Origin of the sequence: Bradyrhizobium zhengyangense (genome assembly GCF_022012435.1) — a bacterium.
In the GTDB taxonomy this organism is placed as follows: domain Bacteria; phylum Pseudomonadota; class Alphaproteobacteria; order Rhizobiales; family Xanthobacteraceae; genus Bradyrhizobium; species Bradyrhizobium zhengyangense.
The window spans coordinates 227773-284521 of record NZ_JAKLUA010000005.1; the positions used below are offsets into that span (position 1 = coordinate 227773).

Annotated in this window: 52 protein-coding genes and 1 tRNA gene (2 of these 53 running past the window's edge); 25 read left to right on the plus strand and 28 right to left on the minus strand. The window is 64.4% G+C overall.

Annotated features, from left to right (window positions below):
* Window positions 1-870, plus strand: the 3' end of a protein-coding gene (metH, locus tag L6637_RS18160; protein ID WP_237863134.1) for a methionine synthase. The gene continues 2982 nt to the left of window position 1, outside the view; only the last 870 of its 3852 coding nucleotides appear in the window; its start codon lies beyond the left edge, outside the window; its stop codon occupies window positions 868-870.
* Between the two features lie 262 nt (window positions 871-1132).
* Here metH and L6637_RS18165 read toward each other — a convergent pair whose 3' ends face one another.
* Window positions 1133-1762: a glutathione S-transferase family protein gene (locus L6637_RS18165; RefSeq protein WP_237863135.1), complete on the minus strand. Its 630-nt coding sequence runs from the start codon at window positions 1760-1762 to the stop codon at window positions 1133-1135.
* Window positions 1763-1913: 151 nt separating this feature from the next.
* Here L6637_RS18165 and L6637_RS18170 point away from each other — a divergent pair, with 151 nt between their 5' ends.
* On the plus strand, window positions 1914-2339 hold the full coding sequence (locus tag L6637_RS18170; RefSeq protein ID WP_237863136.1) for a DUF6636 domain-containing protein: 426 nt from the start codon (window positions 1914-1916) through the stop codon (window positions 2337-2339).
* A gap of 92 nt (window positions 2340-2431) precedes the next feature.
* Here the strand turns inward: L6637_RS18170 and L6637_RS18175 are convergent, their stop codons facing one another.
* Window positions 2432-2734, minus strand: coding sequence for an ArsR/SmtB family transcription factor (locus L6637_RS18175; protein WP_237863137.1), 303 nt, complete (start codon window positions 2732-2734; stop codon window positions 2432-2434).
* A gap of 61 nt (window positions 2735-2795) precedes the next feature.
* Here L6637_RS18175 and L6637_RS18180 point away from each other — a divergent pair, with 61 nt between their 5' ends.
* The 5 genes from L6637_RS18180 (at window position 2796) to L6637_RS18200 (ending at window position 9132) form a co-directional block, all read left to right on the plus strand.
* Complete coding sequence (locus L6637_RS18180; protein WP_237863138.1) at window positions 2796-3743, plus strand: threonine/serine dehydratase; 948 nt, start codon at window positions 2796-2798, stop codon at window positions 3741-3743.
* A 120-nt stretch (window positions 3744-3863) separates the two neighbouring features.
* On the plus strand, window positions 3864-5012 hold the full coding sequence (locus tag L6637_RS18185) for a BBP7 family outer membrane beta-barrel protein (protein WP_237863139.1): 1149 nt from the start codon (window positions 3864-3866) through the stop codon (window positions 5010-5012).
* Between the two features lie 408 nt (window positions 5013-5420).
* Window positions 5421-5873, plus strand: a complete 453-nt coding sequence (locus L6637_RS18190) for a hypothetical protein (RefSeq protein WP_237871646.1) — start codon at window positions 5421-5423, stop codon at window positions 5871-5873.
* Between the two features lie 6 nt (window positions 5874-5879).
* The gene (locus L6637_RS18195) at window positions 5880-7268 is read left to right on the plus strand and encodes a Dyp-type peroxidase (protein WP_237871647.1); all 1389 of its coding nucleotides are present in this window, start codon (window positions 5880-5882) and stop codon (window positions 7266-7268) included.
* Between the two features lie 16 nt (window positions 7269-7284).
* Window positions 7285-9132: a di-heme-cytochrome C peroxidase gene (locus L6637_RS18200; RefSeq protein ID WP_237871649.1), complete on the plus strand. Its 1848-nt coding sequence runs from the start codon at window positions 7285-7287 to the stop codon at window positions 9130-9132.
* A 16-nt stretch (window positions 9133-9148) separates the two neighbouring features.
* Here L6637_RS18200 and L6637_RS18205 read toward each other — a convergent pair whose 3' ends face one another.
* The 8 genes from L6637_RS18205 to L6637_RS18240 form a co-directional block, all read right to left on the minus strand.
* Window positions 9149-9742: a GNAT family N-acetyltransferase gene (locus L6637_RS18205; RefSeq protein WP_237871652.1), complete on the minus strand. Its 594-nt coding sequence runs from the start codon at window positions 9740-9742 to the stop codon at window positions 9149-9151.
* Window positions 9739-11244: a glycerol kinase GlpK gene (gene glpK / locus L6637_RS18210; protein WP_237863144.1), complete on the minus strand. Its 1506-nt coding sequence runs from the start codon at window positions 11242-11244 to the stop codon at window positions 9739-9741. Before glpK ends, L6637_RS18205 begins: the two co-directional genes overlap by 4 nt.
* A 106-nt stretch (window positions 11245-11350) precedes the next feature.
* Window positions 11351-12124, minus strand: coding sequence for an SDR family NAD(P)-dependent oxidoreductase (locus L6637_RS18215; protein ID WP_237871654.1), 774 nt, complete (start codon window positions 12122-12124; stop codon window positions 11351-11353).
* Window positions 12125-12249: 125 nt separating this feature from the next.
* Complete coding sequence (gene pimD / locus L6637_RS18220) at window positions 12250-13392, minus strand: pimeloyl-CoA dehydrogenase small subunit (protein WP_237863146.1); 1143 nt, start codon at window positions 13390-13392, stop codon at window positions 12250-12252.
* A gap of 163 nt (window positions 13393-13555) precedes the next feature.
* Entirely contained in the window at window positions 13556-14746 is a 1191-nt protein-coding gene (gene pimC, locus L6637_RS18225; protein ID WP_237863147.1) for a pimeloyl-CoA dehydrogenase large subunit, read from the minus strand.
* A 16-nt stretch (window positions 14747-14762) separates the two neighbouring features.
* Window positions 14763-15950 (minus strand): acetyl-CoA C-acyltransferase, encoded by a 1188-nt coding sequence (locus tag L6637_RS18230; protein WP_237863148.1) that lies wholly within the window; start codon window positions 15948-15950, stop codon window positions 14763-14765.
* Complete coding sequence (pimA, locus tag L6637_RS18235) at window positions 15947-17623, minus strand: dicarboxylate--CoA ligase PimA (RefSeq protein ID WP_237863149.1); 1677 nt, start codon at window positions 17621-17623, stop codon at window positions 15947-15949. The genes L6637_RS18230 and pimA overlap by 4 nt, the downstream gene beginning before the upstream one ends.
* A gap of 148 nt (window positions 17624-17771) precedes the next feature.
* Entirely contained in the window at window positions 17772-19868 is a 2097-nt protein-coding gene (locus L6637_RS18240) for a 3-hydroxyacyl-CoA dehydrogenase NAD-binding domain-containing protein (protein ID WP_237863150.1), read from the minus strand.
* Window positions 19869-19997: 129 nt separating this feature from the next.
* On the opposite strand from L6637_RS18240, the gene L6637_RS18245 reads away from it, so the two are divergent.
* The 9 genes from L6637_RS18245 (at window position 19998) to L6637_RS18285 (ending at window position 29909) form a co-directional block, all read left to right on the plus strand.
* On the plus strand, window positions 19998-20864 hold the full coding sequence (locus L6637_RS18245; protein WP_237863151.1) for an IclR family transcriptional regulator: 867 nt from the start codon (window positions 19998-20000) through the stop codon (window positions 20862-20864).
* A 66-nt stretch (window positions 20865-20930) separates the two neighbouring features.
* Window positions 20931-21728, plus strand: a complete 798-nt coding sequence (locus tag L6637_RS18250; RefSeq protein WP_237863152.1) for an ABC transporter ATP-binding protein — start codon at window positions 20931-20933, stop codon at window positions 21726-21728.
* Window positions 21725-22438 carry an ABC transporter ATP-binding protein gene (locus L6637_RS18255; RefSeq protein ID WP_237863153.1) on the plus strand — a complete coding sequence of 238 codons (714 nt, stop codon included), beginning with the start codon at window positions 21725-21727 and terminating at the stop codon, window positions 22436-22438. The genes L6637_RS18250 and L6637_RS18255 overlap by 4 nt, the downstream gene beginning before the upstream one ends.
* 12 nt (window positions 22439-22450) lie before the next feature.
* Window positions 22451-23329: a branched-chain amino acid ABC transporter permease gene (locus L6637_RS18260; RefSeq protein WP_237863154.1), complete on the plus strand. Its 879-nt coding sequence runs from the start codon at window positions 22451-22453 to the stop codon at window positions 23327-23329.
* Between the two features lie 2 nt (window positions 23330-23331).
* Window positions 23332-24348 carry a branched-chain amino acid ABC transporter permease gene (locus L6637_RS18265; RefSeq protein ID WP_237863155.1) on the plus strand — a complete coding sequence of 339 codons (1017 nt, stop codon included), beginning with the start codon at window positions 23332-23334 and terminating at the stop codon, window positions 24346-24348.
* 40 nt (window positions 24349-24388) lie between these two features.
* A complete protein-coding gene (locus L6637_RS18270; protein ID WP_237863156.1) occupies window positions 24389-25618 on the plus strand; it encodes an ABC transporter substrate-binding protein in 1230 nt (409 codons plus the stop codon).
* Between the two features lie 120 nt (window positions 25619-25738).
* The gene (locus tag L6637_RS18275; protein WP_237863157.1) at window positions 25739-26965 is read left to right on the plus strand and encodes an ABC transporter substrate-binding protein; all 1227 of its coding nucleotides are present in this window, start codon (window positions 25739-25741) and stop codon (window positions 26963-26965) included.
* Between the two features lie 227 nt (window positions 26966-27192).
* Window positions 27193-28422 (plus strand): ABC transporter substrate-binding protein, encoded by a 1230-nt coding sequence (locus L6637_RS18280; RefSeq protein ID WP_237863158.1) that lies wholly within the window; start codon window positions 27193-27195, stop codon window positions 28420-28422.
* A 203-nt stretch (window positions 28423-28625) separates the two neighbouring features.
* Window positions 28626-29909, plus strand: a complete 1284-nt coding sequence (locus L6637_RS18285; RefSeq protein WP_237863159.1) for a glycerate kinase type-2 family protein — start codon at window positions 28626-28628, stop codon at window positions 29907-29909.
* A 45-nt stretch (window positions 29910-29954) separates the two neighbouring features.
* On the opposite strand, the gene L6637_RS18290 is transcribed toward L6637_RS18285, so the two are convergent.
* Window positions 29955-30488: a MarR family winged helix-turn-helix transcriptional regulator gene (locus L6637_RS18290; RefSeq protein ID WP_237863160.1), complete on the minus strand. Its 534-nt coding sequence runs from the start codon at window positions 30486-30488 to the stop codon at window positions 29955-29957.
* A 179-nt stretch (window positions 30489-30667) separates the two neighbouring features.
* On the opposite strand from L6637_RS18290, the gene L6637_RS18295 reads away from it, so the two are divergent.
* The 3 genes from L6637_RS18295 to L6637_RS18305 are packed head-to-tail and all read left to right on the plus strand — an operon-like array spanning window position 30668 to window position 34213.
* Window positions 30668-31708: a branched-chain amino acid ABC transporter permease gene (locus tag L6637_RS18295; RefSeq protein ID WP_237863161.1), complete on the plus strand. Its 1041-nt coding sequence runs from the start codon at window positions 30668-30670 to the stop codon at window positions 31706-31708.
* 7 nt (window positions 31709-31715) lie between these two features.
* A complete protein-coding gene (locus L6637_RS18300) occupies window positions 31716-33485 on the plus strand; it encodes a branched-chain amino acid ABC transporter ATP-binding protein/permease (protein WP_237863162.1) in 1770 nt (589 codons plus the stop codon).
* A complete protein-coding gene (locus L6637_RS18305; protein WP_237863163.1) occupies window positions 33482-34213 on the plus strand; it encodes an ABC transporter ATP-binding protein in 732 nt (243 codons plus the stop codon). Before L6637_RS18300 ends, L6637_RS18305 begins: the two co-directional genes overlap by 4 nt.
* A 52-nt stretch (window positions 34214-34265) precedes the next feature.
* Here L6637_RS18305 and L6637_RS18310 read toward each other — a convergent pair whose 3' ends face one another.
* Entirely contained in the window at window positions 34266-34808 is a 543-nt protein-coding gene (locus L6637_RS18310; RefSeq protein WP_237863164.1) for a disulfide bond formation protein B, read from the minus strand.
* A 161-nt stretch (window positions 34809-34969) separates the two neighbouring features.
* Between L6637_RS18310 and L6637_RS18315 the strand changes: the two genes are divergently transcribed.
* A tRNA-Leu gene (locus tag L6637_RS18315) sits at window positions 34970-35054 on the plus strand.
* Between the two features lie 164 nt (window positions 35055-35218).
* Here the strand turns inward: L6637_RS18315 and L6637_RS18320 are convergent.
* From L6637_RS18320 to L6637_RS18370, 11 genes are all read right to left on the minus strand, one after another.
* Window positions 35219-35935, minus strand: coding sequence for a hypothetical protein (locus L6637_RS18320; protein WP_237863171.1), 717 nt, complete (start codon window positions 35933-35935; stop codon window positions 35219-35221).
* A 30-nt stretch (window positions 35936-35965) separates the two neighbouring features.
* Window positions 35966-37825: a TIGR02594 family protein gene (locus tag L6637_RS18325; RefSeq protein WP_237863172.1), complete on the minus strand. Its 1860-nt coding sequence runs from the start codon at window positions 37823-37825 to the stop codon at window positions 35966-35968.
* 12 nt (window positions 37826-37837) lie between these two features.
* On the minus strand, window positions 37838-39208 hold the full coding sequence (locus L6637_RS18330) for a hypothetical protein (protein WP_237871656.1): 1371 nt from the start codon (window positions 39206-39208) through the stop codon (window positions 37838-37840).
* Window positions 39209-39257: 49 nt separating this feature from the next.
* Window positions 39258-39518, minus strand: a complete 261-nt coding sequence (locus L6637_RS18335) for a hypothetical protein (RefSeq protein ID WP_237871674.1) — start codon at window positions 39516-39518, stop codon at window positions 39258-39260.
* 209 nt (window positions 39519-39727) lie between these two features.
* Entirely contained in the window at window positions 39728-40465 is a 738-nt protein-coding gene (locus tag L6637_RS18340; protein WP_237863175.1) for an AfsR/SARP family transcriptional regulator, read from the minus strand.
* A 673-nt stretch (window positions 40466-41138) separates the two neighbouring features.
* On the minus strand, window positions 41139-43436 hold the full coding sequence (locus L6637_RS18345) for a heavy metal translocating P-type ATPase (RefSeq protein WP_237863176.1): 2298 nt from the start codon (window positions 43434-43436) through the stop codon (window positions 41139-41141).
* Window positions 43437-43581: 145 nt separating this feature from the next.
* The gene (locus tag L6637_RS18350; protein WP_333909390.1) at window positions 43582-44625 is read right to left on the minus strand and encodes a sigma-70 family RNA polymerase sigma factor; all 1044 of its coding nucleotides are present in this window, start codon (window positions 44623-44625) and stop codon (window positions 43582-43584) included.
* 26 nt (window positions 44626-44651) lie between these two features.
* Window positions 44652-45410, minus strand: a complete 759-nt coding sequence (locus L6637_RS18355; protein ID WP_237863178.1) for an SDR family NAD(P)-dependent oxidoreductase — start codon at window positions 45408-45410, stop codon at window positions 44652-44654.
* A gap of 29 nt (window positions 45411-45439) precedes the next feature.
* Window positions 45440-45880, minus strand: coding sequence for a DUF3237 family protein (locus L6637_RS18360; protein ID WP_237863179.1), 441 nt, complete (start codon window positions 45878-45880; stop codon window positions 45440-45442).
* Window positions 45881-45943: 63 nt separating this feature from the next.
* Window positions 45944-46738: an SDR family NAD(P)-dependent oxidoreductase gene (locus L6637_RS18365; protein WP_237863180.1), complete on the minus strand. Its 795-nt coding sequence runs from the start codon at window positions 46736-46738 to the stop codon at window positions 45944-45946.
* A gap of 136 nt (window positions 46739-46874) precedes the next feature.
* Window positions 46875-47336 carry a DUF6314 family protein gene (locus L6637_RS18370; protein ID WP_237863181.1) on the minus strand — a complete coding sequence of 154 codons (462 nt, stop codon included), beginning with the start codon at window positions 47334-47336 and terminating at the stop codon, window positions 46875-46877.
* Window positions 47337-47430: 94 nt separating this feature from the next.
* On the opposite strand from L6637_RS18370, the gene L6637_RS18375 reads away from it, so the two are divergent.
* The 4 genes from L6637_RS18375 (at window position 47431) to L6637_RS18390 (ending at window position 53385) form a co-directional block, all read left to right on the plus strand.
* Window positions 47431-47664 (plus strand): hypothetical protein, encoded by a 234-nt coding sequence (locus L6637_RS18375; protein ID WP_237863182.1) that lies wholly within the window; start codon window positions 47431-47433, stop codon window positions 47662-47664.
* Window positions 47665-47945: 281 nt separating this feature from the next.
* On the plus strand, window positions 47946-50657 hold the full coding sequence (locus L6637_RS18380) for a DUF2235 domain-containing protein (protein ID WP_237863183.1): 2712 nt from the start codon (window positions 47946-47948) through the stop codon (window positions 50655-50657).
* 140 nt (window positions 50658-50797) lie between these two features.
* Window positions 50798-51469: a response regulator transcription factor gene (locus L6637_RS18385; RefSeq protein ID WP_237863354.1), complete on the plus strand. Its 672-nt coding sequence runs from the start codon at window positions 50798-50800 to the stop codon at window positions 51467-51469.
* Window positions 51466-53385 carry a sensor histidine kinase gene (locus L6637_RS18390; protein ID WP_237863184.1) on the plus strand — a complete coding sequence of 640 codons (1920 nt, stop codon included), beginning with the start codon at window positions 51466-51468 and terminating at the stop codon, window positions 53383-53385. Before L6637_RS18385 ends, L6637_RS18390 begins: the two co-directional genes overlap by 4 nt.
* Before the next feature lie 150 nt (window positions 53386-53535).
* Here the strand turns inward: L6637_RS18390 and L6637_RS18395 are convergent, their stop codons facing one another.
* Window positions 53536-53826, minus strand: a complete 291-nt coding sequence (locus L6637_RS18395) for a hypothetical protein (protein WP_237863185.1) — start codon at window positions 53824-53826, stop codon at window positions 53536-53538.
* Window positions 53827-54059: 233 nt separating this feature from the next.
* Between L6637_RS18395 and L6637_RS18400 the strand changes: the two genes are divergently transcribed.
* Window positions 54060-54284 carry a hypothetical protein gene (locus L6637_RS18400; protein WP_237863186.1) on the plus strand — a complete coding sequence of 75 codons (225 nt, stop codon included), beginning with the start codon at window positions 54060-54062 and terminating at the stop codon, window positions 54282-54284.
* 102 nt (window positions 54285-54386) lie between these two features.
* On the opposite strand, the gene L6637_RS18405 is transcribed toward L6637_RS18400, so the two are convergent.
* From L6637_RS18405 to L6637_RS18420, 4 genes are all read right to left on the minus strand, one after another.
* Window positions 54387-55064, minus strand: coding sequence for a hypothetical protein (locus L6637_RS18405; RefSeq protein WP_237863187.1), 678 nt, complete (start codon window positions 55062-55064; stop codon window positions 54387-54389).
* A gap of 84 nt (window positions 55065-55148) precedes the next feature.
* Window positions 55149-55859 (minus strand): hypothetical protein, encoded by a 711-nt coding sequence (locus L6637_RS18410; RefSeq protein WP_237863188.1) that lies wholly within the window; start codon window positions 55857-55859, stop codon window positions 55149-55151.
* Between the two features lie 133 nt (window positions 55860-55992).
* Entirely contained in the window at window positions 55993-56241 is a 249-nt protein-coding gene (locus L6637_RS18415) for a hypothetical protein (protein ID WP_237863189.1), read from the minus strand.
* A 122-nt stretch (window positions 56242-56363) separates the two neighbouring features.
* Window positions 56364-56749 carry the 3' portion of an NAD(P)H-dependent flavin oxidoreductase gene (locus L6637_RS18420; RefSeq protein ID WP_237863190.1) on the minus strand. The gene runs 580 nt beyond the window's last position, so only the last 386 of its 966 coding nucleotides appear in the window; its start codon lies off the right edge, out of view; its stop codon occupies window positions 56364-56366.

The window sequence follows — 56749 nt, forward strand, 5'->3', positions numbered from 1 at the left end:
AAGATGCTCGACACCATCGTGAAGGAAAAATGGTTCCGCGCCCGCGCCACCGTCGGCTTCTGGCCGGCGAACGCGCAGGGCGATGACATCGTGCTCTATGCCGACGATACCAGGACCAAGAGCATCGCGACGCTGCACACGCTGCGCCAGCAGCTCGAGAAGCGCGAGGGCCGTTTCAACGCCGCGCTCTCAGACTTCGTCGCACCCGCAGGCGTGCCCGACTATGTCGGCGGCTTCGTCGTCACCGCCGGCATCGGCGAGGATGCCGTCGCCGACCGCTTCAAGATGGCCAACGACGACTACTCCTCGATCCTGTGCAAGGCGCTGGCCGATCGCCTGGCCGAAGCCTTCGCGGAAGCCATGCATGCCCGCGTGCGCCGCGAGTTCTGGGCCTATGCGCCCGACGAGGCGCTCTCCAGCGAGGATCTGATCCTCGAAAAGTATCAGGGCATCCGCCCCGCGCCCGGCTATCCCGCGCAGCCCGATCACACCGAGAAGGCCACGCTGTTCGAGCTGCTCGATGCGGAAGCGACCGCCGGCGTGAAGCTGACCGAAAGCTTTGCGATGTGGCCGGGCTCATCGGTGTCAGGGCTCTACTTCGCCAGCCCCGAGAGCTATTATTTCGGCGTCGGCAAGATCGAGCGCGACCAGGTCGAGGACTACGCCGCGCGCAAGGGCATGAGCGTGGCGGAGACCGAGCGCTGGCTCGCGCCGGTGCTGAACTACATCCCGTCGCAGCAGGGAGCCGACAAGGCGTTCAAGGCGACCCCCGCGAACGACGAGACGTCGAACGACCTCGCCTCGCATCCGCCCGGCTGCGCCTGTGCGGTGCATCTGGTCTGGCAGAAGAAGCGCGCGGGGGCGGGATAAGCGCTCCCGAACGCAAGAGGCGAAAACAACCCCATGCACAGTAGGGATGGGGTTGCAGCGCCCGGTGTTTTTTCGATATTACCGAAAAATGCTTGCTCCGTCGGGCAAAACACCTGTATAAGTGCAAAATCGGGTGTCTCGCCTGATATCGTCATTCCGGGGCGCGCGAAGCGCGAGCCCGGAATCCATTTATCCACGTCACCGGTCGCGCGATGGATTCCGGGCTCGCGCCAAGTGGCGCGCCCCGGAATGACAGCCCGGCCTACCCCTTCGGCGGCGCCAGCGGCTGCACGATCTCCTTGAACGGCGCCAGCGCCTCGCAGCGATCGGCATGGGCCGCGAGCGCCGGATAGCGCGCCGCATCGAACAGGTCGGGGTGCGCCTCGCGGGTAAAGCGGACGACGCAGGCCACCGCAATATCGGCATGACCGATGCGCGTCCCCAGCCAGTACGGCGTCGTCACCTTGGCGCGCTCGGCTTCCAGCACTTTGAGCACGTCGCCGATCTGCGCCCGGCAGCGTTCGACCCATAGCGCGAGCTGCTCCTTCCGCAGCACGCGCTCATAGAGCAGGCTGACCGCCTTGTCGCCGAGGCCGGTCGCGAGCGCGCAGATGCGCAGGTGCTTGCGCCGATCGACGCCGTTTCGCGGCAGCATCGCCTTGTCAGGCCCGACGCGCTCGTCGAGATAATCCAGGATGATCGTGCTCTCGATCAGAGCCTCGTCATCGTCGAGGACCAGCGTCGGCACGCGGCGCAGCGGATTGTACGGCGCGATCTTGTCGGCATCGCCGAAGGTCGACCACGGCTTGTGCTCGAATGCGAGCCCGTAAAGCCGCAGCGCAATCGCGACGCGGCGGACGAAGGGGGAATCATATTGGCCAATCAGGAACATGGTTCTCGCTCTTCTCTGGCATGGGATAAGGCAGGGCCGATCAGTTCATCGTCATTGCGCGGGATGCGCAACAAATATCTTGGAAGGAGAGCATTGCACACAGCGCAACAACGCGGAATCAATGCAACGCCGACCCAACGGGAATCCTGTCATGCTATTGCGATCATTCACCGTGCTCGCCCTGCTCGCCGCGGCAACCCTCGCGCGCGCGCAGGACCGTCCGATTGGCTTCCAGATGCCGTCGAAGAACATCGCCTGCCAGGTCTTCGCCGACAACGGCCAGGACACACTTCGCTGCGACATACTGACAATCGACACGCCGCCGCGACGGCCGCCGGACTGCGAGCTCGACTATGGCCACGCCTTCGCGATGACCGCCAGGGGTGACGCCAGGGGCGGCTCCGCGCGCATTTGCGCCGGCGACACCGTCGTGGACCCATCACTGCCGGTGCTCGCCTATGGCGAGATATGGCAGCGCGCAGGATTCACCTGCCGCTCGGAACAGACCGGGCTGACGTGCTTCAATGCCATGCAGCACGGGTTTTCGCTTTCGCGCGGGAAGCAAGAGGTGTTTTGAGAAAATTATGTAGCCCGCATGAAGCGGAGCGGAATCCGGGTCCGCTGTCCCGGATTGCGCTCCGCTCCATCCGGGCTACGAGACCACTCGCCTCACAGCCCGTCCCGGATAGCGCGCTTCAAGGCCGCGATCGCCGTCTCGTCGCGCTTGTACATGGTCCATTGCTTGATGCGCTTGGCACGCACCAGTTTTGCCGATGTCAGCACACGCATGTGCTCGCTCACGGTCGGTGCGCTGACGCCGAGCTTCTCGGCGATCAGCAGGCCGCAGACACCGTCCTCGACCAAGTCGCCGTCGACCTGCGCCCGAAAATGCCGCCGCGGATCCCGCAGCCATTCCAGGATCTGCAGGCGCCGCTCGTTGGCCAAGGCGCGCATCGCGGTTGCAAACTTCATTTAGCCATTTTGCTAAATACCTAATTGATGTCAACACCCTGATACGCTAGCATTCACCGCCATGACAGCACCATCAGACATCACCCGCGAGCGGATCGCGGCGACCGAGGCCGTCATCCGTCCGCACATCCGCCGCACACCGCTGCTGCAGGCCAATCTCGCCGATTTCGGCCTGCCTGCAGCTCCCGTCACGTTCAAGCTCGAAATGCTGCAGCATTCCGGATCGTTCAAGGCGCGCGGCGCGTTTGCCAACCTGCTGCTGCGGCAGGTGCCGCCAGCCGGAATCGTCGCCGCATCCGGCGGCAATCACGGCGCGGCCGTCGCCTATGCGGCGCGGCAGCTCGGGATTCCCGCGACGATTTTCGTCCCTGACATCACCTCGCCGGCCAAGGCCGAACGGATCAGGTTCTATGGCGCCGAGCTCGTGATCGCAGGCAACCGCTATGCCGATGCGCTCGCGGCCAGCGAGGCGCATGTGGCGCGGACCGGCGCGCTTGCCGTTCACGCCTACGACCAGGCCGAAACCCTGCTCGGCCAGGGCAGCGTTGGCCTCGAGCTGGAGCAGGACGCGCCTGATATCGACACGCTGCTGGTGGCCGTCGGTGGCGGCGGCCTGATCGGCGGCATTGCGGCGTGGAGCGCCGGCAGGACGCGCATCATTGCCGTCGAGCCGGAGCTCTCGCCGACCCTGCACGATGCGTTCGCAGCAGGCGCCCCGGTCGATGCGCCGGCGGGCGGCCTCGCCGCCGACAGCCTCGCGCCGCGACGCGTCGGCGAGTTGATGTTCCCGATCGCACGGGCGTATGTCGAGCGCGTCGTCCTCGTCAGCGACGATGCGATCCGGCAGGCGCAGAACGCGCTGTGGTCGACCTTGCGCCTCGTCACTGAGCCCGGCGGCGCGGCCGCGTTTGCAGCGCTGCTCTCCGGCAGCTATCGACCATCGCCGGGCGAGCGCATCGCGGTGCTGGTCTGCGGGGCGAATACGACGGCGGTGAATTTCGATAGCTAGCGGCGCTTCGACAACGAGGCTTTGCGGCAACAGCCGCAGGTTTCCTTCGTGGCCCTGTCCACTCCGCCTTGCCGAACAGAATCGCGCATGGTTCAGTCCGCAGAACCTTGGGGACGGCAGATGAATCGACGGGCGGTAGCGGTCGGCGTGGCATTTGCGGCCATCGTGCTGGGGAGCGGCGCATTCGCCGCCGACCTGCCGCTCAAGGCGCCGCCGAAAGCGGTCGATTTCAATCCGTTCTGGGCCGAGGCCGACTATCTCGCCTGGAGCGTGACCGGGGACAAGCTGCCGGCGCTGGTGACGACGGCGCCTGTCGGCACGCCGCTGGGCACAGCCGGCGTGCTCGGGCAGCCGACCACGACCGTGCTGTTCGGCAATTCCAGCGTCAACAATGACTGGCGTTCGGGCGGACGCATTACCGCCGGATACTGGTTCGACCCACAGCGCAGAAGCGGCGTCGAGGCATCGTTCTTCGGGCTGGAGAACGCTTCGACCGGCTTTGCCGCCAATTCCGGTGCCACTCCGATCCTGACGCAGCCTTTCACCAACGCGCTGACGGGACTTCCCGACGCGTTGATCGCAAGTTTTCCAGGCGTCTTCACCGGCAGCGTCAACGCCAACGAGACATCGCACCTGCTCGGCGCCGGCGCGCTCTATCGCCAGGAGTTCGGCGCCTGGAACGGGCAGCGCATCAGTGCGCTGATCGGCTATCGCTACTTACGCGCCTCCGACACGCTGTGGATCACCGGCACCTCGACCAGCCTCGCCTTCGGCGACTTCACGTCGACAGACAATTTCAAGGCGGCGAGCAACTTCCACGGCCTCGACCTCGGCCTCGCCGGCGACTGGCGCAATGGCCCGTGGTCGCTGGAGTGGCGCGGCAAGGTCGCACTCGGCGCAAACCTCAACACCGCCGACGTTGCGGGCTCGACGATTTCGACGATCGCCGCCGTCACCACGACGGTGCCGGGCGGCTTCCTCGCGCTCGCCAGCAACAGCGGCCATTTCTCGCAGACCAAATTCGCCGCGGTGCCGGAGCTGTCGCTGAAGGCGGGCTATGAGATTGCGCCCGCCTGGCGTCTGACCGTCGGCTACGACGTGCTGTACTGGACCGGCGTGCAGCGCGCCGGCGGGCTGATCGATACCACCATCAATCCGAACCTGATTCCGCCAGGACCGCCGGCGGGCCCGACCCGGCCGCTGCCGGTGATGAACACGACGAACCTGCTCGCGCAGGGATTTAGCGTCGGCGTGCGGTATAATTATTGAGGCCGACGTAGGTGCCCCTGCGCTCCGTCATTGCGAGCGCAGCGACTTGTCCGCCGAAACCTTGGCGAAGGAGGAAGCAATCCAGCATCTTTCCGCGGAAGCAATCTGGATTGCTTCGTCGCAAGAGCTCCTCGCAATGACGGCGTGGAGACAGCCGGCGCGCACTACACCCAGTCATCGCGAGCCAACGGTGGGGAAGCAGTGCTGCACTATTTGATGATGGCACATGCCTCACCGTTTCGCGCATCGCGCCGCGGTTCGAATGTCGCAGGCGATGCGTGAAGCACGTCACACATTGTAGTTGCAAACATGATAGTATGCCTACGCGAAGCAATCAGGGGGACGTATGCAGCCACGCCGCAATTGAGCCGTTCGCAACGGCTCAGGCGGTCAACAGGAGGAATTGCCATGTCCGTTGTACTGACCATGGGTAAGATCAGCGCCATCACCGCAATCACCAAGATCCTTCCCGATCATGCCGACGCGTTACGCAGGACCCTCCAGGGGCTGACCGCCGCAAACGGCGGCAAGATCTCGTCTCTCGGCACCATCCACATCGTGCGCTGGGTCATTTTCGACAATGACACGCGCTTGTTGTTCGCGACGAATTTCGACGGCAACGTCGAAGACTATATGCGCGATTTCGCCGAGCGCGCCCCCGACGGGATCGACGCGATCTGGGGCCATTGCGAAGGCTATCCGGGCGCGCGCGATTATCCAAAGCTGCGCGATTACATTCTCGGCAGCGCCATCGAAACCACCGGCTATTATTGCGCCTATCCGAACTCGACCGTCGCCGACATCAACAAGGCGCTGGATTGGAAGGGCAAGTTCGACACATTCCTCGACCAGATCGGTTGACGGACAATGCCTGCCCCATCCGATGCCAGCGAGCTGGATCGGAACGATATCCAGGGCATGGCGATGCGGCCCTATCGCTTCCCGTTCGCGCGATATCATCTGCTTGATGTGAGCGACCCGGCGCGAGCCCGGCGATGGTTCAGTGATGTCGCCGGGCGATGCACGACCGTGGCGGGTCTGGACGCATCGCCCTCGCCGGGCTTCAACGTCGCCCTCTCGTGGCAGGGGCTGTCGGCGATCGGTACGCCGCAGCCGAGCCTTGCGAGCTTCCCACAGGAATTCCAGCAGGGAATGGCGGCGCGCGCTGATCGGCTCGGCGATGTCGGCGACAGCGCTCCGGCGCGGTGGGACCCACCGTTCGACAAGCGCGTGCATGCGCTCGTCGTGATCAGTGCGATGACATCTGCCGACCGCGATGCCGCTTCGGCAGCATTGCTGTCTGATATCAGCGGCAACGGCCTGAGCACGCTGGCGGCCATCGATGCGCAATTGCTGCCCGGGCCGGACGGCCAGCCCGTCGCGATCGAGCACTTCGGCTACCGTGACGGGATTACCCAACCTGCGATCGAGGGCAGTGGAGACCCTCTCTTGCCCGGCGCGGGCGTCCCTGATGCAGACGGCTGGCGCGCCCTGAAGGCGGGTGAGTTCGTGCTCGGACAGCCCGATGAGACCGGCGCCGTCCCTGACTTGCCGAGCCCGGCAAGCCTGAGCCGCAACGGCAGCTTCGTGGTGTTGCGCAAGCTGCACCAGCATGTCTTTGCCTTCAGGGATTTTTTGCGGCGCTCCGCCAGCGATGAGACTGATGCCGCGCTGCTGGCGGCGAAGATGATGGGACGCTGGCAAAGCGGCGCGCCGCTGGCTTTGGCCGCAGCGCGCGACGACCCGGCGCTTGCTGCCGACTCCGGTCGGAATAATGACTTCACGTATCTCGACGATCTCAGGGGGACGAATTGCCCGATCGGGGCCCATGTGCGCCGGCTCAATCCGCGCTCGGGATTATCGGGTCCGAATGGCGCATCCGTCCATCGGCATCGGCTGTTGCGCCAGGGGTTGCCCTATGGCTCGCGGCTGCCTGCGGATGCTGCGGCCGATGATGGCGCCGCGCGCGGCGCCATCATGTTGCTGGTGAATGCCGACATCGCCCGTCAATTCGAGTTCGTTCAGAAGGTCTGGGTCAACGATGGCGACTTCGCGGGCCTTGGCAACGACAAGGATCCCATGATCGGCGGCAATGACGGCAGCGGAAGCTTCACGATCCCGCGTGCCGGCGCGCCGCGGCGTCGATTGCAGGGTCTGCCGGCGTTCGTGAGCACGCGCGGCGGCGAATATTTCTTCCTGCCTGGCATCGCGGCGCTGCGATCATTTGCCGAGTCCCTTGCGAACACAGCCTCATGATTGATTGGAGAATACAATGGCGTGGAAACCGAATTCCATCGTCGGCTCGCTGTCCCTGCTCTTCTCGGTTGTCGTTGCCGCTGTTATCGTGATCGCGGGCCTGGTGGCCTATCCCTATGTCGCCAAGGTCTATGACGGCATCAGGGTGAAGTTGCCGGAATATCCAGCCGTGCAGAAGACCCGCTGGCTCGACCAGAACTGGACCGATCAGCGCGACTGGGTTCACCATGCCGATCAGGGTACGGCGACCTTCCACATTCCCTACGAATGGTTCATGGCCCTCGAGCAGCCGGAGATGTCGCTGACGTCGGTGGGACTGCTGAGCGACCCTGTCTATCTCGACCGTTTCGGCTTCATCCCTGATGCGGCCGATGCCAAGCTCGGATTGCCCGTGGGCATGGCGCGCGGCAAAGCGATGGTCGATGCCACCGCGCAGCCTTGGAGGAATCCGCGGGCACCGTACAACGACATGACACGGATCGGGCTGACCTGCGCGGCATGCCACACCGGGCGTTTCACCTATCAGGGCACGGAATTCCTGGTCGACGGCGGCCCTGCAATCACCGATCTCGGCAAGTTCCGCACCGCGCTTGGTCTGTCGCTGGCGTTCACGCGCTTCGTGCCCTACCGCTTCGACCGCTTCGCCGAAAGGGTGATCGGAGAAAACCCGAGCGAAGTGGAGAAGAGCCAGCTGCTCGCGCAACTCGACAAGGTGCTGGCGCAGGGCAAGGGGCTCTCCGATCTCGATACCATGGTTGGCCCGCAAAGCGTGGTCGAAGGATACGGCAGGCTCGACGCGCTGAACCGCATCGGCAACGAGGTCTTCGCCGTCGATCTCAAGACTCCCGCCAATTATGCCGCCACATCGGCGCCCGTGCATTTCCCGCGCATCTGGGATGCCCCGTGGTTCGATTGGGTCCAGTACAATTCATCGATCGAACAGCCCATGGTGCGGAACGCCGGCGAGGCGATGGGCGTCTCGGCGATGCTCAATCTGACAAGCGCGACCGGAGGCTTTTACGTCTCGGGCATCGAGTTCTTGAACCTGGACAGGATCGAGAAATCGCTGGCCGGCAAGCAACCGAATGCAAGCACAGGCTTCACCGGATTGAAGTCGCCGCAATGGCCTGCCGAGCTTCCGCCCATCGACAAGACACGCGCCGGGCAAGGAGCGGCCCTCTACAAGGAGCTTTGCCAGGGATGCCATTTGGCGCCGGTGAGCAGTGCCGAATTCTGGACGTCCGACCGCTGGTCGCTGCCGGCAGGTCAAAAGGCGGAGCACTATCCGGGCGAGCGTTATCTCCGCCTCAACGTCGTCCCCATCACGCTTGTTGGCACCGACCCGGCGCAGGCAAAGGACATGCTCGATCGCAGGGTCAGCATTCCGAGGGAGCTCGAGATTGCCACCGACAATTTCGGCCCGGCGCTCGGTGCGGTCACCGAGAAGACCATCAAGCATTGGTATGACAGCCAGACACCTCCCGTCCCGCCAGAGAAGCGCGAGGAGCTGAACGGCTACCGCGAGAACGGCATCCAGGCGCCTCTGGCCTACAAGGCGCGTCCGCTCAACGGCATCTGGGCAACGCCGCCTTATCTGCACAACGGCTCGGTGCCGAACCTCTATGCCCTGCTGTCGCCGGTCAGCGAGCGGCCGACCAAATTCTACCTCGGCAACCGCGAATATGATCCGGTCAATGTCGGATATCGTACTGACAAATTGGAGGGCGGATTCGAGCTCGATACAAGGATCCGGGGCAACTTCAACACCGGGCACGAGTTTGGCAATGGCAAGGACGGCGTGATCGGACGCCTTCTGACGCCGGACGAACGGCGGGCGCTGGTGGAATATCTGAAGACGATGTGAGAAGCGCGGCCGCGTCTTACTTTATGATCGGCACGTGCTTCGCCGCGTCACGCGACACCGTGCCATCGAGCCGGGGATCATCCGCAATCTCGATCTGGCGGCGGAACGGGATGAAGCCGGAGCGCTGGTAGAACGCCACGGCCGAGGGGTGATCGAAGGTGCAGGTGTGCACCCAGACGCGCTGCACATCGCCGGACCAGGCACGCTCCATGGCGCGGTTCATCAGGAAGCGGGCGGCACCGGTGCCGACCAAGCTCGAAGTGACACCGAAATAGACCAGTTCGCATTGACCGGGCTGACGAAAGTCCAGCTCCAGCATGCCTTCGTCGCGGCCGTCGACGACCAGCGCGTAGACCTCGATGCCTGCGGCATGGATGATCGCGGCGAGCTCGGCGTCATTCATCTGCGCTCGCGAGGACCACAGCCAGTCCTCGCCGACGCGGCGGTAGAGATCGCGGTACCAGGCCAGCGCGGGCGCATCGACCTTGCGCAGCGACCAACCGCCGGGCGGATCGTCGCGGCGCGCGGGGCGCGCCGTCATCTCCAGATGGGTGACGACGGCGGCAATCTTGCCGGCCGGGATGTCGGAATAGCCGTCGGGGAGGATCACCCCTCCCCCTCGTCGCTCGCCAGCACGCCCTTCACCGCGCGCGCCCAGCCGGCAAGCTTTCGCTCGCGGGTGGCATCGCTCATGTTCGGCTTGAATCGGTGCTCGAGCCGCCAATTGTCGGCGAACTTGGTCGGCTCGGGATAGACGCCGGCATTGAGGCCGGCGAGATAGGCCGCACCCAGCGCAGTGGTCTCCTGGATCACGGGGCGATCGACCGGCGCATCGAGCAGATCTGCGAGGCGCTGCATGGTCCAGTCGGAGGCGGTCATGCCGCCATCGACACGGAGCACGACGCTGGCCACCTCCGAGCTCGGCCAGTCCGCGCGCATCGCGGCCCAGAGATCGAAGGTCTGGTAGCAGACGCTCTCCAGCGCGGCATGCGCGAGCTCGGCAGGTCCGGTGTTGCGGGTGAGGCCGAACAGCGCGCCGCGGACGCGCGGATTCCAGTAGGGCGCGCCCATGCCGACGAAAGCCGGGACGAGATACACGCTCTGCATGGTATCAGACTGATCGGCGAGCGGTCCGGTCTCGGCGGCGTGCTTGATGATGCCGAGGCCGTCGCGCAGCCATTGCACCGCGCTGCCCGCGACGAAGATCGAGCCCTCGAGCGCGTAGGTGCGCTTGCCGTCGAGCTGGTAGGCGATGGTGGTGAGCAGCTTGTTCCTGGAGGCGACGGGCGTCGTGCCGGTGTTGAGCAGCGCGAAGCAGCCGGTGCCGTAGGTCGACTTCATCATGCCCGGGCGGAAGCAGGCCTGGCCGATGGTCGCGGCCTGCTGGTCGCCGGCGATGCCGCAGATCGCAATCGGCCCGCCGAACAGGTCCGGCGTGCTCTCGCCGAAGCGCGCGGAGGAATCCTTCACCTCCGGGAGCATCGAGCGCGGCACGCCGATGATCTCCAGCAGCTCGTCGTCCCACTGGCCGGTGTGGATGTTGAACAGCAGCGTGCGCGAGGCGTTGGTGGCGTCGGTGGCGTGCACCTTGCCGCCGGTGAGGCGCCAGAGCAGATAGCAATCGACGGTGCCGAACATCAGCTCGCCGCGGGCGGCGCGGGCACGCGCGCCGGGGACGTGGTCGAGGATCCAGGCGACCTTGGTGCCGGAGAAATAGGGATCGATGATCAGGCCGGTCTTCTGCGAGATCAACGGCTCGCGGCCGTCGGCCTTGAGCTTGGCGCAGATGTCGGCCGTGCGGCGGTCCTGCCAGACGATGGCGCGGTGCACCGCCTGGCCGGTGGCACGGTCCCACACCACGGTGGTCTCGCGCTGGTTGGTGATGCCGATCGCGGCAATATCCTTGGGCCCGATGCCGGCCTGCTCGATCGCCTCGCGGCAGACCATCACGGTCGAGGTCCAGATGTCCTCCGGCTCGTGCTCGACCCAGCCCGAGGCCGGAAAATGCTGCGGAAACTCCTGCTGCGCTTTCGCTGCGATGGAAATATCGCCGCGAAACACGATCGCGCGCGAGGAGGTCGTGCCCTGGTCGATGGCGAGGACGAAAGACATGGAGGCTTACCTTGGCGTTTTCCCTAAGGACGGGTCATTGTGTCCGCGCCAAAAGGAGCGGATTAGGGCGGCAAGGTCAATATCTCTCCGTCGTCCCGGCGAAACCCTACACCGCCGCCGTGGTGACGCCGCCGTCGATCACGATGGTCTGGCCGGTCATGAAGCTCGAGGCGTCGGAGGCAAGGTAGGCGACGGCGCCGGCGATTTCGTCGGGCTCGCCGATGCGGCGGAGCGACGTGGTGGCGGTGCGGCGCTTGAGGTTGGCTTCGTCTTCCCAGAGCGCGCGGGCGAAATCGGTCTTGACGAGGCCAGGCGCGATGCAGTTGACGCGGACGCCCTTCGGGCCCCATTCGCCGGCGAGCGAGCGGCACAGCGCGAAGTCCGCGGCTTTCGAAATACCGTAGGCGCCGATCACGGTGGAGCCGCGCAGGCCCCCGATCGAGGAGATGATGATGACCGAGCCCTTGCCGCGTTCGGCCATCTCAGGGATCGCGAGCGCGGAGAGCCAGATGTTGCTCTTGACGTTCGAGCCCATGATCTTGTCGAAGGCTTCATCCGTGATGTCGAGCAGCGGGCCGTAATACGGGTTCACGGCCGCGTTGCAGACGAGGATGTCGATCTTGCCGTAGTGCTTCGTCGCGCCCGAGATCAGCGCCTCGACCTCGTTCTTGCGCGCGATGTTGCAGGGAATGACGATGGCATCGCCGCCTGAGGCGTTGATGCCATCGGCGACTTCCTTGCAGGCGTCGGCCTTGCGCGACGACACCACGACTTTTGCGCCGAGCTTGGCAAGCAGCTCGGCCGAGGAGCGGCCGATGCCGCGGCTGGAGCCGGTGACGACGGCGACTTTTCCGGTGAGATCGAACGGGGTGTTTTTCATTTTTCTACTCCGATGCTTCAACGGCCTCCGTCATTGCGAGCGCAGCGAAGCAATCCAGGATCTCTCCGCGGAGAAAGTCTGGATTGCTTCGTCGCAAGAGCTCCTCGCAATGACGGCAGTGGCGACTAGATCAACCCGCCCGCATCGGCGACGCGGCGCTGGTGGTAGTCGGTGTCGCCGAAAGTGTTCTCGATCATGGTCAGGCGCTTGAAGTAGTGGCCGATCTTCGCCTCCATGGTCATGCCGATGCCGCCATGGAGCTGGATCGACTGCTGGCCGACGAATTTCAGCGACTTGCCGATCTGCGCCTTGGCCGCGGCGATGGCGTTGCTGCGTTCCTTGGCGTTCTCGAAATCACCAGCCATGGTCGCGAACATCGACATCGAGCGGGCCTGCTCGGCCGCGACGAACATGTCGGAGGCGCGGTGCTGGAGCGACTGGAACGAGCCGATCGCGACGCCAAACTGCTTGCGCGTCTTGATGTACTCGACCGTGGTCTTGAGCGACTCATCCATCAGGCCGACCGCCTCGGCGCAGAGCGCGACGCGGGCTTCGTCCACCACGCGTTCGATCAGCGCAAGCGAGTCCTCGGGGTTGCCGATCGCCGCATCCGCGCCGACCTCGACGCCCGTAAAGGTGATGTCGGCGGCGTGCAGGCCGTCCTGGGTCGGGTAGGACTTCCTGGTGACGCCCTTGGCGTCCGCCGGGACCAGGAACACGCCGATGCCGGTCGTGTCGCGGCGGTTGCCCTTGGTGCGGGCGGTGACGACCAGCGTGTCGGCGTTTTCGCCGTTGAGCACGACGAACTTCTCGCCGTCGATGACCCAGCCGTCGCCCTTCTTCTTCGCCGTCGTTGCGACGTCGAACAGATCGTAGCGCGAGTTCTTCTCGAGCTGGGCAAACGCCAGCGTCTTGCTGCCGTCGACGATCCCAGGCACATGCGCGGCCTTCTGCGCATCGGTGCCGGCGTGGCGCAGGAAGCCGCCGCCGATCACGACCGTTGCCAGATAGGGCTCGAGCACCAGCGCCTTGCCGAGCGCTTCCATCACGATCATGGTCTCGACGCCGCCGCCGCCGAAGCCGCCATCGGCTTCCGCGAAAGGCAGGCCGAGCAGGCCCTGCTCGGCGAGCTTGCCCCAGACGGCTTTGCTCCAGCCGCCCTTTTCCTTCATGTACTTCTTGCGCTGCTCGAAATCGTAGGAGTCGGTCAGCAGGCCGTCGATGCTGTCCTTCAGGAGCCGCTGCTCCTCGGTCAGGTCAAAATCCATGTTTCTCTCCAAATCGGCGGGAATTGCCCTGCCGTCGCTTCACCCTCAGACGTCATCCCCGCGAATGCGGGGATCCAGTAAACGCAACCGCCTGCCGTACCCACGACCGCCGCGGCGTACTGGGTCCCCCGCCTTCGCGGGGGACGACAGCGTCATTGTCGCCTCAAAGCCCCAGCACCGCCTTGGCGATGATGTTGCGCTGGATCTCGTTGGAGCCGCCGTAGATCGAGACCTTGCGGTTGTTGAAGTAGCTCGGCGCGATCTGAGCGGTCCAGTCCATGGCTTCGTTGGAGCCGTCGTCGCCGTGCAAATCGTAGGGCGCGGCAAACGGACCGATCACTTCCATGAGCAGCTCGGTGGTGGTCTGCTGGATCTCGGAGCCCTTGATCTTCAGCACCGAGGACGCCGGATTGGGCTTGCCCTTGCCGTGCTTGCCCTCGTCGGCGACGACGCGCAGCTGCGTCAGCTCGAGCGCCTTCAGCTCGATTTCGCAGGCCGCCAGCTTCTCGCGGAAGGCGGAGTCCTGGATGATCGGCTTGCCGCCGGATTCGACCTTGCCGGCGAGGTCGCGGATGCGGCGCAGCCGCTCCTTGGAGACGCCGACGCGCGCGATGCCGGTGCGCTCGTTGCCGAGCAGGAATTTTGCGTAATCCCAGCCCTTGTTCTCTTCGCCGATCAGGTTCTCGACGGGCACCTCGACGTCGTCGAAGAACACCTCGTTGACCTCATGGCCGCCGTCGATGGTCTGGATCGGGCGCACGGTGACGCCCTTCGACTTCATCGGGAACACGATGAAGGAGATGCCCATCTGCTTCTTCGCATTGTTGTCGGTGCGGCAGAGGCAGAAGATCATGTCGGCGTGCTGGGCCAGCGTGGTCCAGGTCTTCTGGCCGTTGATGATCCACTTGTCGCCCTTGCGCTCGGCTTTGGTCTTGAGCGAAGCGAGATCGGACCCGGAGCCCGGCTCCGAAAAGCCCTGGCACCACCAATCATCGACATTGGCGATGCGCGGCAAATACTTCTTCTTCTGCTCTTCGTTGCCGAAGGTGTAGATGACGGGACCGACCATGCTGACGCCGAAGGCGAGCGGCTGCGGCGCCGGATAGGACTGCAGCTCTTCATTGAAGATGTAGTGCTGCACGCTGGTCCAGCCCGTGCCGCCGTATTGCTTCGGCCAATGGCTGACGCCCCAGCCCTTCTTGTTGAGGATGCGCCACCACGTCACCATCTCGTCCTTGGTGAGATGACGACCCTCGACCAGCTTGCGCCGCGTATCCGGCGGCACGTTGTCGCGGAAGAATGACCGCACTTCCTCGCGAAACGCCTGCTCTTCTTTCGTGAATGCGAGATCCATCGGATCCTCCTGTGAATTACTGCAAAATCTCAAACAGCCCGGCCGCGCCCATGCCGCCGCCGACGCACATGGTGACGACTGCGTACTTGGCCTTGCGGCGGCGGCCTTCGATCAGCGCGTGGCCGGTCAGGCGCGCTCCCGACATGCCGTAGGGATGGCCGACTGCGATCGCGCCGCCATCGACGTTGATCTTCTCGGGGTCGATGCCGAGCTTGTCGCGGCAATACAGAACCTGCACCGCGAAGGCTTCGTTCAGCTCCCAGAGACCGATGTCGTCGACCTTGAGGCCATGACGCTTGAGCAGGCGCGGCACGGCGAACACAGGACCGATGCCCATCTCGTCGGGCTCACAGCCGGCGGAGACGAAGCCGCGGAAGATGCCGAGCGGGTTGAGGCCGCGCTTGGCCGCTTCCTTGTCGCTCATGATCACCGAGGCGCTGGCGCCGTCGGAGAGCTGGCTGGCATTGCCGGCGGTGATGGAGAAACCGTCACCGCGCACGGGCTTGAGGCCGGCGAGGCCTTCGAGCGTGGTCTCGGGGCGCGGACCTTCGTCCTGCGACAGCGTCACTTCCTTCATCGAGACAGTGCCGGTCGCCTTGTCGGTGACGGCCATCTGCGTCGTGATCGGCGCGATCTCGTCCCTGAACTTGCCGCCCTGCTGGGCGGCGGCGGTGCGGCGCTGGCTCTCCAGCGAATATTCGTCCTGCCGTTCGCGCGAGATGCCGTAGCGCTTGGCGACGATCTCGGCGGTGTCGATCATGGGCATGTAGACCTCGCCCTTGATCTTGAGCAGCGCGGGGTCCTGGGCGTGGAAACCGTTCATCTTGTCGTTCTGCACGAGGCTGATCGACTCGCCGCCGCCGCCGACCGCGACCTCGACGCCGTCGAAGATCACCGAGCGTGCGGCCAGCGCGATCGCCTGCAGGCCGGAGGCGCACTGGCGGTCGATGGTGGTGCCGGCGACGGTGACCGGGAGACCGGCGCGAAGCAGCGCCTTGCGCGCGATGTTGCCGCCGGTCGAGCCCTGCTGGAGCGCCGCGCCCATCACGACGTCCTCGATCTCCTTCGGATCGACTTTTGCGCGCGCGACAGCTTCACCAATGGCGTGGCCGAGCAGCGTGGCGCCTTCGGTGGCATTGAGCATGCCGCGATAGGCCTTGCCGATCGGCGTACGGGCGGTGGAAACGATGACGGCGTCGGTCAAGAGCGACCTCCTGTTTGGGTGGATTGTGATGGTTTCTGTTGCTGGCGCAACTCGTGGCGCGACAGCTTTCCGACCGGCGTGCGCGGCAGATCGTCGACGAACTCGACCGCCGCGGGCATTTCGTGCTTGCCGACCTTCCCGGCGAGCTGCGCACGCAGCTCGTCGAGCGAGAACGGCTTTGCGTCCGGCCTGAGCTTGATGAAGGCCTTGGCGGCTTCGCCCCTGTATTGGTCGGGAATGCCGAGCACGATCACCTCGTGCACGCCTGGAACGGTGTAGATCGCCTGCTCGATCATCTGCGGATAGACATTGAAACCGCCTGAGATGATCATGTCCTTCTTGCGGTCGACCAGGAAGAAATAGCCGTCGGTGTCGACATAGCCGATGTCGCCGGTGAGGAAGCGGCCGTCGATGAAGGCCTCCGCGGATCCCGCCGGCTTATTCCAATAGCCCTTGGTGACGTTCGGGCCCTTGATGCGGATCTCGCCGACTTCGCCCGGCGGCAGCGCTTTCGTCGGATCGTCCAGCGAGACGACATCGAGCTCGATGCCGGGCAGCATCAGGCCGATCGAACCGGGCTTGTCGGGCCCCGTAGGCGGATGTCCGGTGCCCGGCGAGCAGGTTTCGGTCATGCCCCAGCCGCTCCTGAGCTTCTTGCCGACCTTGCTCTCGAAGAATCGTGCGACCTCGACCGGCAGCGGCGCGCCGCCGGAGCCGATGGCGGTGAGCGAGGAGAAGTCGCGCTTGTCGAGATTGGGGAGTGCGGCGATCGCGATCCACATCGTCGGCACGCCGGGGAAATAGGTCGCGCGCTTGACCTCGATGTCGCGCATCACGGCTTCGACGTCGAAACGCTGGTGCAGCGAGATCAGATTGCCGCGGCGGAGCGACGACAACAGGACGACGGTCAGCGCATAGATGTGGAACAGCGGCAGCACGCAGATCACACGCTCGACGACGTCGCCGCGGGCCGCGCGGGCCGGCTTGCCCCAGACGTCGTAGATCGATACCGCAGAGGTGAGATTGCCGTGCGTGAGCATGGCGCCCTTGGGTAGACCGGTGGTGCCGCCGGTATATTGCAGCAGCGCGACGTCATCGACCGCGACCGCGGGCCATTGCGCCGGGGACATCGCGCCCTCGACGAAGGCCTTGAAAGTGATGATGCGCGGATCATCGGGAATTGCCGCCTGCGGCGTGCCGATCTTGCCCCAGCTGTCGTCCTCGCAGACGACGAGGCGGTCGATCAGTCCCTTCTCCAGAAATTTCAGTGCGGTCGGCAACAGCGCCTGGAGGTTCGAGGTGACGAGCAGGCGCGAGCCGGAGTCGGACACCTTGTGCGTCAGCGCGATCTCGCCATCGAGCGGCGACAGATGCGCGACGCGGGCGCCAGCCTTCAGCGCGCCGAAAAAATTGACGGGATGGTCCGGCGTGTTGCCGAGGAACAGCGCGACGGACGTGTTCTTGCCGCAGCCGGCGCGCAGGAACGCAGCCGCCGCGCGCTCGGCCATGGCGGCGAGCTCGGCATAGCTGATCGGACGATCGCGAAATTCCAGTGCGGTGCGTGGGCCGTAGTTTGCAGCGGCCGTCGTGAGCAGGTCAGGCAGCGTGCCCTGGACGATGGTGTCGTCCCAATGCACGCCCTCGGGGTAAAACTGTTCGCCGGGATGGGTCATTGCTTCCTTAAACCACACTAACCGTCATTCCGGGGCGCGACGAAGTCGCGAACCCGGAATCCATTAGGCAGCGCACTCAGAGGCGAAATGGATTCCGGGCCTGGCCCTGCGGGCCATCCCGGAATGACGCCGAGAGTGCAAGCCCCGATCAAGCTGCCTTCGACTCCGCGGCCAGCGACGCGAACGTCTTGCCCTCTGCCGCGAGCTTCTTCAGCAGCGGGGCGGGCTCGAGGCTCGGGTCGTTGGTCTCCTTGGCGTAGAAGGACAGACGATCGGCGATGTGCTTGAGGCCGACGGTGTCGGCCCAGAACATCGGGCCGCCGCGGTAGATCGGCCAGCCATAGCCATAGAGCCAGACCACGTCGATGTCGGAGGGACGCGCCGCGATGCCCTCTTCGAGGATCTTCGCGCCCTCGTTGATCATCGGATACATCATGCGCTCGAGGATCTCGTCGTCGCTGACGATGCGCTTCTTGCGGCCGAGACGCAGCAGCGTCTCGTCGATAAGCTTCTCGACCTCAGGATCGGGCATCGGCGCGCGCGAGCCGGCTTCGTACTTGTAGTAGCCCTTGCCGGTCTTCTGGCCGAAGCGGCCGGCTTCGCAGAGCGCGTCCGCGATCTCCGACTTGATGCCGCGGTCCTTGCGCGAGCGCCAGCCGATGTCGAGGCCGGCGAGGTCGCCCATCGCGAACGGTCCCATCGGCATGCCGAACTTCGTCACGACGGCGTCGACCTGCTGCGGCAGCGCGCCTTCGAACAGGAGCTTCTCCGACTGCTTGCCACGCTGGGCGAGCATGCGATTGCCGACAAAGCCGTCGCAGACGCCGACCACAGCCGGAACCTTCGCAATCTTGCGCGCGATCGTCACAGCCGTGACAAGGGCGTCCGGCGCGGTCTTGTCGGCCCGGACGATCTCGCAGAGCTTCATGACGTTGGCCGGCGAGAAGAAGTGCATACCAAGCACGTCCTGCGGACGCTTGGTCGCCTTCGCGATCTCGTCGATGTTCAGGTACGAGGTGTTGGAGGCGAGCACGGCGCCTGGCTTGGCATACTGGTCGAGCTTGCCGAACACTTCCTTCTTCACCGCCATGGTCTCGAACACGGCTTCGATGACGAGATCGGCATCGCCGACATTCTCGATCCCGACGACGCCATTGATCAGCGCCATGCGCTTGGCCGGTGCATCCGCCGGGATGCCACCGCGCGCCGCGGTCGCTTCCCAGTTCTTCTGCATGATGCCCATGCCGCGCTTGAGCTGCTCTTCACCGGTCTCGATCAAAGTGACGGGAACGCCCGCGTTTGCAAACGACATCGCGATGCCGCCGCCCATGGTGCCGGCACCGAGAATGGCAACACGGTTAACGGGACGCGACTTGGTGCCTTCGGGCACGCCCGCGATCTTGTTGGCCTCGCGCTCGGCGAAGAAGGCATAGCGCTGTGCCTTGGACTGATCGGAGGCGACGAGCTTGAGAAAACCCTCGCGCTCCTTCTTTAGACCTTCGTCGAACGGCAGGTCGATGGCGTAGCCGACGGCGTCGGCCGCCGCGAACGGGGCCTCCAGGCCGCGCGACTTCTTGGTCATCGCCGCGACCGCATTGGTGAAGATCGAGCGGTCGGCCTTCGCAGCCGCGATCTTGGAATCGTCGTCGCGCAGACGGCGCAGCGGGCGCTTCTCGGCCAGCAGCTTGCGCACAAAGGCTTCGCCGCCGGAGGCCGGACCTTCCACGATCTCCTCGATCAGGCCGTTCTTCAGCGCTTCGGCTGCTCCGATCGGGTCACCGCCGACGATCATCTTGACCGCGAGCTCGGGACCGACCGCGCGCGGCAGGCGCTGGGTGCCGCCGGCGCCCGGCAGGAGGCCGAGCTTCACCTCGGGCAGGCCGAGCTTGGCTTCCTTGACCGCGACGCGAAAATGACAGGCGAGCGCGACTTCGAGGCCGCCGCCGAGCGCGTTGCCATGGATCGCAGCAACGACGGGTTTTGGCGAATTCTCGATCTCGGACAGCACGTCGTTGAGCGCGGGCGGCTTCGGCGGCTTGCCGAACTCGGTGATATCGGCACCGGCGATGAAGGTGCGGCCGGCGCAGGTCAGCACGATGCCCTTGATGGCGGAATCGGCGATCGCGGCCTTGACGCATTCCAGAATACCACCGCGGACTGCGGCACTCAGCGCATTGACCGGAGGGCTGTTGACCGTGACGATCCCGACTTCATCATGACGCTCAAGCTTGACCACTTCGCTCACGGTTTCCCTCCTTGGTGGGGATTTACTTTTGTTCGATTTCGCGGTGCGGAATTTAATTCCGCATCTTGACGGCAGGGTTATTTTGAAGCACGGACGTTGTCAACGACTCCGCGCAAGAGCAGATCAGGGATGAAGCGTACAGGAAAGAAGACTGCGACCGATCGGAATTTCGTCGTCGCGCTTTCCCGCGGGCTTGATGTATTGCGCGCATTCCAACCGAGCGACGGACTTCTTGGCAATCAGGAGATTGCTGCCCGCACCAACCTGCCGAAGCCGACGGTTTCGCGGCTGACCTACACGTTGACGAAGCTCGGCTATCTGACGCCGGTTCCCCGTTTCGAGAAATATCAGCTGGCGCCGGCCGCGATGGCGCTGGGTTACGCGGCGCTCGCCAATCTCGGCGTTCGGCATTTGTCCGAGCCGTTCCGCGAGGAAATGATGCGCGCCACCGGTGGCGCCGTCGCGATCGGCGGCCGCGACCGTCACAGCATGATCTATTTCGGACAGAGCCGCGGCAGCGAGACCGTCGGCGTTCAACTTGACGTCGGCTCGCGCGTGCCGATTGCAACCACCGCGATGGGTCGCGCCTATTTCTGGGCGCTGGGCGAGGACGAGCGCACCGAGCTGTCGCGCGTGCTGCGCGAACATTACGGCAGCCGCTGGCCGAAGATGCGCGACGGGCTGGAGCGTTCCGGCGAGATGGTCGCCAAGCACGGCTTCGCGATCTCGGTCGGCGACTGGCACGACGACATCGGCGCCGCCGGCGTCGCGCTCAAGCTCAACGACGGAACCGGGCCTTACGCATTCAATTGTGGCGCGCCGGCATTCCGCTTCACGGAAGAACGATTGATCAACGACATTGGACCGCGTCTGCTTGCGATGGTAAGGAACATCGAAGCGACACTGGGGGGTCTGATGTCGCTATCCAAAAAAGACGACAGCAAAAAGCTGAAATCAGGAGGGAAAGTTGCGCGTGTGGCCGAGGGGATCAGATAGCCTTTGTCATGTCAGGGTGCGGTTCGCATCGCCCCTTCGCCCACTGTCGAGTGTGGGCGAGACGAGATGACGCAGGCACAGCTCGCGCAGGGGACATCGCCTCTGCTCGCGGTTCGCGACGTCAGCGTCGTGTTCGGCGGCATCGTCGCGCTCAACGGCGTGTCCTTTGACATGCTCAAGGGCCAGATCCTCGGATTGATCGGCCCCAACGGCGCCGGCAAGACAACGCTGTTCAACTGCCTGTCCCGCCTCTACCAGCCGTCGTCGGGCGATATCCTGATGGAAGGCGCGAGCATCTTGAAGCGTCAGCCGCACCGGATCGCCGAGATCGGCATCGGCCGCACCTTCCAGAACGTGGCGTTGTTCCCGAACCTGTCGGTGATGGACAATGTCCGCGTCGGCACCCATGCCCGAACCTCCTCCGACATCATCAGCGACTCGCTGCGCCTCGCCTGGATTCGCCGCAGCGAAAGCAGCGTGAACAAGAAGGTGCACGAGATCCTCGCCTATCTCGATCTCGAGGACGTCGCCCACACCACCGTCTCCGGCCTGCCGTTCGGCACGCAGAAGCGCGTCGAATTGGCGCGGGCGCTCGCGGCGGACCCGAAGATCCTGCTGCTCGACGAACCCGCCGGCGGCCTTAACCACGAGGAGGTCCACGTCCTCGGCGACCTCATCCGCCGCATCCGCGACGAACGCGGCATGACCGTGCTGCTGGTCGAGCACCACATGGGCCTCGTGATGTCGATCGCCGACCACGTCGTCGCGCTGAACTTCGGCAAGAAGCTCGCCGAAGGCACGCCCGCCCAGGTGCAGGTCGACCCCGACGTCATCAAGGCCTATCTCGGGAGCAAGGACCAATGACGACGCTGCTCAACGTCAAGGACCTGCGCGCCTATTACGGCCAGGTCCAGGCGCTCCATGGCCTCACCTTCTCGCTCAACGAGGGCTCGCTGACGACGCTGCTCGGCGCCAACGGCGCCGGCAAGACCACGACGCTGCGCGCGATCTGCAACATGGTGCGCTCCACCGGCGGCATCGAGTTCGACGGCAAGCCGCTGAACAACCGCTCCACCGAGAGCATCGTGCGCTACGGCATCGCCCACGTGCCGCAGGGCCGCGGCACCTTCACCACCATGACGGTGGAGGAGAATCTCCAGCTCGGGGCCATCACCCGCAAGGACAATGCCGGCATCGTTTCCGACATCGAGCGCATGTACGCGCATTTCCCGGTCCTCAAGCAGCGGCATACCCAGCAGGCCGGCACGCTCTCCGGCGGCGAGCAGCAGATGCTCGCGGTCGCGCGCGCGCTGATGCTGCGGCCGCGGCTGATGCTGCTGGACGAGCCGTCCTTCGGCCTCGCGCCGCTGGTCGTGCGCGACCTGTTCGGCATCCTCGGCAAGATCAACCGCGAGGACAAGGTGTCGATCCTGGTGGTCGAGCAGAACGCCCAGCTCGCACTCGAGCTCGCCGACCAGGCCTATGTGATCGAGACCGGCCGTATCGTGATGTCGGGCAATGCCAAGGACATCGCGAACAACGAAGAAATCCGCAAATCCTATCTGGGTTACTGAGGAGCCGGCACGATGGAGCTGTTTACCAACCAGGTGCTGGCCGGCATTGCCACCGGTGCGATCTACGCCTGCATGGCGCTCGCCGTGGTCATGATCTACCAGGCCATCGACCATCTCAACTTCGCGCAAGGCGAGATGGCGATGTTCTCGACCTTCATCTCCTGGCAGCTGATGCAGTGGGGCGTGCCCTATTGGGGTGCCTTTGCGATCACGCTGGCGTTGTCGTTCATCGGCGGCATCGCCATCGAGCGCATCCTGTTCAAGCCGCTGGCGAAGGCGCCTGTTCTGACCAACGTCGCCGGCTTCATCGCGCTGTTCGCGATCATCAACTCGTCGGCCGGCCTGATCTGGGACTTCACCATCAAGCAATATCCGACCCCGTTCGGCTCCTCGCCGTTCCTCGGCAGCCAACTGATCTCGACCCACCAGGCCGGCATGATCGGCGTTACCGTGCTGCTGCTGCTCGGCCTGTATTTCTTCTTCCAGTACACCAGGATCGGCCTTGCCATGCGCGCGGCCGCCTCGGTGCCTGAATCGGCGCGCCTCGTCGGCATCAACACCTCCTGGATGATCGCGCTGGGCTGGGGCATGGCGACCGCGATCGGCGCGATCGCCGGCATGCTGATCGCTCCCGTCGTGTTCCTGGAGCCCAACATGATGGGCGGCGTGCTGATCTACGGGTTCGCGGCAGCCGTGCTCGGCGGCCTGACCAGCCCGTTCGGCGCCGTGGTCGGCGGCTTCCTGGTCGGCATCTTCGAGAACCTCGCCGGCACCTACATCCCCGGCGTCGGCAACGAGCTGAAACTCCCGATCGCGCTCGCGCTGATCATCTCCGTCCTGGTCGTCAAACCCGCTGGTCTGTTCGGCCGGCACATCGTCAAGCGAGTTTGATCATGAGCGCTGTCGAAGACGTCGTCACGGAAGCCCCGGCCGTCGAGGCCGTGCCGAAGCGGGCCATGACGCTGGGCACAGGCACCTCGGTGGTGGTGCTGCTGCTGCTCCTTGTCGTGCCGGTGTTCGCGAAGAATTTCGTGATCTTCCAGCTGACCCAGCTGCTCTATCTGGGCCTTGCGGTGCTGGCGCTGAACATCCTGACCGGCGGAAGCGGTCAGTTCTCGCTCGGCCAGAGCGCGTTCTACGGCATCGGCGCCTACATCACTGCCGTGATGATGGAGCAGTTCAACATCCCCTACTTCCTCTGCCTGCCGGTCGCGGGCGTGCTCTGCTTCGGCGTCGGCTTCCTGTTCGGCCAGCCGGCGCTGCGGCTCTCCGGCGTTTATCTCGCGCTCGCGACCTTCGCGCTCGCCACCGCAATGCCGCAGCTGCTCAAGCTGAACTTCCTCGAGCCGTGGACCGGCGGCGTGCAGGGCCTCGTCGTCACCAAGCCGGATGCGCCGTTCGGGCTGAAGATGTCGCAGGACATGTGGCTCTACTACTTCACGCTCGTCGTCGTGCTCGCGATCTACATCTTCTCCGTCAACCTGCTGCGCTCCCGCTCGGGCCGCGCCTTCATGGCGATCCGCGACAACGAGATCGCGGCCTCCGCCATGGGCGTCAATGTCGCGCTCTACAAGACGCTCGCCTTCGGCGTCTCCGCCGGCATCACCGGCGTCGCCGGTGGCCTCAGCGCCATCGCGGTGCAGTTCGTCGCCCCCGACAGCTTCACCATCACGCTTGCGATCCAGCTGTTCCTCGGCATGGTCGTCGGCGGCGTCGGCTGGCTGCCGGGCTCGATCGTCGGTGCCGCCTTCATCATCTTCGTGCCGAACATCGCGGAGGGCATCTCCAAGGGCCTCTCCGGCGCCGTGTTCGGCGTGCTCCTGTTCCTCGTCATCTACCTCGTGCCGCATGGCGCAAGGCAGGTCGCGATCCTGGGCCAGCAATTCGCGGGCAGGTTCAGAAAGAACTGACCCCATCACCAAGACTGTCGTTTCAACCAAGGAGACCCAATTGACTTTCGTAAGAACACTGCGAACCGCCGCACTCATAACGGCGGTCGCCACGCTCGCCTCCACCGCAGCCCTCGCCCAGAAGAAATACGACACCGGCGCGACCGATACCGAGATCAAGATCGGCAACATCATGCCGTATAGCGGCCCGGCGTCGGCCTACGGCATCATCGGCAAGACCGAAGAAGCCTATTTCAAGATGATCAACGACAAGGGCGGCATCAACGGCCGCAAGATCGTCTACGTCACCTATGACGATGGGTATTCGCCGCCGAAAGCCGTGGAGCAGGTCCGCAAGCTGGTCGAGAGCGACGAGGTGCTCGCCGTGTTCAACCCGCTCGGCACACCCTCGAACAGCGCGATCCAGAAGTATCTCAACGCCAAGAAGATCCCGCAGCTGTTCGTCGCCACCGGCGCCACCAAGTGGAACGACCCGAAGAACTTCCCCTGGACCATGGGCTGGCAGCCCTCCTACCAGAGCGAAGCGCAGATCTATGCGAAATGGCTGATGAAGGAGAAGCCCAACGCCAAGGTCGCGATCCTCTATCAGAACGACGATTTCGGCAAAGACTACCTCAAGGGCACCAAGGACGGTTTCGGCGCCAAGGCTGCGTCCACCATCATCATGGAGGAGAGCTATGAGGTTTCCGAGCCGTCGATCGACGGCCACATCGTCAAGATCAAGGCCGCCAATCCCGACGTGCTGCTGATCTACACGACGCCGAAATTCGGCGCCCAGACCATCAAGAAGACCGCCGAGCTCGGCTGGAAGCCGCTGCAGATCATCACCAACGTGTCGGCCTCGGTCGGCAGCGTGATGAAACCGGCCGGTTTCGAGGCCTCCCAGGACGTGCTGTCGGCGGCTTACGCCAAGGACGGCGCCGATCCGCGCTGGGCCAACGATGCCGACATGAAGAAGTGGGTCGAGTTCCTCGACAAGTACATGCCCGGCGCCGACAAGACCGACTCCAGCGTCGTCTACGGCTATGGTGCCGCGCAGACGCTGGTCAAGGCGCTGGAACAATGCGGTGACGACCTCACCCGCGCCAACCTGATGAAGCAGGCGGCGAGCCTGAAGGATTTCGCGCCGGACACGCTGCTGCCCGGCGTCAAGATCAACACGGGTCCGAGCGACTTCGCCCCGATCAGCCAGCTGCAGATGCAGCGTTTCAAGGGCGAGAAGTGGGAACAGTTCGGCGACATCATGAACGGTGACGTCGCGCCGGAATAACTCACTGAGGCAATAGTCCGAATTTGACAAAGCCCCCGCGAGCGATCGCGGGGGCTTTTTGTTGACGTCTTGCATCAATCTTGTTCAATGCGACGCCGATCCAGGTGAGGCAGGAGTGAAATGGTCGTCGTTCGATTTCAGGTTGCGGTGATTTCGGCCGCATTCGCGTTGTGCACTGCGATGAGCAATCCCGCGCTGGCACAGAAGTCCTACGACAGCGGCGCCTCCGATACCGAAATCAAGATCGGCAACATCATGCCCTATAGCGGGCCCGCCTCCGCCTATGCCGTGATCGGCAAGGCCCAAGAGGCCTATTTCAACAAGGTCAATGCCGAGGGCGGCATCAACGGCCGCAAGATCAAGTTCATCTCGTATGACGACGCTTACTCGCCGCCGAAGACGGTGGAGCAGGCGCGCAAGCTGGTCGAAAGCGACAACGTTCTGTTGATCTTCGGCTCGCTCGGCACCTCCACCAACGGCGCCATCCGCAAATACATGAACGAGAAGAAGGTGCCGCAACTCTTCGTGGCGAGCGGCGCGTCCAAGTGGAACGATCCGAAGCAATATCCCTGGACCATGGGCTGGCAGCCGAGCTACGCGGGCGAGGCGAAGATCTACGCCAAATACATCATGAAGGAAAAGCCGGACGCGAAGATCGGCGTGCTCTACCAGAACGACGATTTCGGCAAGGACTATCTGAACGGACTGAGGGAAGGGCTTGGGCCCAAGGCCTCGATGATCGTGCTGGAGGAGTCCTACGACACCTCCGAGCCCGCGGTCGACGAACACGTCGTGAAGCTGAAGGCCGCTGGCGCCGACGTCCTCATCAGCGTCACCACGCCGAAATTCGCGGCGCAGGCGATCAAGAAGGCGGCCGAGATCAACTGGCATCCGATCCACATCATCTCCAACGTCTCGGCTTCCGTCGGCGGCGTGATCGAGCCCGCGGGCTTCGAGATCTCGCAAGGCATCCTGTCGGCGACCTACATCAAGGACGGCTCCGACCCGCAATGGAATGCCGATGACGGCATGAAGAGGTTCTACAACTTCGTGTCGGAATTTGATCCAAAGGCCAACAAGCACGACGCCGCCGTGGTGTTCGGCTATGCTACCGCACAGACCATGGTCAAAGTGCTGCAGATGTGCGGCGACAACCTCACCCGTGACAACGTCATGAAGCAGGCCGCAAACCTGAAGGACTTCGCGCCCGATACGCTGCTGCCCGGCATCAAGATCAACACCGCACCCGACGATTTCGCCCCGATCGAGCAGCTTCAGATGATGCGGTTCAAGGGCAAGGCCTGGGAATTGTTCGGCGACATCATCTCGAGCGACCCCGGCCACTAACGGCAACCCAGAATAGCCGGGCTTGACTCGAGCAACTCAAGACAGTCGGCCTTCTCGCAATTGCACAGGCGCCCCTGACTACTAAAGGAGCAGACCCTGCGACCTTGTCGCAGGGTCTTTGTGTTGAAGGCGAAAGGCAAATCGTATTGAATTGCACTCGCGCGGCCCAAAAACAATCAAGCCAAAAAAAGGAGCGCACACACACCAAGAAAAATAGGGAGATTGGAATGCCCGCTGTCACCGGCAAGCTTGCAGCCGCATCACTGGCGCTCGCGCTCATTGCAGCCACGACCTCCATCGCATCGGCCCAGAAGAAATACGATACCGGCGCGACCGATACCGAGATCAAGATCGGCAACATCATGCCTTACAGCGGACCGGCCTCCGCCTACGGCATCATCGGGCGGACCGAAGCCGCCTATTTCAAGAAGATCAATGACGAAGGCGGCATCAACGGCCGCAAGATCAACTTCATTTCCTACGACGACGCCTACTCACCGCCGAAGACAGTCGAGCAGGCGCGCAAGCTGGTCGAGAGTGACGAGGTGCTGTTCATCTTCAACTCGCTCGGCACACCGCCGAACTCGGCGATCCACAAATACATGAACACCAAGAAGGTACCGCAGCTGTTCGTCGCCACCGGCGCCACCAAGTGGAACGACCCGCAGAACTTCCCGTGGACCATGGGCTGGCAGCCCAACTACCAGAGCGAGACGCAGATCTACGCAAAGTGGCTGCTCAAGAACAAGCCCGACGCCAAGATCGCCGTGCTCTATCAGAACGACGATTACGGCAAGGACTATCTGAAAGGCCTGAAGGATGGTCTCGGCGCCAAGGCCGCGTCGATGATCGTTGCCGAGGAGAGCTACGAGACCTCCGAGCCGACGATCGACAGCCACATCGTCAGGCTGAAGTCGACCGGCGCCAACGTCTTCATGAACATCACGACGCCGAAATTCGCCGCACAGGCGATCAAGAAGAACGCCGAGATCGGCTGGAAGCCGCTGCACTTCCTCAACAACGTCTCCGCCTCCGTCGGCAGCGTGATGAAGCCCGCCGGCTTCGAGAACGGCCAGGACATCATCTCGGCCGACTATCTCAAGGACGTGTCCGATCCTGAATGGAACAACGACGCCGGCATGAAGGAGTTTATGGCCTTCATGGACAAGTACTTCCCGGACGGCGACAAGCTCGACAAGGGCACCATCGTCGGCTTCGCGGTGGCACAGACGCTGGTCCACGTGCTGAAGAACTGCGGCGATGATCTCACCCGCGAGAACATCATGAAGCAGGCAGCCAGCATGAAGGACTTTCGCACCGAGGCGCTGCTGCCCGGCATCAAGATCAACACCGGCCCGAACGACTTCGCGCCGATCAGCCAGCTCCAGCTCGAGAAGTTCAAGGGCGAGCGCTGGGAACTGTTCGGCGACGTGATCAGCGCCGACGCCGGCGGCTAATACCCATACAGTTTGCGGCGCTACCAAGCCCCCTGCGAGGAGATCGCAGGGGGCTTTTTGTTGCGCCTGTTATCATTACGCGATTGCACAATCGAATGATGGTAAAGGCTGCTTACCCTTTTGCGCCCGATGCGCTAGGCAGGGCATGGCGACGTCCTCGCCACAGCTTTAGTCTGCTCAAGAGTTAGCCGAAGGCCATCGTCATGACCGACCGACGTCCCCTGCTCCGCGCGCTCTATGATGCTGCCGTTGCCGCCGCCCATCCGAACACGATCCTGGCGCCTCATTTGCGTGCCGCGCCGAAGGGGCGCGTGATCTGCCTCGCCGCCGGCAAAGGCGCCGCCGCGATGGCTGCGGCCGCGGAGCGGCACTATCTCGACATGCTCAAGCTCGCGCCGGAACGCCTCGTCGGCATCGCCACGACACGCCACGGCTACGGCGTGCCGACGCGCCGGATCCGCGTGGTCGAGGCCGGTCATCCCGTACCCGACGAAGCCGGCCTGAAAGGCGCGGCCGATACGCTCGCGCTGGCCGGCGAGGCCGGCCCCGACGATCTGTTGCTGGTGCTGCTCACCGGCGGCGGTTCGGCGAACTGGATCGCGCCGGCGGACGGCATCAGCTTTGCGCAGAAGCAGGCGGTCAACAAGGCGCTGCTGCGCTCGGGCGCACCGATCGGCGAGATGAATGTCGTGCGCAAGCATCTGTCGCGCATCAAGGGCGGACGCCTGGCGCGCGCCGGCCGGAACGCCGCCGAGATCGTGACGCTCGCGATCTCCGACGTGCCTCATGACGATCCCTCCGCGATCGCCTCTGGTCCCACCGTGCCTGACACAACCACGCTTGCGGATGCGCGCGCGATCGTCGCGAAGTACAAGCTCACCATCGACGATGCCGTAGCCCGCGCGCTCGACGATCCCGCCAATGAAAGCGCCAAGCCCGGCGATGCGGCCTTCGCGCGGGCCTCGTTCGAGCTGATCGCACGTCCGAAGCAATCGCTGGACGCCGCGGTGAAGCTGGCAAAAGACGCCGGCTACGAGACCATCGACCTCGGCGCCGATCTCGAGGGCGAAGCGCGCGAGGTCGCGGCCGATCACGCCAGGCTCGCGCTTGCCGCCCGCGCGCAAGGCAAGCGCGTCGCCATTCTCTCCGGCGGCGAGCTCACGGTGACCGTGCGCGGCAATGGGCGCGGCGGCCCCAACCAGGAATACGCGCTGGCGCTCGCCTCCCTGTTGAAGGACACACCCGACATCGCCGCGCTTGCCGGCGACACCGACGGCGCCGACGGCGGCGCCGGCCATCCCACCGATCCCGCCGGCGCACTGATCGATGCCGCGACCTTCGCGAGGATGAAGGCGCAAGGGCTTCAGCCGCAGGCCTATCTGGACAACAACGACGCGACGACCTTCTTCGAAGCGACGGGCGATCTGCTCCAGCCGGGTCCGACGCTGACCAACGTGAATGACATCAGGGTGATCTTGGTGGATTGAGGAGGCTGCTCCTGCAGCGTCATTGCGGGCGGTGATAGTCGGGCCTCAAAACTCGTTCGCGATCTTCGAGAGCATCTCGATCAGGGCTTCGCGGTTGGCCTGCCCTAGCAGCTCGTTCAGCCGCGACTCGTGCTTGGTGGCGACCAGCTTTTTCGCCCTCGAAAGCACGGCCTTGCCCTTGTCGGTCAGGACCAGGATGTGGGAGCGGCGGTCATTGGTGGAGCGGATCCGGGCGCAGAGGTCACGGCTCTCGAGATTGTCGAGCAGGGCGACGAAGTTCGGCCGGAGGATGCCGAGGGTGGAGGCGATCTCGGTCTGGTTGCGGCCCGGGTTCTTCTCGACCAGCAGCAGCACGGAGAACTGCGCCGGCGTCAGCTGGAGCGAGGCCATGCAGCGCAGGAAGTTCTCGAACACCTTGAGCTGCGCCCGCTTCAATACGTAGCCGAGCTGCTCGGAGAGCTCCCCGAGCTGGAGGGCTTCGGCAGAACCCTGACCATGGCCCTCGGGCGCGTCCTTGCGGCCCTTGGTCGCGTCACCAGCCTTTTCGGAGGACTTTTCAGCGGTTTTTGAAACGGTCATCGCCTCGTGCTCGCAATCCCGCTAAATTCGGGACGGGTCGTTCGCCCACCCTTGATGTTATATTTGATAATTGTTATGGACTATATCAAATATCGTCAGCGTATTTCAATGGCTGTGAGGGGACCGTCCACCGCAATTGCGGAGACCGGTCCCTAATCTTCAAGGGGGAGCGTCCGGTTTTGAACACCACCATCATGCTGTTCCTGCTGCAGGACGGCATCACCAATGGCGCGATCTATGCGCTGCTCGGCCTGGCGCTGGTGCTGGTGTTCGCCGTCACCCGCGTCATCCTCATACCCCAGGGCGAATTCGTCACCTATGGCGCGCTGACTTATGCCTCGCTGGCCTCGGGCCAGATGCCGGGCACGGCCAAGCTGGCCCTGGCAATGGGCGTCACCGCCTGCGCCTTCGACCTGTTCGTGGCCCGCAAGGCGCTGCATGGCCGGCTGATCCTGCGCAGCGTCGTCGCCAATGTGGTGCTGCCGGCCATCGTGCTTGCGCTGACGATCTACTTTGCTGCCCAGAAGCCGTCGGTCGCGGTCTGCATCGCGCTGTCGCTGGTGATCGTCGCGATGATCGGCCTTTATCTCTACCGCATCGCATTCCAGCCGCTGGCACACACCTCGGTGCTGGTGCTGCTGATCGCCTCCGTCGGCACGCATCTGGCACTCCAAGGCCTGGGCCTGTTGTTCTTCGGCGCCGAGGGCCAGCGCGGACCGGCGGTTCTGTCGGGCGCCTTCACCGCGGGCTCGCTGCGTTTCACCGGCCAGAGCCTCACGGTCTACGGCATCACCATCGCCTTCATTGTCGGTCTCTGGCTGTTCTTCGGCCTGACGCTGTACGGCAAAGCGTTGCGTGCCACCGCCGTCAACCGCCTGGGAGCCCGGCTCGCCGGCATCCGCACCACGCTGTCGGGGCAGATCGCTTTCCTGCTCGCCTCCGTCATCGGCGCGCTGTCGGGCATCATGATCGTGCCGATCACGACGCTCTATTACGACTCCGGCTTCCTGATCGGCCTGAAGGGATTTGTCGCCGCCATCATCGGCGGCCTCGTCAGCTATCCGCTCACGGCGGCCGCGGCCCTGTTCGTCGGCATCGTCGAGGCGTTCTCATCCTTCTATGCCTCCAACTACAAGGAGGTGATCGTGTTCATGCTCCTGATCCCCGTGCTGCTGTTGCGCTCGCTCGCCGCGCCCGCCGTCGAAGAAGAGAAGGACTGAGGCGAAGATGCAGAGCCGGCTTCCCATTCTTGTCTTCGCACTTGTCATGGCGGCGATCCCGTTCATTCCGGGCATGCCACCGTTCTGGATCGTGCTGCTCGACAATATCGGCCTTTCTGCGCTGGTCGCGATGGGCCTCGTGCTGCTGACCGGCGTCGGCGGCCTCACCTCGTTCGGCCAGGCCGCCTTTGTCGGCTTCGGCGCCTACACCACGGCGCTGCTGACGACGGCCTACGGCCTGTCGCCCTGGCTGACCTTGCCGCTGTCGCTGCTGATCAGCGGCCTGTTGGCGGTGCTGCTCGGCCTCGTCACGGTCCGCCTCTCCGGCCATTATCTGCCGCTCGGCACGCTGGCCTGGGGCCTCGGCCTGTTCTACCTGTTCAGCAAGCTGGAGTTCCTGGGGCGCAACGACGGCATCTCGGCGATCCCGCCGCTGTCGATCGGCTCGTTCAAGATGCTCTCACCGGGCTCGATCTATTTTGCGATCTGGGTCGCGGTGACCCTCTCGGCGCTGCTGACGATGAACCTGCTGGATTCCCGCACCGGCCGCGCCATCCGTGCGCTGCGGCGCGGCCATGTCGCCGCCGAGGCCTTTGGCGTGCACACGCCGCGCGCCAAGCTGCTGGTCTTCATCCACGCCGCCGTGCTCGCCGGCCTCTCCGGCTGGCTCTATGCCCATCTGCAGCGCGCGGTGAACCCGACGCCGTTCGGGGCGCAGGCCGGCATCGAATATCTCTTCATCGCGGTGGTCGGCGGTGCCGGCTATGTCTGGGGCGGCGTGCTGGGCGCGGCGATCGTGGTGATCCTGAAGGAGGTGCTGCAGAGCTATCTGCCGCTGATCGTGCCCGGCTCCGGCCAGGTCGAGACCATCGTGTTCGGCATCATGCTGGTGGCGCTGCTCCAGCTTGCGCCCGGCGGCGTCTGGCCCTGGCTGATGTCGTTCCTGCCCGAAAGGTCCGGCGGAAGGAAGCCCGATACCTCACTGAAGCTGGAGCAGCGTCCGCGCGCGTCCGGCCAGTCCAGCATCCTGCTCCAGGTCGAAAAAGCGCGAAAGCAGTTCGGCGGCGTCGTTGCGGTCAACAACGTCTCCTTCGACGTCCAGGCCCGCGAGATCGTCGCGCTGATCGGACCGAACGGTGCCGGCAAGAGCACCACTTTCAACCTGATCACCGGCGTGCTGTCGGCGACGTCAGGGTCGATCTCGGTGCTCGGCAGGAAGGTCGATCGCGCGCCGCCGCAGGAGATCGTCAAGCTCGGCATCAGCAGGACTTTCCAGCACGTCAAGCTGGTGCCCGATATGACCGTGCTGGAGAATGTCGCGATCGGCGCCCATCTGCGCGGCCACTCGGGACCCCTTTCTTCGATGCTGCGGCTCGACCGCGCCGATGAAGCCAAGCTGCTCGCCGAGGCCGCCCGCCAGATCGAACGCGTCGGCCTCGCCGAGCAGATGCATCAGCTCGCAGGATCGCTGTCGCTGGGCCAGCAACGCATCGTCGAGATCGCGCGGGCATTGTGCGTCGACCCGATGCTGCTGCTGCTCGACGAGCCAGCCGCGGGCCTGCGCCACATGGAGAAGCAGCAGCTCGCCAAGCTGCTGCGCGACTTGCGCGACGGCGGCATGTCCGTGCTTCTGGTCGAGCACGACATGGGCTTTGTGATGAACCTCGCCGACCGTATCGTCGTGCTCGACTTCGGCACCAAGATCGCCGAAGGCACGCCCGCCACGATCAAGACCAATCCCGAAGTGATCAAGGCCTATCTCGGAGTGGCGGCATGAGCGCGCTGTTGTCAGTCACCGACGCGCATGTCGCCTATGGCAAGGTCGAGGCCGTGCGCTCGGTCTCGCTCGAGGTCGGCGAGAACGAGATCGTCACCATCGTCGGCGCCAACGGCGCCGGCAAGACCACGCTGCTGTCGGCGATCATGGGCATCCTGCCGCTGAAGGGCCGCGTCGCCTTCGCGGGACGGGACCTCGCCCGGCTCGACATCGAGGATCGCGTCGCGATGGGCCTCGGCCTCGTGCCTGAACATCGCGAATTGTTCGTCACCATGAATGTCGAGGACAATCTCGAGCTCGGCGCCTTCCGTATCGAGAAGAGCCGGGCCAAGGCCTCGATCGAGCGGATCTACACGCTGTTTCCGCGCCTCAAAGAGCGCCGCAAGCAGCTCGCCGGCACCCTGTCCGGGGGCGAGCAGCAGATGCTGGCGATGGGGCGCGCGCTGATGGGCGAACCGAAGCTGCTGATGCTGGACGAGCCGAGCCTCGGCCTTGCGCCGATCATCGTCGCCGACATTTTCCGCATCGTCACCGAGCTCAAGGCCAGCGGCGTCTCCGTGCTACTGGTGGAGCAGAACGCGCAGGCCGCGCTGAAGATCGCGGACCAGGCTTACGTGATGGAGCTCGGCGAGTTCGTCCTGAGCGGCAAGGCCAGCGACATCGCGGCGAACGAACGGGTGGCGGCAAGCTATCTCGGCTTCCAGCACGAAGGCGCGAGCGCGATCTAGGCTCTTTGTTTGAGCATGATCTTTTCGGAAAAGCGCTTCACACTTTTCCGGATCATGCTCGCTGCGCCGTCCGCACGAAGCCCCAGGCGGCGATTGCGGACATCAGCAGCGAGATCAGAACGTTGTAGCCGGCGAGCGAGAGGCCGAGGAAGCGCCACTGCACCTCGTCGCAGCGCACGACCTTGACGGTGTCGAGCCTGGACAAGAGATCGCCGGCACTGCCGAGATTGATGACCGGGCCCGAGCAATCGGTCGGTCCCTTCCAGAACCCCCATTCGACGCCCGAGTGATAGGTGCCCAGACCGGCATTGGCGAGCGTCGCCAGGGTGAGGACCGCGAGCCCTGCCAGCAGCCATGGCCGCGGCGCGCCGCTCCGTGCCGCAAGCGCGGTGAGCGCCCCGAGCGGGATCGCAAGATAATAGGCATAGCGCTGCTCGAGGCAGAGCGGACAGGGCAGGATCTCCAGGACCAGCTGGAAGAACCAGGCGCCCGCGATCGTGGCTGCAGCGATCAGGGTGACGGCCAGCGAAGCAGTCAGCGCGGAGCCGCCGACGGCGGGGCGAAACGCAGGTATTGCGGCACTCTGGGTCGTCACGGTGGCCTCTCCGGCTAGGGGCTTGGATTTAAGCCTCTAACCCCGGCCCAAGCGCCTGTCGAGAACGGCGGGGATCACTTTGGCGCGGGTTGACCCCGCCTTTCCCATGGCTATAGTCCGCCGGCTTCGCGACGCCCTCCTTCCGGAGGGGCCGACCGAGGGCCCCTGTGGCGGAACTGGTAGACGCGCTCGACTCAAAATCGAGTTCCGCAAGGAGTGCTGGTTCGATTCCGGCCAGGGGCACCATTCCTGAACAGATTTACGAACCGGGGTTTTCGGTTCGCCGTTCGGGCCGAGCGTTGCCCTGATATTGTCATTTGAGCCGATGCTGCGGATGGTGCGGTCGCGCGAGATGGCCGTTTGTTAGCTAGCACCGCCGCCGCGCGCTGATACAAGCCCTGCCTTTGCCGTCACTTCTTGAGGACGCCTGCAGTAGTTGCCGCCGTCTGAAGCGCGCTCGCGACGTCCTTGGCGATCGGGGCCAGCGGTGTTGCGATCAGGCCGGTGACCAGGAAGAAGATCAGGTTCTCCTGCGAGTGTCCCCAGATTGACATGCCGGCGATTTCGCTCAGCACGACCGACGTCCCCATGGCGAGAGTCTTTGCGGCGTTGCGATATTTCTGATCGCCGCGCTCATAGGCTTCATCGATCACGGCCGTGAGCACGGATTCGAACTGCGCGAGAGCACCGGTGTTTTCGGCCGCGGCGGCCCCCCCGTCGGCCTTCTTCTGTGCCGCCGACAGCAACGCGCCGGCATCGACCGCCGCGACATTGGCGAGCGCCGCTGCATTGGCCGGCGACAAGCTGAGCTGAATGAGCGATTTGGCCTTGGCCTTCTGGTCAGGCTTGGCCGCGCCGTTCAACCAGTCGCCTTTCAGGGTTCGCAGGATCGCGTGCTTGCCGAAGGGCGCCGCGTTCGAGGCGATCGCATCCAGGAATGGGGCGAGCCCGTCTTCGATGAAGCCGAACCCGAAATTGGACGGTCCGCCGCGAAACATCTTTGTCGTGTCGACCAATCCCATGGACGCGCCACCGAGCGCGCCGATGGCTGTGACGAGATTCGCGAGATTCGACACGCTGCCGTTAAGCAGCGCTTGGATGACGCTCGTGGATGGGGTGACGTCCATTTTTCTCTCCAGGTCGACGGGGACCCTGCATCAGGCCATCAGTGAATTGGCCTTGTGCAGCCGGTCGGCGATCTCTGCGGTTTGATTCGCCGGAATTTCGACGAAGCGCACGAAGGCGGTCACGGCTTGCTCGAGGTTTGTCGCCTTGACGAAGCTGGGCACCTTTTTGCAAACGCCGATGATGATATCGGTGTTCTTTTTCGCATCGAGGAGGTCGGGCAGCTGATGACCAACCCCGAGACCCTTTCGCATGTTGAGCTGGAACAGCCCGACGCTGTCTTCGATCGAATTGTTGGTTCTCGCGTCGGCCTTGAGGGTCGATTCTTTCCATGCATTGGCAACCGCCGTGATCTGATGGATCCGATCGAAGCCGGCGGCGGCAAAGGCATTCATGATGATATCGGCGTTCTTCCTCTGATCGGGACCGAAATCCTTGGGGAGGTTGATGTTGCCGACGGCAACAGGTCCGGTGGCAGTGGCCCCTGCCACGTCGAGCCAGCGGATCGCCGCGACGCGCGAGCGCGCAAAGGTGCTCTCCTTCACCTGATCCGACTGGTTGCCGCCCAGCAGCGTGATCGTGTTGGTGTCGCCCCTGACGTAGAAGCCGACGTGACCGGTGGTGTCGTGCTTCTCCGTCGGCGCCAGCACCACGACCGCGCCCGGTGGCGTATTGCTGGCGTTGATCGGCAGCGGATCGCCCCAGCTCTTCCACGATGAGGCCGTTGCCGGATTATTTTTCGGTACGCTGGCGGCGGCGACCGGATTGTTGCAGGTCTTCATGCAAAATGAGACGAAGGCCGCGCACCAGGGTGTCTGCGACGTGTCGGTCGGGAAACTGATCGACTTGAAATATTCGAGGATCCTGGCGTCGCTATTTCCGACGCCCTCCTTGATATTCTTGGCCTGTTCTTGCCTGGCAACATCCAACCACGGCGCCTTGCCGGAGCCGAGGACCGCGACAATCGTCTCCGGCGCGTTCTTGTTGATGAGATCGAAGGCGTCGCTCAGCCCCTGGGCGAATCTCGTGCTGACGCCGTTGACGAAATCCGTAACGGTCTTGGCGTTGGCGTCGTTCGTTCCCGTCAGACCGGGGCGCGCCTTGAACAGGGCCGCAATCTGGTCGTCGGCGAGGCCCGCCTTGCTCTTGAGAAAATCATTGAGCTTGAGGGTACCGTCGGACCCGGCTGCCGGCGCCGCAGCCGCCGGATCCTGGCCCATATCCGCCGGCGTCGCGGCCGCCGCAGCGAGCATGATCGCCGCTTTCGGGCTGGCGGTCAGATAGGCGAGGAAGATTTCCAGATAGCTCGGCAGCGGCGGCTCGGTGTCGCTGCCCTGGCCGGCGTTCCGCTTCGCCTGGGTGATCGCCTTGGCGTCCGTGAACATCGTGAAGGCCGCGCCCCAGGCCTGGGACAGAGCATCATCCACGCTCCCCGTCCCGAAGCCGGCCGCAAGCGTGCCGCCATTATCGAGGAAGCGCTGCCATTCGGCCGTGCTGATCTGGCATGGACCGACGCCATCCGATCCGGGAATCTTGGGGCCAACATTCACCATCTTGTGGCCGGTATCCTGGGTTTCGAAGATCGCCCGTGCAATCACATAGTCGGCCGAGACGAACCAGGGCGCGGTCTGGTCCAGCGCGTTGACGGCGCGCTCCGCGACGAGGCATTCGCGAACGAAGGCCGCTTCGCTCATAATGTCTCGCCCCTTCACGGCCAGGCTTTCTTTCGCAACCCAGCCGGTTTCATCCGCATCGTCGACCTTGACTTCGATAAAGTCGCCCGAGACGTTTCCGGTGCCGACGACGGTCATGTTTCCGGTCAAGCCATCGATGGCCTTGCCGCCGGGCTTATCGAGCAGGTCGGGGAAACCTTTAACCAGATAAACTGTCATGGCTGACCTTCATCAATGTTTCGGAGGCGCAGCGGGAGCCGCATTCGGATCTGGATTTGGACTTGAAGCCGCATTTGGAGTCGCAGCCGGAGCCGCGGTTGCGGCTGCTTTGTCTCTTTGCAGCTTTACGAGCCTGGCCACCAAGGCCGGGGTCGCCTGGGTGGTTGCTGAAGCCACCAGATCAACTTGTCCCAACTCTGTGCGAACCAGCGCGATCTTGGTGCGCAACGCCGGCGCACCAAGCTTGGTCGTGTTTAGAAGGGGCGCGCTGGGCCCCGAGACGTTCAGCAGGTCTATGAAAGCGCTCAGGTTGCCGGCACTGGGATTGTTGCCGTTGACGTCCTGCACCGTCGTATTGGCGAAGGTGAACTTCTCGAAGAAATTCATCGCGTCGCCGCAGTCCGGCTGGCTGATGATCGCAAGCCGCTCGGTCTTGTCGATGATACGATTGACCGTCGGCTTCGGCGTGCTCCGCGTCGCCTCGTAGATGTCGATGAGCATCTGGATCAGTTTTGTCTGGGGCAGGCCGCTCTTGGTGTTCTTGTCGAGACAAAGCCCATTCAGAGCGAATTGCTCGTCCTCGTTGCTCAGCGCACCTTTCTCGGCAAAGAATTGATCGAACTCAGCGCGCGGCGGGTTGAAAGGGCGGTCCGGCTTCTTCACCACGCTCGTCGGCGTGAATGGCACGCCCGCGCTCCGGGGTGAAATCAACGAGTCCTTTTGCAGCCCGTCGGCACCGTTGCGCTCGAACGTGGCGATGGTGTTGTTGATCTCGGTCTCGATCGTCATCGGCATGCACAGGCGCAGATAGGAGCGCAGCGCATAAAGGGCATTCGGCCTGCTGATGATGGCGACCGCCTTGGTCGACGCCGTACCCATCAGCCGGTCCCGGTATTCCTTCTGCCGGCTGAGCACGACCGCCTGAATCGTCGAGTGCGGCATGGTGAGGATCAGGCGCGACTGGACGTTGGTGAAAGTACCGGCCGCGAGCCCGAAAGCGGCACCGACGATGGTGATCGGGTTGGCGCCCACCCCGCTCGCCAGCATGATCGTCTGCGCGGTCGCGCTGGCGAGAGCCAGTTCGTTGAGCACCGGCTCGCGCGTGCGCTGCGCATCGTCGAGCCAGGCCAGATAGGCATCGCAGCGCTGGTCGATATCGTTCATGCCGGCCTGGACGAACAGCCACCATGTTTTCGCATCATAGGGATCGGGGCCGCAACTCGTCACACCATCGAAAGCCGTCGGCACGATTCCGGCTTGCTGGCAGATCGCGGCAACGTAGGCGTTCTGCAGGTCGGTCTGCGCCGCAACATCGGCGGGATAGAGCTTGGTGCCGACGCCCTGGTTGGAGCTCAGGTCGCAGCCGGCAGAAAACAGCGCCATCGCGATACACGCCGCCCACCTCGCAACGTAGCGCATCCACGCCCCCGTCTTAGCAGAGTGACTTGTCGTCAAAATCATCGCCAGATGTCCCGGTTCTCGGCTCCTCGGAGCGCTCGTATTTCTCCTCGGCAGCGTTCAAATTGGCAGTGACGATCGTGAAGGCGCTCTGGACGTCGTCGACGACGTCGCGGCGACCCGTGTTGATGTTGCGGACCTGCACCCGCCAGCGAGCCGAGCCGCTGCCGTCGAGCGCCTCCCGCCAGAATCGCAGGATGAAAACCGGATCAAACGGTGGTCTTTGCAAGCTCATGCCGTGACGATGGCATGGTCCGAACTCGGAACGATCCGGCGATGATCTCGGGATCGCCAGGTGTCCGATCTCGGCTCGCCCGCGGATGGCTCGCGCAGAGATGGTCTGCCGATCACGGTGAGATCACGGCATGACTTGCAGCCGCGCGGGCAGCGCCGGCGACCCGGTCGCAGCAAGTACGTATGATGCTCTGGGCAGTGAGAGTGAGCTCAGCTCAGGAAGCGCTGTCGTCCATCGGTGCCGAACAACCGCGCGCGCAAATGCTGCAAGGTTTCGGCATCGTGCAGGTTCTTGATCTCTTCGATGGTCGCCCGTGTGGCCGGAAGCGGCGAAATCCCAAGCTCTTTCCTGATCAGGCCGATCCAATGATCATAATATCGAATGGCGTCATTGCGCCGCTCGTCGAGCGCGAGCACGATCAGGAGGTATCGAACCAACTCTTCCCTGTAGGGATCGAAGCGGAGTGCGTGACGCGCGAGCTGAATGGCCTCGTGATGACGCTCCTGCTGTCCAAGATGCCGGACGAGGGTGAGGGCGGCCTGGACGAACATGGAATGAAGCCGCTCACGTTCCTCCAGAACCCAATCGGCCTCCTCTCCATCCAGGAAGGGACCCTCATACCGGTACAGGACGGTCAGTATCTCCTTGATCCTGCGCGTGTCGAGGTCAGCCACGGAGCCGCCGAGCGTCGTCTGGGCGGCGTGAAGGAGAGCCCAGGTATCGACGTCGAGCCACGCGCACTTCTCCAGGATCGTCTCAAGGCCCACGGTCCTGAGATTGTTATCCTTTTCGCACTCGCGAGACGACGCGAGCAGTTTCCGCAGGCGCCAGACCGCCGAGTTCATGGCCCGGCGCCCTCTCTCTGCGTCGAGGTCCGGCCAAAACAGGTCGATCATTCTTTCGCGGCGATGTGGGCGATCGGGAAAAGTGAAGAGAAAACCGGCCATCCGCCGCCCGGCTGGTCCGAGTTCAGCCCAGATATGTTCGTGGTCACTCGCGACTCGGCTGGACCCGAGCAGGCTTATCGTCAACACGGCCTTGCCCCCAAACGCACGCTTCAAAGGAACTTTTTAGAATTCGCCCTAAAATTGTAGCCTGACAAAAAACTGCCCAGAGTCAAGATTTCAAATCGACGCCGCTGCTCGCAGCTCCCTGATGAGCTTTGCAGGCATTGTAGTGGGGTAGCGGGGTAGCGGGTTTACGTTCGCTCTGTCGACGGGCAACCTAAATCACTCCAAGGGCACGCTAGATGGATCTGAGGTCTTCCCGCCGAGCAGGGTCGCTTCCGTCGGGAAACGCTATTTTGGATCGGCTTCAATAAGGTGCAGCATCCGCCCCCCGAAGGCCGTCGATGAACTCCCCAAGGGAGCGCATGCAAAGACATCTTCTCGGTTGCGTCCGGGTGAGGGCTTAGAGAGCAAAAGAGCAATGTCTGATTGAATGCAATTACATGGTGATTTCAACTATATAAGAGTTCGCAATTTAGTTCTGAATGGCGCACCATCCTGAAAATATAAGTAAGAACAATAGCGTTTCACGACGAATTTCGTTATTCCGAACAAAGGAATTGAGACGGCCGTAGCCCTGCTTTGCTTCGGGGCCGTCGCGTGAATGGCGAACTCAAGCTGCCGTCTGAGCCGCCACGGCTTCGTAAATGTCCTCCTCCTGAGCAGTGTGCATGCGCACCAGCGTTTCGATCGCCTCGATCACCCGTTGGGCATCCCGGACAAGATAGCGATCGACCTTCTCCGACGGCAGATCCTCCACGATCCGATCGAGCAGCCTTGTCAGGTGCAGAATCTCCCGATGGGCGCGGCTCATGGCAGAAAGGCCGTGGCGTTCGCGGAGCACCTCCGCAAGCTTCGGATAGACGCTGTCCTCGTCCTCGCGCTCATGCATCACGACGCTGCTCTGAACAAGGCGCTGGGCCTCCACTATCAGCGCCGCAGCGGATTCGGGCGTCGCATCATCCAATGCATCGACGATTCTGCGCACCCGGTCGAGGTCCTTGAAGAGGGCCAGATGATCGTGATGCAATGCCAGCCCCTGCTCCGCGCTGATGCGTGCACCGCCCCTGGCAAGGGCCGGAGTGAGCGCCCGCAATGCGTTCAGAATGACCGCAACGTCGATGATCTCCTGGACGATGGCCGCGGGCACGGGATTGAGCCAGCCAACGGTTGCAGCGACCATTGCCACCAATGACAACCCCATGCCGACAACAATGCTTTGCAGGGCGATGCGTCGTGCTCGCTGCGCAATCATGATCGCCTCGCCGACGCGATCGAGCCGGTCGGCCAAGATCACTACATCGGCGGCCTCGGACGACGCGGTCGCGCCGCGCGCGCCGAGCGCGACCCCGATATCGGCCACGGCCAGTGCCGGGGCGTCATTGATGCCATCGCCGACCATGATGGTCGGATGCAGCCTCTGCTCCGCGCGGACTGCCTCGACCTTGTCTGAAGGAACGCGGTCGGCCAGCACGGCGTCGAGGTCGAGCGCGGCACCGATGGCCTGCGCTGCCGCGGCGCGATCGCCCGTGACCATCACCATTCGCGCGATGCCGGCATCGCGCAGCAGCCGGATCGCTCGCGGCGTATCGGCCCGCAACTCGTCGGCCAGCAGCAACGCTCCGATCGGACGGCGATTCACAGCGACGAAGACGATCAGGGCCGAGCGCCATGAGGCGCGCCGGATCGCCCGCAGCTCCCAAGGCAACAATTCGGCATGCGCGCGAAGCAGCTCTCGCGAGCCCGCAGTGACCCTTCGCCCGTCGACCAGGCCGCTCAAGCCGGTGCCCATGGTTTCCTTGACTTGTTCGGGCGCTTTCAGCTTGAGGTGGCGATCGAGGGCTGCAGCGACGACGGTCTTGGCAAGCACGTGATGCGAGGCCTGCTCGAGCGATGCCGCAAGCCTGAGGACCTCGTCCGGATCTTCCCCGGGAGCGACCTCGACAGAAAGCAACCGTGCCCCTCCGACGGTCAGGGTGCCGGTCTTGTCAAACAGCACCGTGTGCGCGCGAGCCAGCGCTTCCAAGGCCCCTCCACCCTTGGCGAGGATGCCGCGCCGGGCCGCGCGCGCCACCCCCGCGATGAAGGCGACTGGTGCAGCCAGGATCAGGGGGCAAGGCGTCGCCGCCACCAGCACAGCAAGGCTGCGCGTCAAATCACCGGAAATCCACCATGCAAGGAAGGCGACCGCGAGCGTCACCGGGAGAAGGACCAGCGCAAAACGATCGGCCATCCGCACAAAGGGCGCCTTCGCCGTTTGGGCTGCCGTCACCATCCGCACGATGCCGGCATAGGTGCTCTCGCCGGCCGGCGCGGTCACGGTCAAGTCGAAGGTCTCGCCCGCGTTCAACGAACCGGAAAGAACTGCGCTGCCGCGTGTCTTCTCGACCGGAATGGGTTCGCCGCTAACCGCGGACTCGTCGATGGTGGCCGAGGCCGAGCCAACGATACCGTCGACCGGCACGATCTCGCCCGCTCTGACCAGCAGCTCTTCGCCCACCGACACTGCCTCGATCGGGACCTCCTCGATCCCGCTGTTGCCTTTGCGGTGTGCCCGCCGCGGTGCGCGATCGACCAGGGAGCGCAGGTCACGCTCCGCCCGCGCGATCGCGATATCCTCCAGCACGTTGCCGCCGGAATACATCAGCGCAACCACGGCGCCAGCAAGCGGCTGGCCGAGCGCCAACGCCGCGCTCATCGACAGCAGCGCAATCGCGTCCACTCCGAAGCGACCGCCCAGAAGATCTCTGACGATCGAGACCGCCAGTCCGCCGATCACGGGCGCGGTGCCGAGTTTCCACGCAAGATCCGCAAGATCAGGCCGGCCCGCCACCCGCGCGAGAATACCCGCGGTCAATCCTGCGATTGCAATCGCAACCAGGCCCCATCGCAGGACCCGCTCAAACGACATGGCTTGGTTCCATAGCTACACGGACTTCACTCTCTCCCGAAACCGGCATCGTCGCTTGAGCAGAATCAAACGCCCAGTCGAGGAATCCCATCCAGAAGTCGTCCGAGGAGGAGGAGGCCAATGCGAAGCGGCTCAATGAGCCGGGTCAGGGCTCCAGCACCGCCGGCAGCCGGAACACAGTGAAAAGCTTCGGGGCGAGCGGCTGCATGAACATCGTCATCGCCGCGATCCGATCCTTGTCCAGCGCCAGGAGCTGGATGGAATGGGCATTCCAGCGCCTTTCCGCGCCGAGGGAGTAGAGGGCGAATGCCGGCTGCAGGTTTGCGCCGACAGGCACCAGCCTGAAGCCGCGGTAGGCGGGCCAGACGGCCCGGAAGAAATCCGCGATCGAAGAGCGGCCGCGATACCACTCTCGCCAGGGAGGCATCGAATAGACGGCGTCTTCCTTCAGCAGCGAGACGAACCGCTCCAGGTCGGCGCTTTCCCAGGCCAGCACGTAGCGCTCCAGCAGGCTTCGCTGATGCTCATCGGCGGTCGGGGCCTGCCGAACGTCACGGTCGAGCGTGACCAGCTTGGCCCGCGCCCGTTGCAGGGCGCTGTTCACCGAGGCCACCGAAGCATCGAGCACGGCGGCGACCTCGATCGCTGACCAGCCCAAGACGTCGGCCAGCAGCAGCACGGCGCGCTGGCGCGGCGGCAGTTGCTGGATGGCGGTGATGAACGCGAAACGGACAGACTCGCGCAGCTCGTAGCGGACGTCAGGCCCTCCGGCGGGATCCGGCAGGCTCTCGAGCTCGGCGTCGGGATAGGGCTCGATCCACAGCGTTTCCGCATCCGACCGCCCCTGCGGCCTCTGGGTCGACGGGCCTCCCAGCTGGTCGGGCATTGTCCGGCCGTGCTTCGAACGGCGCGCCATATTGAGCGCAACGTTCGTCGCGATCCGGTAGAGCCAGTTCTTGATCGAGGCGCGCGCCTCGAAGTCGTCGAAGCCCCGCCAGGCCCGCAGCATGGTCTCCTGGACCGCGTCCTCGGCCTCGTGAAGCGATCCCAGCATCCGATAGCAATGCAGCTTGAGCGCGCGGCGATGCGCTTCGGCCACGCGGGCGAAGTCCGCTCGGCTCGGCGGCGCAACGTTTGGAGAACCGACCGACGTCCTGTCTCTCATGACGATACCATTTGGCGACACCATTGAATTGCTGCAGTCCCGCTCTTCTCTCAGCTTGCCGCGGCGACGCCATTGGCCGAAACGGTGAAGATCGCCCCTGCCTGAGCCGGCGGCTTGACCGCGGCTTCGAGCACCGCCTCGGCGACATCTGCGGGCGACTGGCGCGCGCCCATGTTCTCGAGGAACTTCTGCTGGGGAATGCCGAGGTAGCGGGCGTAGCCGGTCACGGCGGCCTGCCCGAGCTCCGTCTCCGGCATGACACGGGAGGGGACGAGCGCGACGAAACGGATGCCGAGCTCGCGGCGATCAGATTCGGCCTGACAGTATTGGGCAATGAACATCTGCATGCGCTTGGCGCCAGCGTAGCCGCCCGAGATCGGCGACCCGCCGAGGCCGGCCCCGCTGGAGATGATGACCACGACCGAGCCCGGCGCAAGCGGCAAGTTGAGCGCCTCGCGGCAGAACAGGAAGGCCATCTTGGTGTCGACTTCCCAATTCACGCCGAATTCGGCCCAGGTGAGCTCGGGGATCGGACGGACCGGCGGGATCGCCCCGCCGCATATCACCAGCAGATCGGGCCTCGTCCTGGCGAAGACCTCCTGCGGCGCGGCTTCCGAAGCGGCGTCCAGCGCCAGCGTGTCGACGCGCATTTCCTTTGCGAGATAGGAAAGACCGCGCGCCTGCCTGGCGACCGCCAGGACATGCGCACCTTCGTCCGCAGCACGCCGTACGATCTCGCGGCCGACGCCCCGGCTGGCGCCAAGGACGACCACTCGCTTGCCCTGCAGCAATCCGTTTTCCGACGACATGGCTCAAATCTCCCAAGCGCGCCCCAATCTCAATGCAGATACGCGTCGATGTGGATCTTGCCTGTCGCCAGGTTCGCGTAGCCCGCGCCCCAGGCCGGCCGTGCGTTGACCCAGGCATAGGCCGCGGCGGCCGTGGTGAGGTCGATCTTCACAGCCAGGTCGACGATCGGCTCACCGTCGCGCGGGGTCCCGACGCCGTCGGCGGAAAACGCGATCCGGCTGCCATCCTCGGTCTCGATGGTCGCGCGGAGATCGAGCTCCCTGCGGCCATCGGCACGGACACGCAAATAGTCGATGCCGCGCATCGCGCCCGTCATGCGGCCTTTGATCGGTCCCGCGAGCGCGACGTCGAATTGAGCGCCGTGCAGCGGCACACTCTGTTGTCCCGCTAATACGGCCTGCATGTTCAGGCCGTATTCAGTCACACTCATGATGTCGAGATCGTATTCGAAGATCTTTTCGTAGCTCATGGCTTCTCTCTCTTAAGTGTCTCTACAAACCCGGCGTCGCTGATCGCCGGCAGCAGAACGCGCTCAGTCGACGATCAACCCGCCGGTCAGGTTCGCCACGGTTCCGGTCATACCGCTGCCCCGATCGGAGACCAGGAAGGCCGCCATGTCCGCCACCTCGGAGAGCTTGCTCGAGCGCTTGCGATGCGTGAGGCTCTCGATGAAGCCCAGGAACTGCTCGCGCGGGATGCCCATCGCGCTGGCATGCAGCCCGAAGACGACCTCGATTGTCTCCGTCTCCGGCATGCCGGTCGAGCGCAGGCAGATCGCGCGAACACCTCTCGCACCGAATTCGGCGGACAGGTTGCGGTTCAAGGCTTCCATCGCCGCCCAGGCGGGACCCATCCCTCCGACCAGAGCCGCACCGAGCCGTGCGGGTTCAGGGGTGTGCATCAACAGCACACCGGAGCCTTGCCCGGCCATTCGCCGTGCCGCCGCTCGCGCCGTCAGGAAGTGCGATCGCATGTAGGCGGTGATCGGCGCGGTGAAGCTGTCGACCGACAGCTGGGCAATCGGGATCCCCTGGGTCCCTGGCTGCGGGATCGGCGTGATGGCGTTGAAAGACACATCTAGCCGCCCGCTGGACTTGAAGACCGTGGCCACGTGGCTTTCCACGGCCTCTTCGTCCAGAGCATCGACCTGAAAGGCCGTTGCTGTTCCGCCTGCTGCGACAATCTCCTTGGCCACGCGCTCGACCTTGCCGAGCGTGCGGCCGGAGAGGAAGACTTTGGCCCCTTCGCGGGCGAATGTCCGCGCCACGGCGCCGCCGATGGCCCCGCCGGCGCCGTAAATGACTGCTGTCTTGTTTTCGAGGAGCATGACGAGCCCTTTTCATCTCGAGTTCGGTGCGGAGGCCGGTTTGGCCACCGTCATCGCTCATAGAGACCCTCGGCACCCCGGAGACTCATCGGCGTCGGCGAAAAAATTTCGGGGTGTCGCGAAGCGACAGCAGGCCTCACGCCTTCCGCCTATAAGTCGTGACCATCGTGTAGTCCTTGCGCGGACCTGACACGATGTGGCGAATGACAAAGCTGCCTTCGGGGCGGAAGGTGTAGGTCGACTGATAACGGTCGAAACCACACAGATGGTCGGCGCTTCCGTTCAAGGCGCCGTCGTCGGACGCAACCAGTTCGACCGTGTGGAAGAGCCGCGGCGGGGCCTCCTTGAAGAAGACGTCGAATCCGCGGCCGTGCCCGTGGAAGACGTACTCGCGCTCAGCTTCGAGTTCTGTGCCGGTCAGGAGCTTCAACCGTCCCTGTTCGCGATAGGCCAGGCCGTCCGGGCCGGACGGCGTGAAGGTCGCAAGACCCTGCATGCTCCCCTGCCCCTCGATCAGCCTGTTGAACGACCAGGAGCCGGTCAGCCGCTTCGTCACCTCGGAGCCGTCACCCCAGTTGCCGGTCACAGTCTCGTTCATATCCTTCGGGCCTCGACCACCAGCGACGCGTTCGACTTTGCCGGGCCAGTACCTATATCCTGGGGCGGATAGGTGTCGATGCAGTGAGCATGTGATGGCCAGGAGACCCACGACCGGAACGGACGTCGACGACCTGCCCCGCTATCTCGTCTGGGTTCGTGGGCTCGAGGGGCCGGAGCCGCAGAAATGGATCGACATGGATTTCGGCATCGGCGACTGGAAACGGCCGCAGGTGCTGGCTTGGCTGGAGCTGCCGATGGACGAACGGCGCCTGCCGCTGTCGATGCTGGCACGGCGCTATCCGCCACCGAAGGTGGAGACGCTATAAGCGCGCGCACACTTGCCCCGCGCCGCCGACGGCGTCAGGCCGAACCTGCGGCGAAAGAGCGATTAAAATAAGAGAGGTCCCGGGGCTCGCCCGGGCATTTCTTTTGCCGACTGTGGCCTAGTTCATAGACGGCCCGAGCGAGACAGCGCGATCCTTGTTGCTACCTCGGCGCGTTCTCAGACAAAATACATCCAATATTTCATAGTGCATCTATCGATTGAATTCAGAGGATGCCGCCCTTCAGGGCTTGAAGCATCCCCGACAGAATTTCGGAGGGGCCCATGACTCACCATGACGGAACGCCGCACGGCAGTCCTGTAGCAGCGGATCATCCGCATGCAGATCAGACTGCGACTACACCCGGCGCGCGGGTGCCGCGCAAGCTGGTGCTGTTCGCCGATGGCACCGGCAACGCCTTCACGACCCAGGAATCCAGCGTCTGGCGGCTCTACGAGGCGCTCGACCACACCCAGCCCGACCAGATCGCCTATTACATCAAGGGTGTCGGCACCGCCGGCTGGGCGCCGCTCGCCGCGCTTGATGGCGCCACCGGCATCGGCGTGCCGGCCAACGTTCGCAAGCTCTATCGCTTTCTGTGCTGGAATTGGCGCCCGGGCGACGAGATCTACATCTTCGGCTTCAGCCGCGGTGCTTTCACCGCCCGCACGCTGGCGGCCCTGATCGCCAGCCAGGGTCTGGTGCCCGCAGTGATCGACGACGAGCCCGTCTCGCATGCCGAAATGGAGCGAAACACCATGTCCGCGTGGCGCGAATACCGCCGCGAGACGGTGCCGTGGAAGCGAAGCCTGCCGACGATCTGGATCACGCGCCTAATTCGGGACATCGTGCTCTACTTCTATCATTTGCTGTTCGGACACCGCTCCTACACCGCGGTCCGCGCGGCGATGAACGGCCGCAAGGACGTCAATATCGACTTCCTCGGACTGTTCGACACGGTCGAGGCCTTCGGCGTCCCGATCGAGGAACTGCGCGTTGCGATCGACTGGGCTATCTGGCCAATCTCGTTCCGCAACCACCGCCCCTCTCGCAAGGCAAAGTACATCTGTCACGCGCTTGGGCTCGACGACGAGCGCACTACCTTCCATCCGCTGCGGATTGACCAGTCTCATCTCGCGGCCGATCAGACGGTCAAAGAGGTATGGTTCGCCGGCGTCCATTCCGACATCGGCGGCGGCTATCCGGACTGCACATTGTCGTTCGTTCCGCTGGTCTGGATGGCCGACCAGCTCGGCAACAAGCTCCGCTTCCAGAAGGGCACCGTCGAGCACTTCAGGGACTATCAATCGGCGATCGGGCCGATGCACGATTCGCGCAGCGGTGCGGCGGTGCTGTATCGCTACGGCCCGCGTCCGGTCATGGCGGGCAAGGCCAACGGCGGCACGCCTGTGGTGCATTTCGCCGTGGTCGAGCGCATGCTGCACGGCTGCGACGACTACGCGCCGATCATGCTTCCCGCCGACGCCCGGGTGCTGATGCCTGACGGCACCAAGCTCGACCTCACCGACCAGGGGACGCGCGAGGCGATGAAGGGCGCCTATCTGACGAAGGCCAGGGGATCGCGACGGCAGAAGGAAGCCGAGGCGTTCACCGCGATGAGCATGCCCGACGCCGAGATGGCCTCGCTCGCGCGTGACACCGTATGGTGGCGGCGCGTCGCCTATTTCGCGCTGCTGTTCATGGTCGGCGTGATCGCCGCCTGGCCGTGGATCTCTTATCCGTTGGTGCAATGGTCCAAACAGCCCGTGGGCCATGAGGGGATCTCCATCATCGCAAACATCGACTGGGTGCTGGGCGCCGTGGTGGCCCCGTTCGCCAATCTCGTCAGGGACGTGATGCCGTCCTATGCGGCGCCCTGGCTCGACGTCGCGGTCTACTATCCGTTCATCACGTCGATCGTGGGCGCGCTGACCTGGTGGATCTGGAACAAGAATTCGGAGCTGCGTGACACCATCCAGGAACGCGCGCGCCTCGCCTGGAATACGCCCCGTCGCAAGGCGAGCCTGAGCCACATCGACGAGCCGGGCCCGCTGTTGAGGTTCGGCCATTGGATGCGGACGAATGCCGGACCGGCAGGCCGCCTCATCACCAAGGGCCTCGTGCCGGCCATCTTCCTGCTCACGATCTTCGGCTCGGCGGCACTGATCCTGTCGAACAGCTTGTTCACCGGGCGCGTCGCACTCGGAAAGGTCTGCACCACAAGCAAGGATGCTGCCGGATCACCCCAGATCGGCACGCCGGTGCGCGACGACCCGACCGATGCAGTCGCGCTGTTCGACACCAGGACGTTTTGCTGGTGGAGCGGGCTCGCGGTCGAGAAAGGCCGCAAATATCGCGTCTTCATCGACGTCAAGGAGCCCTGGTTCGACCGCACCACCTTGAGCGGAGCGAACGGCTTCCGGACGCATGGGCTGCGTCATACCATCGCTTTGCCGGAGCTGCGTCTGTACGCGGCAAACTGGTTCCAGCCCGTGGTTCGCATTGGGACGAAAGGGGTGACTGAGCTTCCCCTGCAGGCGATCAACGTGATCCCGGCTGACGCGTTGCCGCGTCGGGCCAAGCCGACGCTTCCTGCGGAAGACGATGTTGAAGGACAGAATCAATATCCCGTCAGCCTCGACGATATCGACCGGTTCAAGGGCGAGCTGAAGACGCTCGGCAATTTCGAGCCGATCCCGCAGGATATGCTCGCGGCTGCGGAGCAGGTCTGGCGGACCGAAGGACTGACCGACCGCATCGTCGCCGAGTTCATCGCCCCTGACTCCGGCGAACTGTTCTTCTACGTCAACGATGCGGTGCAGATCTTCCCGCAGCTCTTGCCGCAGTCGATGGTGCCGTCGTGGCTCTTGGTGATCCAGGGCCCACCGGATCTATTCTATCGCAACAACACCGGCACGGCGAAAATCTCGGTGCAGCGCCTGCCCGCACCTGCGCTGCCCGCGGCGAAGACCACTTCGCCGCTGGCGAACAAGTAACGCCACGCCGAGCTGCGCAAACGAAGCCGTTGGGCTCTCAACGCATGGCCTCGCCCCCATGATTATGGGTGTCGCGCCGGTATGGCCGCGGCTAGACTGGCTGCACACGCCGCGGGGGACACGCGGCCGGGACCATGACCATGACGGACCAGGACGAGACCGGTGAGGTCATCACCATCCTCCTCGTCGAAGACGACGCACCGACCTGCTGGCGCCTTCAGGACGCGCTGGCGAAGGCCGGCTACGAGGTGCACACGGCCGGCACGCTGGGCGAAGCCCGCAGCGCGCTTGCGAGCGGCGCGCCCCGCGTGCTGCTGACCGATCTGCGGCTGCCCGACGGCCACGGCGTCGAGCTGATCCGCGAGACCAGGCAGCGTTTTCCCAATACCGAGATCATGGTGATCTCGGCGCTGGGCGACGAGGAAAGCGTCATCTCCGCCATCACCGTTGGCGCCACCGGCTATCTGCTCAAGGACGCCTTCCCGACCGACATCGCGACCACCGTGCGCGATCTGGTCGCCGGGCATTCGCCGATCTCAGCCTCGATCGCGCGCTTCATCGTGCGGCGAACGCAGAATTCGGCCGAGCCACCGCCGGGGCCGGTGCTCAACACCGCAAAGCTGACACCGCGCGAGATCGACATCCTCTGGGGCATCGCCAAGGGATTTAGCTACGCCGAGATCGCCAGCCACCTCGGTCTGTCCAGGCAGACCGTGCCCGGTCACATCAAGAACATCTATCGCAAGCTCGAGGTGCACACGCGCAGCGAAGCGGTGTTCGAGGCGGTGCAGCAGGGCCTGATCAAGCTGTGAGCGAGATTGCCGCGAAGACAGCAGTGCCCAGGCACGCGCTTCAGCTCGCGCGCATGGCGGCATATCTGTTGCTCCAGGCGCTGATCGTGATCGCCATCATCCTGGGGCTGCGGCTCTTCGAGCCGCGCGACCCCGATAATTTTGCCGTGAGCGAGTTCTCACTGCGCGAAGCCGGCACGACGCGGCCCGTGACGCTGCCTGAATTCACCGCGTCGCGCTATTCGCTCACCGATCCGCCGCTCTATTCGGGCAGATTCGTGTTCAGGGACGACGGCGCTGACGCGACCTGGTCGGTGTTCCTGCCGCGCTTCAGCAACGGCGTCGAGGTCGCGATCAACGGCGTCGCGATCCTGGACTCCCGGCGCGATCCCACGGCCAACCGGCCCGACCGCAACACGCCCGAGATCGCGGTGATCCCGGCTTCGCTGCTGCACGAGGGCAGCAACGACATTTCCGTGCGGCTGTTCGTGTGGGGACCGCTACGCGGCTTCCTCGACACCGTCTATGTCGGCCCGGACGCCGCCTTGCGCCCGGCCTTCGAGACCCGCACGCTGCTGTTCGTCACGCTGCCCGTGGTGTTCTCCGCCTGGCAGTCGATCCTCGCCGTCATCCTCGCCATCATGTGGCTGATGCGGCGACACGAGCCTGTCTATGGCGTGCTCGCGGTGGCGATGGTGCTCGGCGTCGTGCAGGCTTTCATCACGCCGCCGGTGCCGCCGGCCGACTCGTCCAGGCTTGTCGGCGTGCTGCTCTCCTCCGCGCCGATCGAGAGCGCACTGATCGTGGCGTCGGCGGTGCTGTTCCTCGGCTGGCGCTGGCCGCGCTATGGCGTGTTGCTGTTCGTGCCCGGACTCATCGTGATCGCAGGCGGTCTCATCGCCGGTCCGCCACTGCCGCGCATTCTCTTCATGCTTCTAGGTATCCCCACGGTCGGATTCTGTCTGGTCCTGATGGCCGGCATCGCAGCCTACGCCGCGCTCCAACGTCAGGACGTCGTCAGCCTCGCGCTCGGCTGTGCGGCGACCATCGTGCTGACCTGCTGGGCCCACGACATGCTGTCGGTGTTCGAGATCATGCCCAACGAACGCACCTTCGTATCGCGGCTGTCCTACTCGGCGCTGCTGATTGCGATCGGCGCCGGCCTGACCTGGCGCTTCGCTCGGGCGCTGAATCAGGTCGACAGCTTTGCCGGCCAGCTCGTCGCGCGCGTGCGCGAGGCGGAGGAACGGCTGAAAGCAAGCTTTGTCCGCGAGGAGGCGCGCGCACGGGCCGCAGCGCTGGCCAACGAGCGCACGCGGCTGATGCGCGACCTGCATGACGGCCTCGGCGGCCAGCTCATCAGCATCGTCGCACTCTCCGAGCGCGGGCACGAGGGCGCGACCATCACGGACGCCGCGCGCGCCGCGCTGAGGGATTTGCGTCTCGTCATCGATTCCATGGACGACATCGGCGGCGATCTCATGCTCGCGCTCGGTTCGTGGCGCGAGCGCGCGGCGATGCAGCTGCGGCCGCATGACATCGCACTCGACTGGCGCGTGGCAACGCCGCAGGGCCTGCCGCTGCACCCGGAACTGCGGCCCTGGCATGTCATCCAGATCGTGCGCATCCTGGACGAGGCCGTGACCAACGCGGTCAAGCACGCGGCCGCGCGCCGCATCACCGTGACCGTCGAGACACGAAACGACGGCCAGGGACCATACGGCGTGATCAGCGTCGCGGACGATGGCCGCGGCTTTGCGCGTGGTGACGACGGCGAAGCTGCGGGTGGGGGCCAGACCGCGCGCGGCGTGCACAACATGAGAAGCCGCGCGAGACGTTGCGGCGCGGTGCTCGACCTGAGCTCGGATGGATCGGGCACACGCGTACGGCTGCAATTGCCGCAGATCTTTCCCGACAGCGATGCGGCCGGCGGCTGAAAAGCCCCCTCCCCGGGCGCATGGGACGTGCGGGGAGAGGGATCGGGCCGGGATCTTGGCTTGCGAAGGACGGGGGGTTCGCTCGCGGGCTCGCTTGCAGCGGGCTCCCTTGGCCCGAAAGAATGCAATCAACTCAATCCAGCAAAGTCATCAACGCACGCCGACGCGATTGACCGGGCCGCCACGATTCATCGGCGTGCCGGCACGGACACCGACACCGGGGGCGCCCACGCCGGGCGTCACCACGGCTGCAGCCGCGACCGGTGCGGCCGGTGCAACCACCACCGCCGCGTCCGGCCGTACCACGCAGCCCTTGGGCACGCCGACCGTCTTGCAATAGACCACCGCCTGCGCCGGGCTCGTACCCAGCGAGACCATCGCCGCACCCGCCAGCATCATCACCGTCAGCCCGGCGCTCAGCGCTCCCACTCTTTTCGACATTCTTGCTCTCCTGCTTCCCGTTCGGCGCCCCGGTGCAATCACCTGATCTTGCGGCCGACGTGCAGCCTCAATGGCAAAAGACTGATCACCAAGACATGCCATGAAGATGGGGGTGCAGCAGGCAAGCCTGCGAGCCGATGCCATGAACATGGCATGGACCGGCCATGGATCTCCGCGAGATGGTCCGCCGCGCTCGATCCCAGCGAACCACCGCAATTGCAAAGAGGTGCTTTATGAAGACTTCAATTCTTGCCGCGCTGCTGCTCACCGCCGCTGTCCTGCCAGCCGTGGCGCAATCCGGCCCCACGCCGCAGGAACAGATCGCGTGCCGCGGCGATGCCAGCAAGTTCTGCGCCGAGCACATCGGCAAGCCGCCGGAGATGAATGCCTGCCTGCGTGAGAACAAGACAAAGCTTTCGGACGGCTGCCGCAAGGTGGTGGAGTCGCACGGCGGCTGACATTTCTTCCTGCTCGCCTTGCGCAGGCGGCCTTCGGCCGCCGTCTCAATACTGAGGGAAAGCATCGCATGCCGCTCACATTCGTGTGCGCGGCATCAAATGCTAGTCGTCATCGTCACCGAACAGCCGGATCTGCGGGAAGCCGCCGCGCGGCCGACCGGCAAAATCACGCGTGTCGGAATCCTGGCGGACGCTGCGCGCGACATCATCCCAATTGGTCTGGTCGCGCCCACCACGCGCATCGCGCTGTTCATAGCGGCGACGCTCCGCCCAGCGCTCGTGGCGCTCTGCACGGCGCCGCTCGGATGCGGCACGCCTGACGTCGGAATCCCTCGCCTTGGCATAGGCGTTCTCGGGAGATGATGCCGGTTCTGTCGAGGCCTGCTGCTCGTTGGACTTCGTCTCCGGCCGAGACGAAGGCGCGGGCTTGGGCTGCTCGACGGCTGCGGTCTGCGCAGGCGGCGGCGCCGGCGGTTCAGCTTTGGCCTCAGTGGTCGGCGCATTGGGCTTCGCGTCCGGCTTGGCTTCGGCCTGAGCTGGCGCAGCAACCATCGTACCGAATACCTGCGAGCCCGTGAGGTATTGCACGCGCTCCGAGGGCGCGTTCGTCATGGCCGGCGCATTGGCCTCGGTGCGTTGCGCCACCCTGCTGGTATCGGGCCCTTGCTTGGGCGCGATTGGATTCATGATGTTGCCGGCAACGATGCCGCCGCCAAGGCCAATTGCAATGGCAGCAACGATCGATCCGGCACCGACGAAATAAGCTGTCGACGTGCGCATTGGCCCACTCCCTGTTTGGAGCGAGCAACGCGGTGGGATTGCCGGATGTTCCTGAAAGACGTGGTTCCCCAGGAGGGAACGACGTTAGATCTGCTGCGCGACCTTCTCCAGCCCGATGATGCGGGCGAGCTTGCGCACTTCTTCCTTCTGGTCGTCACGCAGTTGGAACAGCAGCGGCATCGCGGCCGATTTCAGCTGCTGAACCTCGTCGCAATTCGGATCGATCTGCACGTTCGGCCCATTGGGATTGGAGAGCTTGTTGGCCGAAATCTTCTTGACGACGCTGCGCAGCGCGCTCTCGACGGAGGGCCAGTAATATTCCTGCGACGACGACAGTTTCAGACGATCCCGGATGCCGGCGATCTGCACGTCGGAGAGCAGAGAGTAGGTCTTTTGCGGCTGCGGCTTCGCAACCGGCTTCGGCTTCGACGGAGCCTCGATCGCGGCTGATGTCTCGGGAGCAGCGGGCGCCTCGTTCACGCTCGCTTTCGGCATCGGGAAATCGGACGGCGTGGCCGAGGCAAAAGCCTGGCGCAGGGGCTCTGTGAGCACCGGTGCCTGCGACAGCCTGTCGGCGGGAACCTGGACCGGATCAATCGCGGCCGAGGCCAGCGCCAGGGTCGGAACCAGCCGATCGGCCTTGGCGGCACGGTTGGCAGCGAGAGGCTTGGGCGGGGCCTGGGTGATCATCTCGGCACTGACACTGGGCACGCTGTCGCGGCCGAGGATGGCGGTGGTGGCGGCACCGAGGACGAGGATACAGGTCAGCACGGTGATGGTGATGGCTCTGGACAAACTTGTCTCCGGAAGGACCGCTTCACGATGTTGTTAGAGATGCCCGGCAAAAGGGCACGAATTAAGGCTTGAGTGTGCCTTTCAGGCGACAATCGCCTTGCCTATGACGACGGAGGCAGAAAACCGAGCGAAATCAGGCCGCTATGCCCAGATCGTAGGCGTCCTGAATGTCGGCGACGATCTCGGAGGCCTCCCAGACCGCACGCGGCTCGACCGATTGCAGCGTCACCGTCCAGTTGCCGCCCCGGCGGGTACGGGGAACGCGGACGATGTCGAAGCGGACATTGCGGCAGAGCGGGTGACGGGCCAGAGCATGGGCGACGCGGACGCGGATCTCGTCCAGCGTAGCTGCGGTCTTGCTGTTGAGAAAATCGAAATCCATTGCCTGTCCCTCTCGTCCTGATTGGCGGCCGTGAGGGATTCTTGGCGGGCGATGGTTAATCTGCCGTTAAATGCGGGCGTGCGGAGCCATGCGGGATTAACCGTGCTGGGCGGCGCAGGAGGCTACCGCGACGTCACCTCGCGGTATTCGGCGACCGTTCGCGCGACGAGGTCATTGACCGCCATCACGTCAGTGACTCCCGACGTCGAGTGCCCGCCGCTCCAGATATCGCGCCAGCGCTTCGGCCGGTTCTCGCGCGCGCTGACGTCGATGTCCTTGCCGATGTCGATGGCGCCGCGCGCCGGCAGGTCATTGGGGTCGAGCCCGGCGGCGACGATCGACGGCTTCAGCATGCTGGTCTGCAATCCGGTGAAGGCGGTGGTGAGCAGGATGTCGTCGGCGCTGCTCTCGACCAGCATCTGCTTGTGGCGCTCGTCCGCCATGCTCTCGCGCGTCGCGATGAATTTCGTGCCCATGTAGCCGAGATCGCAGCCGAGCACTTCGGCCG

What these genes read in the sequence shown, in the direction of transcription:
- L6637_RS18165 (WP_237863135.1), bottom strand. Translation starts at nt 1,762, where the DNA reads ATGTTCCTGATTGGCCAATATGATTCCCCCTTCGTCCGCCGCGTCGCG.
- L6637_RS18170 (WP_237863136.1), top strand. Translation starts at nt 1,914, where the DNA reads ATGCTATTGCGATCATTCACCGTGCTCGCCCTGCTCGCCGCGGCAACC.
- L6637_RS18175 (WP_237863137.1), bottom strand. Translation starts at nt 2,734, where the DNA reads ATGAAGTTTGCAACCGCGATGCGCGCCTTGGCCAACGAGCGGCGCCTG.
- L6637_RS18180 (WP_237863138.1), top strand. Translation starts at nt 2,796, where the DNA reads ATGACAGCACCATCAGACATCACCCGCGAGCGGATCGCGGCGACCGAG.
- L6637_RS18185 (WP_237863139.1), top strand. Translation starts at nt 3,864, where the DNA reads ATGAATCGACGGGCGGTAGCGGTCGGCGTGGCATTTGCGGCCATCGTG.
- L6637_RS18190 (WP_237871646.1), top strand. Translation starts at nt 5,421, where the DNA reads ATGTCCGTTGTACTGACCATGGGTAAGATCAGCGCCATCACCGCAATC.
- L6637_RS18195 (WP_237871647.1), top strand. Translation starts at nt 5,880, where the DNA reads ATGCCTGCCCCATCCGATGCCAGCGAGCTGGATCGGAACGATATCCAG.
- L6637_RS18200 (WP_237871649.1), top strand. Translation starts at nt 7,285, where the DNA reads ATGGCGTGGAAACCGAATTCCATCGTCGGCTCGCTGTCCCTGCTCTTC.
- glpK (WP_237863144.1), bottom strand. Translation starts at nt 11,244, where the DNA reads ATGTCTTTCGTCCTCGCCATCGACCAGGGCACGACCTCCTCGCGCGCG.
- L6637_RS18215 (WP_237871654.1), bottom strand. Translation starts at nt 12,124, where the DNA reads ATGAAAAACACCCCGTTCGATCTCACCGGAAAAGTCGCCGTCGTCACC.
- pimD (WP_237863146.1), bottom strand. Translation starts at nt 13,392, where the DNA reads ATGGATTTTGACCTGACCGAGGAGCAGCGGCTCCTGAAGGACAGCATC.
- pimC (WP_237863147.1), bottom strand. Translation starts at nt 14,746, where the DNA reads ATGGATCTCGCATTCACGAAAGAAGAGCAGGCGTTTCGCGAGGAAGTG.
- pimA (WP_237863149.1), bottom strand. Translation starts at nt 17,623, where the DNA reads ATGACCCATCCCGGCGAACAGTTTTACCCCGAGGGCGTGCATTGGGAC.
- L6637_RS18245 (WP_237863151.1), top strand. Translation starts at nt 19,998, where the DNA reads ATGAAGCGTACAGGAAAGAAGACTGCGACCGATCGGAATTTCGTCGTC.
- L6637_RS18250 (WP_237863152.1), top strand. Translation starts at nt 20,931, where the DNA reads ATGACGCAGGCACAGCTCGCGCAGGGGACATCGCCTCTGCTCGCGGTT.
- L6637_RS18255 (WP_237863153.1), top strand. Translation starts at nt 21,725, where the DNA reads ATGACGACGCTGCTCAACGTCAAGGACCTGCGCGCCTATTACGGCCAG.
- L6637_RS18260 (WP_237863154.1), top strand. Translation starts at nt 22,451, where the DNA reads ATGGAGCTGTTTACCAACCAGGTGCTGGCCGGCATTGCCACCGGTGCG.
- L6637_RS18265 (WP_237863155.1), top strand. Translation starts at nt 23,332, where the DNA reads ATGAGCGCTGTCGAAGACGTCGTCACGGAAGCCCCGGCCGTCGAGGCC.
- L6637_RS18275 (WP_237863157.1), top strand. Translation starts at nt 25,739, where the DNA reads ATGGTCGTCGTTCGATTTCAGGTTGCGGTGATTTCGGCCGCATTCGCG.
- L6637_RS18280 (WP_237863158.1), top strand. Translation starts at nt 27,193, where the DNA reads ATGCCCGCTGTCACCGGCAAGCTTGCAGCCGCATCACTGGCGCTCGCG.
- L6637_RS18285 (WP_237863159.1), top strand. Translation starts at nt 28,626, where the DNA reads ATGACCGACCGACGTCCCCTGCTCCGCGCGCTCTATGATGCTGCCGTT.
- L6637_RS18290 (WP_237863160.1), bottom strand. Translation starts at nt 30,488, where the DNA reads ATGACCGTTTCAAAAACCGCTGAAAAGTCCTCCGAAAAGGCTGGTGAC.
- L6637_RS18300 (WP_237863162.1), top strand. Translation starts at nt 31,716, where the DNA reads ATGCAGAGCCGGCTTCCCATTCTTGTCTTCGCACTTGTCATGGCGGCG.
- L6637_RS18305 (WP_237863163.1), top strand. Translation starts at nt 33,482, where the DNA reads ATGAGCGCGCTGTTGTCAGTCACCGACGCGCATGTCGCCTATGGCAAG.
- L6637_RS18320 (WP_237863171.1), bottom strand. Translation starts at nt 35,935, where the DNA reads ATGGACGTCACCCCATCCACGAGCGTCATCCAAGCGCTGCTTAACGGC.
- L6637_RS18325 (WP_237863172.1), bottom strand. Translation starts at nt 37,825, where the DNA reads ATGACAGTTTATCTGGTTAAAGGTTTCCCCGACCTGCTCGATAAGCCC.
- L6637_RS18330 (WP_237871656.1), bottom strand. Translation starts at nt 39,208, where the DNA reads ATGGCGCTGTTTTCTGCCGGCTGCGACCTGAGCTCCAACCAGGGCGTC.
- L6637_RS18335 (WP_237871674.1), bottom strand. Translation starts at nt 39,518, where the DNA reads ATGAGCTTGCAAAGACCACCGTTTGATCCGGTTTTCATCCTGCGATTC.
- L6637_RS18340 (WP_237863175.1), bottom strand. Translation starts at nt 40,465, where the DNA reads ATGGCCGGTTTTCTCTTCACTTTTCCCGATCGCCCACATCGCCGCGAA.
- L6637_RS18345 (WP_237863176.1), bottom strand. Translation starts at nt 43,436, where the DNA reads ATGTCGTTTGAGCGGGTCCTGCGATGGGGCCTGGTTGCGATTGCAATC.
- L6637_RS18350 (WP_333909390.1), bottom strand. Translation starts at nt 44,625, where the DNA reads ATGGTGTCGCCAAATGGTATCGTCATGAGAGACAGGACGTCGGTCGGT.
- L6637_RS18355 (WP_237863178.1), bottom strand. Translation starts at nt 45,410, where the DNA reads ATGTCGTCGGAAAACGGATTGCTGCAGGGCAAGCGAGTGGTCGTCCTT.
- L6637_RS18360 (WP_237863179.1), bottom strand. Translation starts at nt 45,880, where the DNA reads ATGAGCTACGAAAAGATCTTCGAATACGATCTCGACATCATGAGTGTG.
- L6637_RS18365 (WP_237863180.1), bottom strand. Translation starts at nt 46,738, where the DNA reads ATGCTCCTCGAAAACAAGACAGCAGTCATTTACGGCGCCGGCGGGGCC.
- L6637_RS18370 (WP_237863181.1), bottom strand. Translation starts at nt 47,336, where the DNA reads ATGAACGAGACTGTGACCGGCAACTGGGGTGACGGCTCCGAGGTGACG.
- L6637_RS18375 (WP_237863182.1), top strand. Translation starts at nt 47,431, where the DNA reads ATGGCCAGGAGACCCACGACCGGAACGGACGTCGACGACCTGCCCCGC.
- L6637_RS18380 (WP_237863183.1), top strand. Translation starts at nt 47,946, where the DNA reads ATGACTCACCATGACGGAACGCCGCACGGCAGTCCTGTAGCAGCGGAT.
- L6637_RS18385 (WP_237863354.1), top strand. Translation starts at nt 50,798, where the DNA reads ATGACGGACCAGGACGAGACCGGTGAGGTCATCACCATCCTCCTCGTC.
- L6637_RS18395 (WP_237863185.1), bottom strand. Translation starts at nt 53,826, where the DNA reads ATGTCGAAAAGAGTGGGAGCGCTGAGCGCCGGGCTGACGGTGATGATG.
- L6637_RS18400 (WP_237863186.1), top strand. Translation starts at nt 54,060, where the DNA reads ATGAAGACTTCAATTCTTGCCGCGCTGCTGCTCACCGCCGCTGTCCTG.
- L6637_RS18405 (WP_237863187.1), bottom strand. Translation starts at nt 55,064, where the DNA reads ATGCGCACGTCGACAGCTTATTTCGTCGGTGCCGGATCGATCGTTGCT.
- L6637_RS18415 (WP_237863189.1), bottom strand. Translation starts at nt 56,241, where the DNA reads ATGGATTTCGATTTTCTCAACAGCAAGACCGCAGCTACGCTGGACGAG.